General features: G+C 67.8%; 49 protein-coding genes, 5 tRNA genes and 1 pseudogene (1 of these 55 cut by a window edge). 14 read left to right on the forward strand and 41 right to left on the reverse strand.

Annotated features, from left to right (window positions below):
- Nucleotides 1-44 precede the first annotated feature (44 nt).
- Nucleotides 45-1,019 (reverse strand): methylenetetrahydrofolate reductase, encoded by a 975-nt coding sequence (locus tag BJG92_RS01500; protein ID WP_232082256.1) that lies wholly within the window; start codon nt 1,017-1,019, stop codon nt 45-47.
- A 461-nt stretch (nt 1,020-1,480) separates the two neighbouring features.
- On the opposite strand from BJG92_RS01500, the gene BJG92_RS01505 reads away from it, so the two are divergent.
- Nucleotides 1,481-1,678, forward strand: coding sequence for a hypothetical protein (locus BJG92_RS01505; protein ID WP_232082257.1), 198 nt, complete (start codon nt 1,481-1,483; stop codon nt 1,676-1,678).
- 3 nt (nt 1,679-1,681) lie between these two features.
- On the opposite strand, the gene BJG92_RS01510 is transcribed toward BJG92_RS01505, so the two are convergent.
- From BJG92_RS01510 to BJG92_RS01525, 4 genes are all read right to left on the reverse strand, one after another.
- Nucleotides 1,682-2,884 (reverse strand): ROK family transcriptional regulator, encoded by a 1,203-nt coding sequence (locus BJG92_RS01510; RefSeq protein ID WP_232082347.1) that lies wholly within the window; start codon nt 2,882-2,884, stop codon nt 1,682-1,684.
- A gap of 133 nt (nt 2,885-3,017) precedes the next feature.
- Nucleotides 3,018-4,172, reverse strand: a complete 1,155-nt coding sequence (locus tag BJG92_RS01515; RefSeq protein ID WP_232082258.1) for a class I SAM-dependent methyltransferase — start codon at nt 4,170-4,172, stop codon at nt 3,018-3,020.
- 148 nt (nt 4,173-4,320) lie between these two features.
- Complete coding sequence (locus BJG92_RS01520) at nt 4,321-5,415, reverse strand: NAD(P)-binding domain-containing protein (protein ID WP_232082259.1); 1,095 nt, start codon at nt 5,413-5,415, stop codon at nt 4,321-4,323.
- 174 nt (nt 5,416-5,589) lie between these two features.
- The gene (locus BJG92_RS01525) at nt 5,590-6,480 is read right to left on the reverse strand and encodes an SDR family NAD(P)-dependent oxidoreductase (protein WP_232082260.1); all 891 of its coding nucleotides are present in this window, start codon (nt 6,478-6,480) and stop codon (nt 5,590-5,592) included.
- A gap of 70 nt (nt 6,481-6,550) precedes the next feature.
- Between BJG92_RS01525 and BJG92_RS01530 the strand changes: the two genes are divergently transcribed.
- The gene (locus tag BJG92_RS01530) at nt 6,551-7,012 is read left to right on the forward strand and encodes a DoxX family membrane protein (RefSeq protein ID WP_232082261.1); all 462 of its coding nucleotides are present in this window, start codon (nt 6,551-6,553) and stop codon (nt 7,010-7,012) included.
- A 51-nt stretch (nt 7,013-7,063) separates the two neighbouring features.
- Here the strand turns inward: BJG92_RS01530 and BJG92_RS01535 are convergent.
- From BJG92_RS01535 to BJG92_RS01590, 12 genes are all read right to left on the reverse strand, one after another.
- Nucleotides 7,064-7,136: transfer RNA gene (locus tag BJG92_RS01535), tRNA-Ala, on the reverse strand.
- Between the two features lie 183 nt (nt 7,137-7,319).
- Nucleotides 7,320-7,392, reverse strand: a tRNA-Ala gene (locus BJG92_RS01540).
- Between the two features lie 143 nt (nt 7,393-7,535).
- On the reverse strand, nt 7,536-7,937 hold the full coding sequence (gene rsfS, locus BJG92_RS01545) for a ribosome silencing factor (RefSeq protein WP_232082262.1): 402 nt from the start codon (nt 7,935-7,937) through the stop codon (nt 7,536-7,538).
- A 125-nt stretch (nt 7,938-8,062) separates the two neighbouring features.
- On the reverse strand, nt 8,063-9,388 hold the full coding sequence (locus BJG92_RS01550) for a hypothetical protein (protein ID WP_232082263.1): 1,326 nt from the start codon (nt 9,386-9,388) through the stop codon (nt 8,063-8,065).
- A gap of 7 nt (nt 9,389-9,395) precedes the next feature.
- Entirely contained in the window at nt 9,396-10,040 is a 645-nt protein-coding gene (nadD, locus tag BJG92_RS01555; protein WP_232082348.1) for a nicotinate-nucleotide adenylyltransferase, read from the reverse strand.
- 55 nt (nt 10,041-10,095) lie between these two features.
- The gene (locus BJG92_RS01560) at nt 10,096-10,335 is read right to left on the reverse strand and encodes a hypothetical protein (RefSeq protein WP_232082264.1); all 240 of its coding nucleotides are present in this window, start codon (nt 10,333-10,335) and stop codon (nt 10,096-10,098) included.
- A gap of 121 nt (nt 10,336-10,456) precedes the next feature.
- Nucleotides 10,457-11,866 (reverse strand): glutamate-5-semialdehyde dehydrogenase, encoded by a 1,410-nt coding sequence (locus BJG92_RS01565; protein WP_232082265.1) that lies wholly within the window; start codon nt 11,864-11,866, stop codon nt 10,457-10,459.
- 26 nt (nt 11,867-11,892) lie between these two features.
- Entirely contained in the window at nt 11,893-13,074 is a 1,182-nt protein-coding gene (proB, locus tag BJG92_RS01570) for a glutamate 5-kinase (protein WP_232082266.1), read from the reverse strand.
- Nucleotides 13,064-14,653, reverse strand: a complete 1,590-nt coding sequence (gene obgE, locus BJG92_RS01575) for a GTPase ObgE (RefSeq protein WP_232082267.1) — start codon at nt 14,651-14,653, stop codon at nt 13,064-13,066. The genes proB and obgE overlap by 11 nt, the downstream gene beginning before the upstream one ends.
- 116 nt (nt 14,654-14,769) lie before the next feature.
- Nucleotides 14,770-15,033, reverse strand: a complete 264-nt coding sequence (gene rpmA / locus BJG92_RS01580; RefSeq protein WP_069952019.1) for a 50S ribosomal protein L27 — start codon at nt 15,031-15,033, stop codon at nt 14,770-14,772.
- 62 nt (nt 15,034-15,095) lie between these two features.
- Nucleotides 15,096-15,404 carry a 50S ribosomal protein L21 gene (gene rplU, locus BJG92_RS01585; RefSeq protein WP_232082349.1) on the reverse strand — a complete coding sequence of 103 codons (309 nt, stop codon included), beginning with the start codon at nt 15,402-15,404 and terminating at the stop codon, nt 15,096-15,098.
- Nucleotides 15,405-15,942: 538 nt separating this feature from the next.
- Nucleotides 15,943-19,230: an Rne/Rng family ribonuclease gene (locus tag BJG92_RS01590; protein WP_232082268.1), complete on the reverse strand. Its 3,288-nt coding sequence runs from the start codon at nt 19,228-19,230 to the stop codon at nt 15,943-15,945.
- A gap of 473 nt (nt 19,231-19,703) precedes the next feature.
- Here BJG92_RS01590 and BJG92_RS01595 point away from each other — a divergent pair, with 473 nt between their 5' ends.
- On the forward strand, nt 19,704-20,375 hold the full coding sequence (locus BJG92_RS01595; RefSeq protein ID WP_232082269.1) for a vitamin K epoxide reductase family protein: 672 nt from the start codon (nt 19,704-19,706) through the stop codon (nt 20,373-20,375).
- Between the two features lie 117 nt (nt 20,376-20,492).
- Here the strand turns inward: BJG92_RS01595 and ndk are convergent, their stop codons facing one another.
- The 4 genes from ndk to ileS are packed head-to-tail and all read right to left on the reverse strand — an operon-like array spanning nt 20,493 to nt 26,135.
- Nucleotides 20,493-20,906 (reverse strand): nucleoside-diphosphate kinase, encoded by a 414-nt coding sequence (ndk, locus tag BJG92_RS01600; protein ID WP_232082270.1) that lies wholly within the window; start codon nt 20,904-20,906, stop codon nt 20,493-20,495.
- A gap of 39 nt (nt 20,907-20,945) precedes the next feature.
- Nucleotides 20,946-21,389 carry a DUF4233 domain-containing protein gene (locus tag BJG92_RS01605; protein WP_232082271.1) on the reverse strand — a complete coding sequence of 148 codons (444 nt, stop codon included), beginning with the start codon at nt 21,387-21,389 and terminating at the stop codon, nt 20,946-20,948.
- Nucleotides 21,390-21,392: 3 nt separating this feature from the next.
- Nucleotides 21,393-22,751, reverse strand: coding sequence for a folylpolyglutamate synthase/dihydrofolate synthase family protein (locus tag BJG92_RS01610; protein ID WP_232082272.1), 1,359 nt, complete (start codon nt 22,749-22,751; stop codon nt 21,393-21,395).
- 3 nt (nt 22,752-22,754) lie between these two features.
- Nucleotides 22,755-26,135, reverse strand: coding sequence for an isoleucine--tRNA ligase (ileS, locus tag BJG92_RS01615; protein WP_232082273.1), 3,381 nt, complete (start codon nt 26,133-26,135; stop codon nt 22,755-22,757).
- 374 nt (nt 26,136-26,509) lie between these two features.
- On the opposite strand from ileS, the gene BJG92_RS01620 reads away from it, so the two are divergent.
- The gene (locus BJG92_RS01620) at nt 26,510-27,586 is read left to right on the forward strand and encodes an endonuclease/exonuclease/phosphatase family protein (RefSeq protein ID WP_232082274.1); all 1,077 of its coding nucleotides are present in this window, start codon (nt 26,510-26,512) and stop codon (nt 27,584-27,586) included.
- An 11-nt stretch (nt 27,587-27,597) separates the two neighbouring features.
- On the opposite strand, the pseudogene BJG92_RS01625 reads toward BJG92_RS01620, so the two are convergent.
- The 3 genes and pseudogenes from BJG92_RS01625 to BJG92_RS01635 form a co-directional block, all read right to left on the reverse strand.
- A pseudogene (locus BJG92_RS01625) lies at nt 27,598-28,572 on the reverse strand (glycerophosphodiester phosphodiesterase); the annotation flags it as partial.
- Nucleotides 28,573-28,709: 137 nt separating this feature from the next.
- Nucleotides 28,710-29,486 carry an SDR family oxidoreductase gene (locus BJG92_RS01630; protein ID WP_232082275.1) on the reverse strand — a complete coding sequence of 259 codons (777 nt, stop codon included), beginning with the start codon at nt 29,484-29,486 and terminating at the stop codon, nt 28,710-28,712.
- Between the two features lie 27 nt (nt 29,487-29,513).
- Nucleotides 29,514-29,885 (reverse strand): DUF488 domain-containing protein, encoded by a 372-nt coding sequence (locus BJG92_RS01635; RefSeq protein ID WP_232082276.1) that lies wholly within the window; start codon nt 29,883-29,885, stop codon nt 29,514-29,516.
- Nucleotides 29,886-29,947: 62 nt separating this feature from the next.
- Between BJG92_RS01635 and valS the strand changes: the two genes are divergently transcribed.
- On the forward strand, nt 29,948-32,566 hold the full coding sequence (gene valS / locus BJG92_RS01640) for a valine--tRNA ligase (RefSeq protein WP_232082277.1): 2,619 nt from the start codon (nt 29,948-29,950) through the stop codon (nt 32,564-32,566).
- Between the two features lie 107 nt (nt 32,567-32,673).
- Here valS and BJG92_RS01645 read toward each other — a convergent pair whose 3' ends face one another.
- From BJG92_RS01645 to BJG92_RS01680, 8 genes are all read right to left on the reverse strand, one after another.
- Nucleotides 32,674-32,967, reverse strand: a complete 294-nt coding sequence (locus BJG92_RS01645; protein ID WP_232082278.1) for a putative quinol monooxygenase — start codon at nt 32,965-32,967, stop codon at nt 32,674-32,676.
- A 144-nt stretch (nt 32,968-33,111) separates the two neighbouring features.
- Nucleotides 33,112-34,941 (reverse strand): glycoside hydrolase family 15 protein, encoded by a 1,830-nt coding sequence (locus tag BJG92_RS01650; RefSeq protein WP_232082279.1) that lies wholly within the window; start codon nt 34,939-34,941, stop codon nt 33,112-33,114.
- Between the two features lie 403 nt (nt 34,942-35,344).
- Nucleotides 35,345-35,977 (reverse strand): DsbA family protein, encoded by a 633-nt coding sequence (locus BJG92_RS01655; RefSeq protein ID WP_308011608.1) that lies wholly within the window; start codon nt 35,975-35,977, stop codon nt 35,345-35,347.
- A 102-nt stretch (nt 35,978-36,079) separates the two neighbouring features.
- The gene (clpX, locus tag BJG92_RS01660; protein WP_232082280.1) at nt 36,080-37,360 is read right to left on the reverse strand and encodes an ATP-dependent Clp protease ATP-binding subunit ClpX; all 1,281 of its coding nucleotides are present in this window, start codon (nt 37,358-37,360) and stop codon (nt 36,080-36,082) included.
- 209 nt (nt 37,361-37,569) lie between these two features.
- Nucleotides 37,570-38,229 carry an ATP-dependent Clp protease proteolytic subunit gene (locus BJG92_RS01665; protein WP_232082281.1) on the reverse strand — a complete coding sequence of 220 codons (660 nt, stop codon included), beginning with the start codon at nt 38,227-38,229 and terminating at the stop codon, nt 37,570-37,572.
- Nucleotides 38,230-38,267: 38 nt separating this feature from the next.
- Complete coding sequence (locus BJG92_RS01670; RefSeq protein WP_232082282.1) at nt 38,268-38,906, reverse strand: ATP-dependent Clp protease proteolytic subunit; 639 nt, start codon at nt 38,904-38,906, stop codon at nt 38,268-38,270.
- Nucleotides 38,907-39,153: 247 nt separating this feature from the next.
- Nucleotides 39,154-40,566 (reverse strand): trigger factor, encoded by a 1,413-nt coding sequence (gene tig / locus BJG92_RS01675; protein ID WP_232082283.1) that lies wholly within the window; start codon nt 40,564-40,566, stop codon nt 39,154-39,156.
- 68 nt (nt 40,567-40,634) lie between these two features.
- A tRNA-Pro gene (locus BJG92_RS01680) sits at nt 40,635-40,709 on the reverse strand.
- Between the two features lie 130 nt (nt 40,710-40,839).
- Between BJG92_RS01680 and BJG92_RS01685 the strand changes: the two genes are divergently transcribed.
- A tRNA-Gly gene (locus BJG92_RS01685) sits at nt 40,840-40,910 on the forward strand.
- Between the two features lie 113 nt (nt 40,911-41,023).
- Here BJG92_RS01685 and BJG92_RS01690 read toward each other — a convergent pair.
- The 3 genes from BJG92_RS01690 to BJG92_RS01700 form a co-directional block, all read right to left on the reverse strand.
- Nucleotides 41,024-41,923 carry a DNA-formamidopyrimidine glycosylase family protein gene (locus BJG92_RS01690; RefSeq protein WP_232082284.1) on the reverse strand — a complete coding sequence of 300 codons (900 nt, stop codon included), beginning with the start codon at nt 41,921-41,923 and terminating at the stop codon, nt 41,024-41,026.
- Nucleotides 41,923-42,414 (reverse strand): ribose-5-phosphate isomerase, encoded by a 492-nt coding sequence (locus tag BJG92_RS01695; protein WP_308011609.1) that lies wholly within the window; start codon nt 42,412-42,414, stop codon nt 41,923-41,925. Before BJG92_RS01695 ends, BJG92_RS01690 begins: the two co-directional genes overlap by 1 nt.
- 128 nt (nt 42,415-42,542) lie before the next feature.
- Nucleotides 42,543-43,544 (reverse strand): hypothetical protein, encoded by a 1,002-nt coding sequence (locus BJG92_RS01700; RefSeq protein WP_232082285.1) that lies wholly within the window; start codon nt 43,542-43,544, stop codon nt 42,543-42,545.
- Between the two features lie 172 nt (nt 43,545-43,716).
- On the opposite strand from BJG92_RS01700, the gene pepN reads away from it, so the two are divergent.
- The 4 genes from pepN to BJG92_RS01720 all read left to right on the forward strand — a co-directional run bounded on the left by pepN (nt 43,717) and on the right by BJG92_RS01720 (nt 48,097).
- Complete coding sequence (gene pepN, locus BJG92_RS01705) at nt 43,717-46,272, forward strand: aminopeptidase N (protein ID WP_232082286.1); 2,556 nt, start codon at nt 43,717-43,719, stop codon at nt 46,270-46,272.
- Nucleotides 46,273-46,383: 111 nt separating this feature from the next.
- Nucleotides 46,384-46,878, forward strand: coding sequence for an OsmC family protein (locus BJG92_RS01710; protein ID WP_232082287.1), 495 nt, complete (start codon nt 46,384-46,386; stop codon nt 46,876-46,878).
- A gap of 93 nt (nt 46,879-46,971) precedes the next feature.
- Nucleotides 46,972-47,634, forward strand: a complete 663-nt coding sequence (locus BJG92_RS01715) for a mechanosensitive ion channel family protein (protein ID WP_232082288.1) — start codon at nt 46,972-46,974, stop codon at nt 47,632-47,634.
- A 4-nt stretch (nt 47,635-47,638) separates the two neighbouring features.
- Entirely contained in the window at nt 47,639-48,097 is a 459-nt protein-coding gene (locus BJG92_RS01720; RefSeq protein ID WP_308011610.1) for a globin, read from the forward strand.
- A gap of 62 nt (nt 48,098-48,159) precedes the next feature.
- Here BJG92_RS01720 and BJG92_RS01725 read toward each other — a convergent pair whose 3' ends face one another.
- On the reverse strand, nt 48,160-48,819 hold the full coding sequence (locus BJG92_RS01725) for a hypothetical protein (RefSeq protein WP_232082289.1): 660 nt from the start codon (nt 48,817-48,819) through the stop codon (nt 48,160-48,162).
- A 63-nt stretch (nt 48,820-48,882) separates the two neighbouring features.
- Here BJG92_RS01725 and tesB point away from each other — a divergent pair, with 63 nt between their 5' ends.
- Nucleotides 48,883-49,863, forward strand: a complete 981-nt coding sequence (gene tesB, locus BJG92_RS01730; RefSeq protein WP_232082290.1) for an acyl-CoA thioesterase II — start codon at nt 48,883-48,885, stop codon at nt 49,861-49,863.
- Nucleotides 49,864-49,986: 123 nt separating this feature from the next.
- Here tesB and ettA read toward each other — a convergent pair whose 3' ends face one another.
- The 3 genes from ettA to BJG92_RS01745 form a co-directional block, all read right to left on the reverse strand.
- The gene (gene ettA, locus BJG92_RS01735; RefSeq protein ID WP_232082291.1) at nt 49,987-51,669 is read right to left on the reverse strand and encodes an energy-dependent translational throttle protein EttA; all 1,683 of its coding nucleotides are present in this window, start codon (nt 51,667-51,669) and stop codon (nt 49,987-49,989) included.
- 38 nt (nt 51,670-51,707) lie between these two features.
- A complete protein-coding gene (locus tag BJG92_RS01740) occupies nt 51,708-52,343 on the reverse strand; it encodes a hypothetical protein (protein WP_232082292.1) in 636 nt (211 codons plus the stop codon).
- A gap of 64 nt (nt 52,344-52,407) precedes the next feature.
- Nucleotides 52,408-52,959, reverse strand: coding sequence for a single-stranded DNA-binding protein (locus tag BJG92_RS01745; protein WP_232082293.1), 552 nt, complete (start codon nt 52,957-52,959; stop codon nt 52,408-52,410).
- Between the two features lie 420 nt (nt 52,960-53,379).
- Here BJG92_RS01745 and BJG92_RS01750 point away from each other — a divergent pair.
- Nucleotides 53,380-53,455, forward strand: a tRNA-Arg gene (locus BJG92_RS01750).
- A 75-nt stretch (nt 53,456-53,530) separates the two neighbouring features.
- Here the strand turns inward: BJG92_RS01750 and BJG92_RS01755 are convergent.
- The gene (locus BJG92_RS01755) at nt 53,531-54,544 is read right to left on the reverse strand and encodes a magnesium and cobalt transport protein CorA (protein ID WP_232082294.1); all 1,014 of its coding nucleotides are present in this window, start codon (nt 54,542-54,544) and stop codon (nt 53,531-53,533) included.
- Nucleotides 54,545-54,870: 326 nt separating this feature from the next.
- On the opposite strand from BJG92_RS01755, the gene BJG92_RS01760 reads away from it, so the two are divergent.
- Complete coding sequence (locus BJG92_RS01760) at nt 54,871-55,341, forward strand: lipopolysaccharide assembly LapA domain-containing protein (protein ID WP_232082295.1); 471 nt, start codon at nt 54,871-54,873, stop codon at nt 55,339-55,341.
- 45 nt (nt 55,342-55,386) lie between these two features.
- Here the strand turns inward: BJG92_RS01760 and map are convergent, their stop codons facing one another.
- On the reverse strand, nt 55,387-56,154 hold the full coding sequence (map, locus tag BJG92_RS01765; protein ID WP_232082296.1) for a type I methionyl aminopeptidase: 768 nt from the start codon (nt 56,152-56,154) through the stop codon (nt 55,387-55,389).
- 87 nt (nt 56,155-56,241) lie between these two features.
- On the opposite strand from map, the gene BJG92_RS01770 reads away from it, so the two are divergent.
- Nucleotides 56,242-56,887, forward strand: partial view of a DNA alkylation repair protein gene (locus BJG92_RS01770; protein WP_232082297.1) — the 5' portion only. 53 nt of this gene lie beyond the right edge of the window; the window shows 646 of its 699 coding nt (coding positions 1-646); it begins with the start codon at nt 56,242-56,244; its stop codon lies off the right edge, out of view.

Here is a 56,887-nt window from a genome sequence, read left to right on the forward strand (position 1 = left end):
AGCGGGGGGTGGCGAAGCGGGGCGGTGGCGAAGCGGGGCGGTGGCTAGCCGGCGAGCTGGCGACGGCCGGCCAGGCGCTCGTGGCGACTGTGCCGGTTGCCGCTTCGCGGCCGCGGCAGGGCCAGCTTGTCCAGCACCTCCAGGGCGGCGGCGTGTTCGTTGAAGGTATATAGGTGCAGTCCCGGCGCGCCGGCAGCCAGGGCCGCATTGGCCAGGTCCACGGTGGCGCTGACCCCGATCCGGGTCCGTTCGGCGTCGGTATCGGCGGCGGCAAGCCGTTCCATGATTTCCGGTGCCGGTTCGACGCCGGTCAGCTCGCCGAGGCGGGTCAGCCGCCGGACGCTGGTGAGCGGCATGACGCCCGGGATGATCGGGATGGTGACGCCTGCCCGGCGGGCCCGGGTCAGGAGAGCGGCGTACTGCTCGGTGTGGAAGAAGACCTGGGTGATGGCGAAGTCGGCGCCGGAGCGCTGCTTGGCCAGGAGCACCTCGACGTCGTGCGCCTCGCTGGGGGATTCCGGGTGCCGGGTGGGGTACGCGGCGACCCCCACAGCTACCTTGCCGGCGCACAGCAGCGCCGAGCGGCGCTGTTCGACGCGTCGGATAAGTTCGATCAGGTCCTGGGCGTAGCGCAGCGACCCCTCCGGCGGGGTGCCGCCGTCCCTTGGCTGGTCGCCGCGCAGGGCAAGGATGCCGCGCACGCCGACGTCGAGCAGCTCGCCGATGATCTCCGCCAGTTCCTGCGGGGAGTTCCCCACACAGGTCAGGTGGGCCAGCGGCCGCAGCGTCGTTTCCTGCACCAGCCGGTTGATGAGCTCGACGGCGGTGTTCCGGTTGGAGCCGCTGGCGCCGTAGGTCACCGAAACATAGTCCGGGTCGGTGGCTTCAAGTTCGCCGATGGTGGTCCAGAGCGACTCGGCAGCCGCGGGCGACCGGGGCGGGAACAGTTCATAGGACAGCGCGACGGGAGCCGCGCCGGCAAGATTCGGAGGGGTGGCGATGAGGCTTGGTGGAGACATTTGCGTCCTTGGCTGTGAACCATTGGCGGCGTCGCCGGAAACCGGAAAACGGTAACCGGAAGCGACGTCCGTCAATGAATTGAGTTGGGGGAACACGGAAGAACTCCTGCAGGACGCAGCCGCGACTGGTACGCCTGATACAAAGTTGTCCGTGAGCAAATGTCAGGCCCACATGGGGGCACCCACACCCTCCTGGGCCGCCCGTGAAAACTATCAAGGGGCAGGCCGTTCGCGGAGGATCGCTGACACGTTACTGGGGTAACTTGTATAGAACTCTAGAGGCGGACGCGGGCGCATTCAAGTCGCTTTCCGAATTAAGACGCGTCTTGACGTCCTATCCCGCGTCCGGACAGAATATTGTTCGCCATTCTTTGCCAGCAGTGTCAGCCGCGGCCATCAGGGGCACTCAGGGGCCATCAGGGGCACTCCCCATCGTGTCCGCGCAGGACTATCCTGTTGCCATGATCCAGCTTCCAGCCAGCTACCAGGAGTATCTCGCCGGCAAGAGCGAGAGTTTCATCAACACGGTCCGGCCGATCCTGATGCAGTCGGCAGCGGACCAACGCCACGGCGTCCGGATCCTCGTGCTTCCGCACGGCCATCAGGCGCACCTCGACGAGACCATCCCGTTTGGGACTGTCGTGGAAGATATCGACTAAGGCCTAGCCCTCCAGCAGGAGCCGCTGTGAGCGGGGGGCCAGCGTGTGCTCCAGGACGAGGCAGGCCGCCCCGATGGCTCCCACGTCCTCGCCGACGCCGGTGCCCACGACTTCGATCTCGTGGATCTTCTTGGTAGCGCTGCATTCCCTGACCAGGCCCGGGATCCGGTCCAGGTAGCGTTCCGAGAGGCAGGTCCAGAACGGGCCGCCAAACACGACGCGCTCCACGTCCAGGGTGTTGGTGATGGTGGAGACGGCACGGGCCACCAGCACGGCCGAGTTGTCGATGATGTCCACGGCCCGCTGGTCACCCGTGCTGGCCGCGGCACACAGTTGCGCGAAGCTGTCCTGGATGGCGGGTCCGTCGGTGGCCAGCAGCGAGCTGTCCAGCACCCCGGCCTCCACGGCCTGGGCAACCAGCACCTGCGGAATACAGGAGGACTTAACGCAGCCGCGCAGGCCGCAGTCGCAGGCGGCGCCGTCGGGGTCCACCACGATATGGCCGATTTCACCGGCGTTGCCGGACGTGCCGCGGACAACTTCGTCATTGAGGACGATCCCGCAGCCGATGCCAGTTCCCATGTACATGAAGATGAAGCTGCCGGCGCCGCTCGGGCCGCCGGCCCAGGTTTCCGCCACCGCGGCGCTGGTCACGTCCTTGTCCACCAGGGTGGACAGTCCGGTGGCGGCCGCCAGGGCATCCCGCAGCGGCACACGGTCCCAGCCCAGCAGGAGCGGAGGGTCCACGACGGTGCCCTCATTAAGGTCGATCGGGCCGGGAGACGCGACGCCGAGGCCGGCGATCCGGGCCGGATCCACGCCGGAGTCTTTGACGAGTTGTTTGATCTCGGCGGCAATCGTGTCGATGACGCCGCGCGGATCGGTGCCGGCAGGGGTCTTGATCCGGGAATGCCTGACCACGGCTCCCACGAGGTCCAGCACCACGAACGTGGTCACGGCAGGATCCAGGTGGACGCCGATGGCGTAGAATCCGGAGGGATTCAGGCGCAGCATGGTCCGGGGCTTGCCGGGGCCGGTACCCTCCTTGCCGGCCTCGTAGATCAGGTTCTGGTCCAGCAGGCGGCGCGAAATATTGGAGATTGTTTGCGGGGACAGGCCGACAATCTGGGCCAGCTCCACCCGGCTCAGCCCGGCCTTGGAGCGCCGGATGGCATCGAGGATGACGGTGAGGTTGAAATCCCCCATGCGGGGTAAATTCGTTCCGCGCCTCGGTGCGGGCTGGCGGATCTCAGTCACTGATACCCCTAAACGTCTTTGGCTAAGCACTGCCTATCTCAGAATCGTACGGCACGCGCGGTTGCCCGCCCACAGGCACGCTTCACACTGACGCAGATTTGCGGGTGCTTGCTGTCACCGTGAATTTCGGGTTCCGGCCCACCTCCCGGGTGGGGCCGATCAGCCGCTCCAAAGCGGGCCGGTAGTGCAGGTGGCTGTTGAACACCGTCCAGAGCTCCCCGCCCGGCGCCAGGACCCGTCCGGCCGCCTCGATCAGCTTGATGCCGGCCCCGGCATGGACCGTGGCGCCCACGTGGAAAGGCGGGTTCAACAAAATCAACTCGGCGCTGGCCGCGGGCAGGGACTCCATGGCATCGTCCTGCAGGACATCGATCCGGTCCTGGAGCCCGTTGGCCCGGGCGGTGTCCCGGGCGGAATCGACGGCGGCCGCGGACTGGTCAGTGGCCGTGACACGGGACTCCGGGTTGGTGCGCGCGTACATGGCAGCAAGGATTCCGGTGCCGCAGCCGAGGTCAACGGCGTGGCGGACCTGCGGCATGGCCGGCAGGAAGTCCAGCAGGAAGCGGGTCCCGATGTCCAGTCCGGTGCCTGCAAAGACGGCACCGCGGGCGCAGACGGTCAGGCCGAGCTCGGCGTTGCCGCTGCTGACGGGAAACGGCGGTGGGCTGCCCGGCGCCTTGGGCCCCCGGGCCAGCAGGATCCGGGATTTCTGCCGGGCAAGCTGCGGCTGGACCTCGCCGAAGTAGCGCTCCAGCACGCCGTTCATGCCAACGCTCATGTGCTTGACGCGGCCGCCGGCCAGCAACACCACGCCTGGCGCGGCGTGGCGGGCCACGGCGTCGGCGATTTCCTCCAGCTCGGCGAGGGACTTAGGCAGCTGGACCAGGACAATGGTGGCGCCCGACAGGAGGTCCGGGCCGAGCGGGAGCTGTTCGAAGCCGGCTGTGATTGCCAGGGCGTCGGCGTTGTGGCGGAGGGCGCGTTCGCCGGTGATGAGGTCCTGGTGGACCCGGACCGGGCCGGCACTTCCGCCGCGCGCGCCCAGGGCCAGCGCGCCCAGGGTAAGGGCCCCGTAGCGGTCCCCGACGATGGCGAGCCTGCTTCCGGGCTCCAGGAATCCGGCCGCGGTGTCCAGCAGGAGCCTGTCCGTGGCATCCCACGCTTGCAGGTTGGCCGCCTCGACGTCCGGGAACCTGCTCAGCCGGGAGAACAGGGATTCGAGATTGTTGTCCGCCACGCGCGAGCTGCCGCCTTCATTCGTAGATCTTTGTCTGGTGGTTCGTCAGCAGCCTGGTTCATCAGGGCCCTGATACGTCAGTGCCCTGATACGTCAGTGCCCTGGTTCGTCAGGGCCCTGGTTCGTCAGTGCCCTGCGTCTTCATGCCTCACTCCAATTTATCCTGCTCCGCCAGCATCGTGAGGATGCCGGCCACCGCTGCCCTGCCCGCCCGGTTGGCGCCTATGGTGGAGGACGACGGTCCGTAACCGACCAGATGCACCCGTGGCTCCGCTGCCACCCGGGTTCCGTCCATCGCGATTCCGCCGCCGGGGCCGCGCAGGTGCAGCGGGGCGAGGTGGTCCAGCTCCGCTCGGAAGCCGGTGGCCCACAAGATCACGTCGGCGGCCAGAAAGCTGCCGTCCGCCATCCGCACACCACCGGCTTCGATGCCGGTGAACATGGGGTGGCGCTCCAGCACGCCGCGGGCTGCGGCCGCGCGCAGTGCCGGGGTCCAGATCAGGCCGGTCACGGCGACGACGCTCTGCGGCGGCAGTCCCTGGCGGACGCGCTGCTCGACGAGGGCGACGGCGTCGTGCCCCGCCTTCCGGTCGAAGGCGGCCTCCCGCCACACTGGCTCCCTGCGGGTGAACCACGTGGTGGTGGTGACTGTGGAGATCTCATCCAGCAGGCCGACAGCGGAGATTCCGCCGCCGACCACTATCACGTGCCGGCCGCGGAACTCCTCGGCCGAGACGTAGTCCGCGACGTGCAGCTGCCGGCCGCGGAAGCCGGACTGGCCCGGATAGATGGGCCAGAACGGCCTGGTCCAGGTTCCGGTGGCGTTGATCACCGCGCGGGCGGACCACTCCCCGCGGGACGCGCTGATGCGCAGCCGCCCGGCCGGATCGCCGTCCTCCCGGCTGACAGCGCGGACCTTGACCGGCCGCTCGACGGCCAGCGCAAGCTCGTCCTCGTAGCCGGCGAAGTAGCGGGTGAGGAAGCTGGAACTGGACTCTTCCGGGTCCACGGCGGGCTGCTGGATGCCGGGCAGGTCGCTGATGCCGTTCACGGTGGCCATGAGCAGGCTCTTCCAGCGGTGGCGCCAGGCGCCGCCGGGGCCGTCCTCGGCGTCGAGCACGGCGTAGCTCCTGGCCCCGGGACTGCCGGTGCCGGCCGGAACGAAGCCGCGGCGCTGCAGGTGATAGGCGGCGGAGAGCCCGGCCTGCCCGGCGCCGATCACGACGACGTCGGCGGACCGCACTGCATCCCCGGTAATGGTCCGGCCCCCGCTCAGGTCTTCTTGACGACGTCGGCGAGGATATTCCCCACCGCATCCCTGTCCGGCATCGGTTCCTCGCCGGAGCATTCGGGACACGGGGGCAGGGACTCATTCACGCCCCCAATGGTAGCCGCGCCGGAACGGCCGTACCGGTGTTCAGCCGGCGTGCGACGCGGGAGCCCACCCCTCGAGCAGCTCCCAGAAGGCGCGGGCCCGCTCCGGGTCCTGCGCCTCCGGGCTGGGAGCGGTGATGGTGGTGCCGTCGCAATAGAGCCCTCCCGGCGACGCTGCGTCCCGCTCCGCCCAGTCTGCGGCGAGCAGCGCCGCCGCCTCCGGGGACGTGGCAAACGGCATGAGGGGCAGAACCCAGCGCAGCAGCGGACGCATGGCGCCGTGGGCGGTCCCCGCAGCAGTCCGGGGCACGAACCCGGGACAGAGTGCGTCGGCGTGGACGCCCTCCGGGCCGTGCCGGCGCTCCCATTCGGCCATGAGCCAGAGCTGGGCCAGCTTGGCGTTCTTGTAGGCGCGGTCCGCATGGTAGCCCTCAGCCAGGAACGGGTCCTCGAAGCGGAAGCGCACGGGCGTCCCGCGGCTGTCCGGGGCATGGAGATTCGAGGCCAGGAACAGGAGGCGGGCGGGCCGGCTGAGCGCCGGCAGGAGCAGTGTGCTCAGCAGGAACGGCCCGACGGCGTGCACCTGGAGTGTCTCCTCAAGACCGTCGGCAGTCAACGTCCGCCGCGGGGGCGGAATGAGGGTCCCGGCATTGTGCACGATCGCATCAAGGGCCACGCCCTCCCGGAGCAGTGCTGCCGCGAGGGCGCGCACACTGGCCAGGGACGCGAGATCCAGTTCCTTGACCTCCACCCGCGCGCCGGGAACGGACCTCTCGAATTCGGCATGGGCGGCGACGCCGGCTGCCGGATGCCGGGCCGTGAACACTACCCGGTGACCGCGGCGCAGCAGCTCCAGCACCGTCAGGCGGCCGATCCCGCGGTTGCCGCCGGTCAGCAGGATGGTTTTGGCGTTCGGTGCCGTTGCTGCGCCCATGACTTGAGCATAGGCGCCGCGGTGCGCGTTGCTAAGCTGTTGCTCCGCCCTGACGTGAAAGTGGGACCCGATGGCCGACGGCCTGGACCAAGACACGAAGCACTCCCCCGGCGGGTCCCGCCGGCGCAGCGCCGGAAGAATCCTGCTCGGGGTGTTTCTCCTGATCGCCGGCATTAGCCACCTCACCTGGAGCCGGGAGGCGTTCCGTGCCCAGGTTCCTCCGTGGCTTTCCCTGGACGTGGACTTCGTGGTGGTGGCCTCAGGGCTCGTGGAGATTGCGCTGGGACTGGGCCTGCTCCTGGTCCGGCACCGGCGGGCCGCCCTGGGCTGGATCGTTGCCGCCTTCTTCGTGGCGGTGTTTCCGGGAAACATTTCACAGTTCGCCACGGCCACGGATTCGTTCGGCCTGAACTCGGACCTGAGCCGCGGAATCCGCCTGCTCTTCCAGCCGGTGCTGGTGCTCTGGGCCCTCTGGTCTACCGGTGCGTGGCGGGCCTGGCGCGGCCGCGCCGACCTCGGCCCTGGCTCTTAGGCTCGTGGGTTAAGCACTTGAGGCCCTGCTCTCTGAGCAGGGCCTCAACGGTGGAGCTGAGGGGACTCGAACCCCTGACCCCCTGCATGCCATGCAGGTGCGCTACCAGCTGCGCCACAGCCCCGAACTTGCCGGTGAGGCTCCGGTTTCCCGGAAGCAACCTGATTATCTTAAGCCACATTTCCCGTTGACGCGAATCGACGAGCTCGGGATGAAACGCCTGGCCGGAGTTGCCGGTATTTTGCGCCCTTCTCGGTGCGGGACAAAAAAATCCGCCGGAATCTTTCGATTCCGGCGGATTATCCGGTGGAGCTGAGGGGACTCGAACCCCTGACCCCCTGCATGCCATGCAGGTGCGCTACCAGCTGCGCCACAGCCCCGAACTTTGGTTGCCCCCGGCTCCTTCAGCTCTCGCCTCCGGCTCCGGATTCTGGTCCGGATCTCTCCGAAGCAACTCAAATATCTTAGAACAGCCTTTCGGAAAATTCCAAATCGGGCATATTCGGGCTGATCGGCCCGGCGGCTACTCCGTTTCGGAGGCGACAGCGGCCTTGGCCGAGGTGTCGTCACCGAGCTGAAGGTCGACGACGGGGCAGTCCTTCCAGAGACGCTCCAGGGCGTAGAAGACGCGGTCTTCCTCGTGCTGGACGTGGATGACGATGTCGCCATAGTCCAGCAGGACCCAGCGGCCGCCGGAGCGTCCTTCGCGGCGGATCGGCTTGAGATCGAACTTGGAAAGTTCGTCCTCGACGCCGTCGACAATGGCGTTGACCTGGCGTTCGGACGGCGCCGAGGCGATCAGGAAGATGTCGGCGAGGGCCAGACGCTCGCTGACATCCATGGCTACGATGTCTTCCGCGAGTTTCTCCGCGGCAGCTCGGGCTGCGTGGCGGGCTGTTGCGATGGCTGATTCTGTTGCAGTCACGGGACTCCTTGTTGGGTGAAAAGCTTAGGTGGTGAAAAGCCGAAGTGTTCAAATGCCAGGTTGTGAAAATGCCGGGTTGTGAATTGCCGGGGCCCGGGCGCTGGCCCGGCGCCGGAGTCTCGGGGCTAGCGGGCCAGACCGGTGAGGATCAGGGTGATACCGGCGATGAGGGCCAGAACGCCCAGCGCGAGGACGCCCAGCCGCAGCAGGCGGAGGCGGCGTGCCCTGCCGAGGCCGGCCGTGGCCGCGTCCAGCGGATCGAGTCCGTAGGCCGACGTTGCGGCCACCGGCGTCCGGCCGGCGACCTCCTCCTCGGACGGACCGATGTCATGGCCGGCCGCTGCCGGAACAGCGGCGGCTGGCCCAGCAGCGGCGGTCCTGGCGGCAGCCTCGGCACGGGCCAGCACACCGGCACGGCCGGTGGCGGGTCCTTGGCCACGCTGCTGGGAGGCGCCCGGACGGCGGTTGCCGGACTTCCGGCCATCACCAACGCGGGGGCCCGAGTTCGTGACGACCGGAACGTAGGACGTGGCAGGGCGCTTCATGACTGGCCGCTCCACGCCGGGAACCTGGACGAACTCCAGGGGTGTGACCATGGCCAGGTTGTTGGCGGTGGTGGGATCGTTCCGCACCGGCTCCGGCTGGCTGTTCTGCTCGGCCAGCTTCTGCCTGGCCGCGGCGCGGCGGTTCAGCACCGCGGCCCGCTCCGCCAGGGCAATCTGTTCGGCCAGCACATCGGGGTCGACGGCGTCGGGATCCACGGCGTCGATGTGCTCCATCTTGGCCAGCTGGTTTTGGGCCTGCTGGGCCAGGAGCTCCCGCGCGGCGAGGGCCTGCTCGACGGTCATGCCGCCGGGTGCCCTGCCTTCGGGAGAAGCGCCTTCCGGTGCACCGCCTTCGGGTGCCGTGCCTTCGGGTGCACTGCCTTCGGGTGCCGTGCCGCCGCCGGGCTTGACGCCACGCTGGGGCACCACGGGTGTGGCCCGGGTCCGCGGCGCGGCCGGGACGATCAGGTTGGCTGAGGTCGCCGGGGCCGTCTCGGCCGCCAGCTGCAGAAGGCGTAGCTGGCGGCGGGTGGGCGGCCCGCCGGCGGCGAGGTGGCCCTCTTTTTCGGCCAGTTCCTTGATGGTTCGCAGGGTGGCCCGGTCCCGGGCCCGGATCTGGGACGAGCGCTCCGCGCTGACCCGCACCGCGTCCACCTGCCCGCCGGGCACCCGGCGGCGGCCGGTGATTTCAGCCGGCGTAGGCTCGCCGGGGTCAACCGGCGTCTTGGAGCCGGCGTTCCGTGCGGCAGCGTCACTGGAGCCAGCGTCACGTGCGGCAGCTGTATTTGAGGCAGGGCTGACCGGGCCGGGACCTGGGGTACCGGATTCCTGGTTCGCTTCCAGGCGTTCATCTCTGGCCTGCCGCAGTTCGCGGCGGCTGCGGACGGGTGGCTGTTCCTGACTCATTGCAAACTCATTCGGTACGGGCGGGTTGGGCTATCTCGGTGCTTCGGTCAAAGCGTGTGACGCGGGCGGCGGCACTGTAGTCAACGGCGGCGGAGTCGCCGTCGTACAGTCCGTACTTGGCGATGTACTGGACCACGCCGTCCGGCACGAGGTACCAGACGGGGTTGCCGGCCGCGACCCTGGCGCGGCAGTCCGTCGAGGAGATCGCCATGGCGGGGACCTCCAGCAGGCTGACGTCCTTGCGGCCCATCCCGTCAAGGACGTGGCCGGGGCGGGTGACGCCGACGAAATGCGCCAGCGACCAGAGCTCGTCGATGTCTTTCCACGAAAGTATCTGGGCGAGGGCGTCCGCCCCGGTAATGAAGAACAGGTCGGCCTCGGGCCGCAGCGTCCGCAGGTCCCGCAGCGTGTCAATCGTGTAGGTGGGTCCGGGCCTGTCAACATCTACCCTGCTGACCGTGAACCGCGGGTTGGAAGCTGTGGCAATGACGGTCATGAGGTAGCGGTGCTCGGCCTCGCTGACCTTCCTGCTCAACTTCTGCCAGGGCTGGCCCGTCGGCACAAACACCACTTCATCCAGGTCAAACTTGGCCGCGACCTCGCTGGCCGCCACAAGGTGGCCGTGATGGATCGGGTCAAACGTGCCGCCCATCACACCCAGACGCAGGCGGCGCGAGGCGTCGCGCTGCTTCACGGCGGCGGAAATATTAGTGGCCTTGGCTGTGATCGTGCTTGTTCGGGTGCTGGCGGTGCGGGTCCGCGTGCTCCTCGACGGCTTCGTGGCGCTTGCCCAGGTTGGAGTAGGACAGCGTGATGAACAGAAGGACCATGAGGACCGCGAACATTGAGGCGCCGATGACGAACGGCGGTGCAATGAGCGGCGCGAGTTCCTCGTGGCCGGTTTCGCCGGCGGCGGCGATGATGGTGGCGATCTGCTGCGACAGCATGTACTCCCCTAGTGGGTTCAATTTTTTGACGACGACTTTTAACGACGACTTTTTGCGACGACTATTCACAACGGACTGATGTGCCCGCCGTTCCGGACTTCTGTTCCATGTTACAGCGTTATTAGCCCCTGATCTGGCCCTCGCCCTGCACGATCCACTTGGTGGTGGTCAGCTCGGTCAGTCCCATCGGGCCCCGCGCATGCAGCTTCTGGGTGGAAATGCCCACCTCGGCGCCGAGGCCCAGCTCGCCGCCGTCGGTGAACCGGGTGGAGGCATTGACGATCACCGCGGCCGAATCGACCTCCGCGATGAAGCGCTCGGCGTTGGCGAGATCGTTGGTCAGGATCGCCTCGGTGTGCCCGGTGGACCAGGTGCGGATGTGCCGGACAGCCTCATCCAGGCTGTCCACCATGGCCACGGCGAGGTCCAGATCCATGTATTCGGTGGCCCAGTCCTCCTCGGTGGCGGGCACGGATTCCACGCCCGCCGGCAGGGCCGCGCGGATCCGCTCGTCGGCGTGCAGCGTGACGCCGGCGGCGCGCAGTGCGGCGGCCACGGCCGGCAGCACCGTGGAGGACGAGTGCACCAGCAGGGTTTCGACGGTGTTGCACACACTGGGGCGCTGGGTCTTGGCATTGAGCAGGATGTCGACGGCCATGTCCTCGTTCGCCGAAGCGTCCAGGAAAATGTGCACGTTGCCTTCCCCGGTCTCGATCACCGGCACCTTGGCGTTGGCCAGGACGGACTGGATCAGCTCGCGCCCGCCGCGGGGAATCAGCACGTCCACGCGGCCGCGGGCCCGCATGAGGGCGTTCGCGCCGTCGCGGCCATACGGATCGACTGTCTGCACCGCGTCGCCGGGCAGTCCCACCGATTCCAGGGCGTCCCGGAGGACGGTGACCAGGGCGGCGTTGGTGGCCTGCGCGGCGGTCCCGCCGCGCAGGATCACGGCGTTGCCGCTCTTAAGGCCCAGCCCGGCAATGTCCACGGTCACGTTGGGCCGTGCCTCGTAGATCGCGGCGACGACGCCCATGGGCACGTTGATCTGGCGCAGCCGCAGCCCGTTGGGGAGCGTCTGGCCGCGGACCACGTTGCCTACGGGATCGGGAAGGTTCGCGAGGTTTTCCAGGGCTGCGGCGAGGGCCTGGATGCGCCCCGCGGACAGGGTCAGCCGGTCCAGCAGGGCCGCGGAGGTGCCGTTGGCCCGGCCCGCGGCAACGTCCTTGGCGTTGGCGGCGAGAATCCGCCCCTCGCGTTCCAGCAGGGCCGCGGCGATGGCGCGCAGGCCCCGGTCTTTCCATGCCCGGTTGGCGCGGGCCATCCGGCGGGCGGCGTGGCGTGAACGGTCGGCGATGGCGTGGACGGCGGCCTCGACGTCGGTTTCCGTGCCTGATCCCGGGGCTTCCGGCACCGCCCCGCGGGCTGCCGGTTCGCCGGGGGCACCCTCCTGCGGCCCGTCCGCCGGGAGCAGTCCATCGGCAAACAGCTTTTCGGCGAGCACGGCAGAGCGGGGTGTCAGGGCCTCAGTCATGCCTTCAGTTTAGGCGAGCGGAGGGCTTAGACCAGCACCAGATCGTCAACATGAACAACCACGCGGTCATATCCGCGGCCGAGGGCCGTGCCGAGTTCCCTGGTGGTCCGGCCCAGCATCTGCGGCAGCTCCTCTGACCCGTAGTTGACCAGCCCGCGGGCGATCACCGTGCCGTCCGGGGACACCATTGCGACGGCGTCGCCGGCTTCGAAGGTCCCCCGCACGGCTGTGATGCCGGCCGGCAGCAGGGAGGTGTGGCGGTCGCGGACGGCCTTGACGGCGCCGTCGTCGAGCACCAGTGTGCCTTCCACGGAGGCGAGGTGGGCCAGCCAGAGGAGCCGGATGGGCTTCCGGGAGCCGCTGACGGAGAACCAGGTTCCGACGTCCTGGCCGGCCAGTGCGGCGGCAGCGTTGGCGGTGGAGGTGACGAGGGCGTGGATGCCCGAGCCCGCGGCGATGGTGGCGGCCTCGACCTTGGTCACCATTCCCCCGGTGCCGGTCCCCGCCGCGCCGGTGCGGCCGATCGTGATGCCTTCGAGGTCGTGCGGGCCGGTGACGTGGGAGATCCGCTTGGCCCCGTGGGAAGGCGGTCCGTCGTAGAGGGCGTCGACGTCGGAGAGCAGCACCAGCGCGTCGGCGCGGACCAGGTGCGCCACGAGCGCCGCGAGCCTGTCGTTGTCACCGAAGCGGATCTCGTGCGTGGCGACCGTGTCGTTTTCGTTCACGACGGGCACGACGCCGAGGTTCAGGAGCCGGTCCAGGGCCCGGAAAGCGTTGGTGTGCTGGCTGCGCCGCATGAAGTCATCGGCCGTCAGGAGCACCTGGCTGACCGTGACGCCGTGCGCGCCGAACGCGTGGGTGTACCGGGCCATCAGCAGGCCCTGGCCGACGCTGGCCGCGGCCTGCTGGGTGGCGAGGTCGCGGGGTCGCTTGACCAGCCCAAGCGGGGCAAGGCCAGCGGCGATCGCCCCGGAGGACACCAGGATGATCTCCGTTCCCTCGTTGCGCTTGCGCGCAAGGGCGTCGGCGAGGTCCGTGAGGGCCTCTTCGGAGATGCCGCCCTTGAGGGACGTCAGCGAGGAGGAGCCGACCTTCACGACGATCCGGCGGGCCCCGGAAAGCACAGTCCTGTCCGGCGCCTGGCGGTCAGGGGCCTGGCGGTCAGGGGCGCCGCCGGCACCGGACACGGTGACGGTTTTACTCGTCATCCGTTTCGCCCAGTCCACTCTCCTTGAGCGGTTTGGCGACCCTGCGGCTGCTGACGGATTCGGTCCAGATGCCGGCCTTGCGCTCGGCCTCAAGCTCGGCGCGGGCGGCGGCCTTGGCCTCGCGGCGTTCGACCTGCTCGTCGCGCTTCTGCCCGCGGGTGGGGCGGTCGCCGATGTCGGCGAAGCGCACGTCGGTGCCGCGCGGCGCGGCGAGCAGCTCGGCACCGGCCATCATGGTCGGCTCCCAGTCGAAGACGACGCCGTCGTCCTCGCCGATGACGACCGTGTCGCCCGGCACGGCGCCCTGCTTGAACAGTTCGTTTTCGACGCCCAGCTTCGCGAGGCGGTCCGCGAGGTAGCCGATCGCTTCCTCGTTGGTGAAGTCGGTCTGCTTGACCCAGCGCACGGGCTTCTCGCCGATGACGCGGAACAGCGGCTCGAGGTTCTTCTCTTCGCGGCGGATTTTGAAGCCGGATTCGTTGACGGCGCGCGGCTTTAGGACCGGGGCGTGGACCTTGGGCGGCGCCGCGGCGAGGGCGTCGCGGGCGGCCTGGACGATTTCACCCATGGCAAAGCCGAGCTGGCGGAGGCCTTCGTGGCTCGTGGCCGAGATCTCGAAGACCTTGTAACCGCGGGATTCCAGTTCCGGCCGGACGAACTCGGCCATGTCCTTGCCATCCGGCAGGTCCACCTTGTTCAGGGCGACCAGGCGGGGGCGGTGGTTCAGCGGCACCACCTCGCCGTCGGCTCCGCTGTAGCTCATGTCCACGGCGTACTTCTCGAGCTCGGCCTCGATGATGGCAAGGTCCGAGAGCGGGTCGCGGTCCGACTCGAGCGTGCCGCAGTCCAGCACGTGCACGAGGGCGGCGCAGCGTTCGACGTGGCGCAGGAAGTGATGGCCGAGGCCCTTGCCTTCGCTGGCGCCCTCGATCAGGCCCGGGACATCGGCAATGGTGAAGCGGACGTCGCCGGCCTGGACCACGCCGAGGTTCGGGATGAGCGTGGTGAAGGGGTAGTCGGCGATCTTGGGCCGGGCGGCCGACATGGCGGCAATGAGGCTGGACTTGCCGGCGGACGGGAAGCCGACGAGGGCGATGTCCGCGATGGATTTCAGTTCCAGGACGACGTCGCTGGACTCGCCTTCGATGCCGAGCAGCGCGAAGCCGGGGGCGCGGCGCTTCTGCGAGGACAGCGAGGCGTTCCCGAGGCCGCCGATGCCGCCGGCGGCCGCGATGTATTCGGCGCCTTCGCCCACGAGGTCCGCGAGGACTTCGCCGTCCTTGGACTTGACCACGGTGCCTACGGGCACCGGAAGGATCAGGGTTTCGCCGTGTTTGCCGGCGCGCCAGTCGCCCATGCCGGGGCCGCCGTTGGTGGCGTGCCGGTGGGGGGCGTGGTGGTAGTCGAGCAGGGTGGTGGTCTGGGGATCGACACGAAGGATGACGTCGCCGCCGTTACCGCCGTTGCCGCCGTCGGGACCGCCGAGGGGCTTGAACTTCTCGCGGTGGACGGAGACACAGCCGTGGCCGCCGGTACCGCCGGATACGTGCAGTACTACCCGGTCTACAAAGCTCGCCACGTGGATCTCCTCAGTGCTGTTCCTTGGGCCACCGAAGCGCCCAAGATGATTGTCATGCGGTTAAAACACCGGTGGAGCGGACCTAATGGCCCGCCCCACCGATTGAGAACTGGTTGCTACTCTGCGGCTGCAGCAGCCACGATGTTCACAACGCGACGACCGCGCCGGGTGCCGAACTCGACTGCACCGGGGGCCAGTGCGAACAGGGTATCGTCCCCGCCGCGGCCTACGCCGGCGCCCGGGTGGAAGTGGGTGCCGCGCTGGCGGACGATGATTTCGCCTGCGGAAACTACCTGGCCGCCGAAGCGCTTGACGCCGAGGTACTGGGCGTTGGAGTCACGACCGTTGCGAGTGGAACTCGCGCCTTTTTTATGTGCCATTTGAAAATGCCTGCCTTAAAAATTCTAGGGAATCTGCGGAAAACCTGAACAGTAACGGTGAGTTACTTGATACCGGTGATCTTGACCTTGGTCAATTCCTGACGGTGACCCTGGCGCTTCTTGTAGCCGGTCTTGTTCTTGAACTTCTGGATGACGATCTTCGGACCACGAAGGTCTTCGAGGATCTCAGCCGTAACCGTTACCTTGGCCAGGTCCGCGGCAGCGGACGTAACCTTGTCACCGTCGACCAGGAGCAGTGCGGGCAGCTGAAAGGTGCTGCCGGCTCCACCGGGGACGCGGTTCAGGGTAACGAAGTCTCCAACGGAAACCTTCTCTTGCCGGCCGCCTGCGCGGACAATCGCGTACACCACTGTGGAACTCACTTCTCTCGACGTTTATTACTAGATTTGCGTGCGGAACCTGGATCCAAGTTGTTTGGTCCGGCTCACGCTGTGCCTCTACGCCGGTGGATTCCCCGGGGGAACCCATGAGTTATCCCGTGGAAGGAACATTCGAAAAACGAATGGACCGTCCTCAAGGTCATAACCCAAGTGTTGGCGTAAGCACCGAAGATCTAGACTACGCTAATTTTGCCTTCGGCCGCAAACGAGGCTGGTTCCGGCAAGCCGCGCGTGATGGACATCACCCGATGGAGACAAAGCGTTCCCTGCACTGAGTTTCCGGAACCGTGCCCGACTATCCTACAGGCTGCGTCGGCGCTCCGGGTCAGGCGCGCAGCCCCGGCGCGTCGAGGAAGTCGACCTCCGCGCGCTGCAGCCCGCGCCGGTCCGCTAGCTGGCCGCCTTAACGACGTCGCGGGTGCGGCCCGAACACCGGCGAATTGCTCCGCCGGGTCCGGACCGCACCCGCAGCCCTAGTGACCTGATCCTGCTGAACTGCTGCCCGCCGTTAGAGCTCCGATGCGGGGACGCCGACGCCGAGGATGATCGGCTCGTTCGCGGCCGGCTTCACCGCTGCCGGCGCGGCGGGGGCCTTCGCCTCGTGCACCGCACCGGCGGCCGGCGACGCTGACGCGCGCTGTTCGGTTGCCTCGCGGTGTTCGACGGCGGTCGCGTTAGCCGCCCCCTGGGCGCGGCTGGCACTGCGGTTGCGGCGTCCGCGGCGGCCCCGCGACGTGCCGGCCTCGGTGTCAGCCTCGGTCTGCGAACCCGGGCCCTGGGCACGGCCCGGTCCGGTCCCGCCGGTACGGGCGGGTGCCGCCGAGGAGGCCCTGGCAGCCTTGGCCGTCGGAGCCTGCGCTGCCTGCGTCCGGTCTGGTGCCGAGGCTTCAGCGGCGGGCCTGACGTCCTCGGTGTCACCGAGCTGGGCGAAAGCCTCGGTCAGGAGGTCCAGGGTCAGGGCAGGAGCGGGAGACTCATCGGCGTGCTCGACGAACGGCAGGGCAACCTGCTCGCCACCGAAGGTCAGCACCGCAGCAGGACGCCCGGCTGCCTCCTCCGTCGCGGCAAACTGTGCCACGGCGTCGACGGCGGCCTGGCGCGCCTCGGCGTCGGCCGCCGTGGCAGTTTCCCCGTCGTGCAGGTGGGCAGCATGCGCCGCGGCGGCGATGTTTGCCAGAGCGGCGCGGGCGGCGTCGGCCTTGGCGTGGCGTTCGGCCTCGGTGGGCTCGGCGTGGGCGGGGGCCGTCGTCGACGGTACCGACTCCTGGCCCTGGCCTCCCCTGCCGCGGCGGCGGCTCTTGCGCTCGGTCCGGGCAGCCGGTGCGGCCTCGGCGCGCGGCACGTAGTGCTCGGCCGCGACGGTGTTGGCCCGGCGGTGCTCCACGGGCTCGTCATGGGTGACGATTCCGCGGCCGGCACACGCTTCGCACTGCTCGCCGAAGACTTCCAGGAGCCCGGTACCCATCCGCTTGCGCGTCATCTGCACGAGCCCCAGCGAGGTCACCTCAGCCACCTGGTGCTTGGTCCGGTCCCGGCCCAGGCACTCCACCATGCGGCGCAGCACGAGGTCGCGGTTGGATTCGAGCACCATGTCGATGAAGTCGATCACGATGATGCCGCCGATGTCCCGGAGCCGGAGCTGCCGAACCACTTCCTCGGCCGCTTCCAGGTTGTTCTTGGTGACGGTTTCCTCGAGGTTGCCGCCGCTGCCGGTGAATTTGCCGGTGTTGACATCCACCACGGTCATGGCCTCGGTGCGGTCAATCACGAGGGAGCCGCCGGAGGGCAGGAAGACCTTGCGGTCCAGCGCCTTGTGAATCTGCTCGTCGATCCGCCAGGACGCGAAGATGTCAGTGTCCTTGGTCCACTTCTCCAGCCGGCCCACGAGGTCCGGAGCCACGTAGGTGACGTAGGCCTCGATGGTGTCCCAGGCTTCCTCGCCGGAGACGATCAGCTTGGAGAAGTCCTCGTTGAAGACGTCACGGACCACCTTGATGGTCAGGTCAGGCTCGCCGTAGAGCAGCTCGGGGGCAAGAAGCTTGCTCGAGGTCGATTGGCTCTCGATGCCTTCCCACTGGGCGCGCAGGCGGTTGATGTCGTGCGTGAGCTCTTCCTCGGACGCACCTTCGGCCGCGGTGCGGACGATCACGCCGGCGTCTTCCGGCAGGCGGTCCTTGAGGATCCGCTTGAGGCGGTTGCGTTCGACGTCGGGCAGCTTCCGGGAAATGCCGGTCATGGAACCACCGGGCACGTACACGAGGTAACGGCCGGGCAGCGAGATCTGGCTCGTGAGGCGCGCGCCCTTGTGGCCCACCGGGTCCTTCGTGACCTGGACCAGGACGGAGTCGCCGGACTTCAGCGCGTTCTCGATCCGGCGCTGCTTGCCTTCGAGGTTGACCGATTCCCAGTTCACTTCACCGGCGTACAGCACGGCGTTGCGGCCGCGCCCGATGTCAACGAAGGCGGCTTCCATCGAGGGCAGCACGTTCTGGACCTTGCCCAGGTAGACGTTGCCGATCAGGGAGTCCTGCTGGGTCTTGGAGACGAAGTGCTCGGCCAGGACGCCGTCTTCGAGGACGCCGATCTGGATTCTGTCATCGCGCTGGCGGACGATCATCTGCCGGTCCACGGACTCCCGTCGGGCCAGGAACTCGGCCTCGGTGATCACCGTGCGGCGGCGGCCGGTGTCGCGGGACTCGCGGCGGCGCTGCTTCTTGGCCTCGAGGCGGGTGGAGCCCTTGAGGGACGTGACCCGGTTGTTGACCGGCGCCTCAGTGGCGGCACGCGGTGCGCGGACGCGGGTCACCGTGTTGGGCGGGTCGTCGTCGCCCCCGCCGGTCAGCTCCAGGTCCTGTTCACCACGACGGCGGCGGCGGCGGCGGCGCGAGGTCACGCCGTCCTCGAGCTCGCCCTCGGAGCCGTCGTCGGTTTCCTCGCCGGACTCGTCGGTTACGCCATCAGCGCCGGGCTCAGTGTCGGCTCCGCGGCTGCTGCGTCCGCGGCGTCCACGGCTGCGGCGCCTGCGGCGGTTGCCGGCGTCGTCGCCGTCGGCCTCTTCGTCTTCTTCGTCTTCGGCCTCTACCGGCACAGCGGCGGCCGGAACCGGGCGCGCGACGGCGGTCAGGTCGGGGGCCTGGAAAATCATCGACGCGACGGCTCCCGGCTCAAGGAAGAGCGAGGAAGCTGCGGCGGCCGCCTGGCCGCCCGTTTCTGCGCCGGTTTCTGCGGCGGAAGCCTGGCCGCCGGTTTCTGCGGCGGGGGCGTCGGCGGGTTCCGCCGGGGCCTCGGCGGGAGCCTCGAGTGCCCCGGCTTCCGGGGTCGCCGGTGCCGGTTCGGCCGCCGGGGCCGCGGCCTTGGCGCGGCTGGCGCGACGCCGGACGGGCTTCTCGGCCGGGGCTTGGACTGCGGGGAGGTCAACCGCTGCCGTTTCGGCTGCTGCTTGTTCGGCAACTGGCGCCTCGACTATCCCCTCGGCGACGGCCCGGGAGGGTTCGGCCGCGGAGGGTTCGGCCGGTTCGGCGACCTTGCGGGACCGGGTGCGGCGGGCAGGTGCCTTGGCCTTCGCCTCGGGGGCGGGCTCGGCGGCCGGCTCCGCGGCGAAAGCGGCCTGCGCGGCTTCTGCTTCTGCCTCGGCCGGGAGTCCGGCCGCGGCGGTGGGTGTCTTGGGAAGCGCCTTGCGTCGGGTCCTTACGGGCCTCTTGGGCGGAGTGGCAGCCGCCGCGGCTTCCGCTGTTTCTACTGTCTCTCCAGCAACGATCGGTGCTTCGTTGCCGGCTACTACCTGGTCATTATCCATATGTGGCCACGCTCCTGCCCCTGGCCTGCCGCCACATCCGGCACCCGTCGGGGCAATTATTTGTCAACACCCGCAGGCATTGACAGAAGTCAATTGGATACCCTCAGGTTCGCACCGGCAGTGGGGTGCGGCAGCCCTGGAGGGCCGGCGGAATTGTCCTGAAACCCGTTGCTCTACACGTCACAACCAGGTGCCGTCCAATGGCATTGCGGGATAGCCGGGATCAGAGGATCCGTGGCTCCCTGCTCATCATTGGCGGTCTTGGGAACAAAGTCGCCGGACCGGAATCCGGATGTGGATCGGGTTCCAGCCATGTTCATTGTCTCACAGGACCCGCCAAAGCAGTCGGAGGCAGCGCGCAGGCACCGCACCGTCCGGCCGCACCCGGGCAGCCGGTGCCCCCTCCCGGACTTCCACCAGCGTGCGGCGATACAATCGGAGCAGTTGCACCCGACGCAAAGGACTGTCCATCCATGCCCAGCATCTCCAGTGCCACCGACGGAACGCCCACCCGGCAGGGGTCACCGGCCCCGTCCGCGGCAGAGCAGCACGTTCCTCCCATGACCCGTGACCGGCCGTTCGCGTGGCTCCTGCTGATCACCGGCGTCGTCGGCTGGCTTGCCGCCGGGGCCCTGGTGCTGGAGAAACTCGAGGTCCTCAAGGATCCCAGCCACGTCACCGTCTGCGACGTCAACCCGTGGATCTCCTGCGGACAAGTCATGCAGACCTGGCAGAGTTCGCTCTTCGGCTTCCCCAACATGTTCATCGGCATCGTGGCGTTCGCCGTCGTCATCACCACCGGCATGGGCATGCTGGCCGGCGCAACGTTCGCCCGCTGGTACTGGCTGGGGCTGCAGGCCGGCGTGACCCTCGGCTTCGCCTTTGTGGTGTGGCTCTGGTCCCAGGCCCTCTACTCCATCCACATCCTGTGCCCGTTCTGCATGGTCGTGTGGGCGGCGATGATCCCGCTGTTTGTCTGGGTGAGTGTCCGCAATGTGTCCCGGGGCGTGATCCGGCTCCCGGCCGGCGCCGCCCGCATCGTGGGCGATTCGGGTTGGATCATCACGGCCCTGCTCTACGTGACCGTGATCGCCACGATCTTCTTCGCGTTCATCCAGGTCTTCATCGGGACCTCGGGATACTAGCTCGGGATACTAGCCCTACGGACCCCGTTATAACGCCGCGAGGTGACAGTTAAGGCCAATGTTCCTCGCGGACATTGGCCTTAACTGTCACCTCGGTGGTTGTGGGTCAGGAAATTCCTAGAACCAGATCTTGATCTCACGCTCGGCGGATTCCACCGAGTCCGAGCCGTGCACCAGGTTCTGCTGGACCTTCAGGCCCCAGTCACGGCCGAGGTCGCCGCGGATGGTGCCGGGCGCCGCCGTCGTCGGATCCGTGGTGCCGGCGAGCGAGCGGAATCCCTCGATCACGCGGTGGCCCTCGAAGATCGCCGCCACAACGGGACCGCTGAGCATAAACTCGACGAGCGGCTCGTAGAAGGGCTTGCCGACGTGCTCCTCGTAGTGCTGCTCCAGCAGTTCCCGGCTTGCGTCGACCTTCTTGAGCTCGGCCAGGGTGTAGCCCTTGGCTTCGATCCGGGCGATGATGCCGCCGGTCAGGTTGCGGGTAACACCGTCGGGCTTAATCAGGACTAGGGTGCGCTCAATGCTCACAGCTGCTCCAATGTTCTTGGGGTGGGGTTTGGCATAAGTCTAGTTGGTTTGGCCTTTGGGATGGGCCGCATCCCAGGCTGCCTGCTCGCGTTCGCGCTGCGCCGACTCCCGGTCGATCCGGATGCCGGTCCGGATGCCGTACCACCACGCAATGGCGAAGAGGAGGCCCACCACGTACATGGCGGGCTCGAAGATGCCGGTCAGGATCAGCACAATCTGCAGGATCCAGCCCAGGGCCACTCCCCACGGTTTGGTCAGCACCGCGCACGTGAAGGCGTACACGAGGCACAGGCCGATCCCTACCGAGAAGATCAGTGCTGGCGGGAATTCGTCCCTGCGCAGCCCGAACACGGTGAGGGTGCCGAAAAGGATCACGAATGCTTCGAGCAGCAGCACGGTTGAGGCGAACATGACCTTCGTGGAGCGGCGTTTCTTGGGCATGCCCGGGCGCCATTCGCGCTGGGCCTTGGTGAGTTTCGCCATGGTCTACGCGTCCGCCTTTCCGAGCAGGATCCGGGCTTCCGCGACGAGGGTGATGGAGCCGGTGACCAGGACGCCGCCGGCGAGGTCATCGTTGTCTTCGGCGCGTTCCACGGCCCATTCGAGGGCGTCGTCGAGTTTGCCGGCCACGTGGATGTTGTCCTCACCAAAGCCCAGGTCAACGGCGAGCTCCGCGAGGTCCTCTGCCGGGACGGCGCGCGGCGAGTTGGACTGCGTGAAGCAGTACTCGGCGGCGAGCTCGCCCAGGGATTCCTTGAGCTGGCGGAGGATCTCCTCGGCATCCTTTTCGCGCAGGACACCCACCACCACCACAAGTTTGCTGAAGCTGAAGGCCTCGTGGATGGCCTCGGCGGAGACCCTGATGCCCTCGGGGTTGTGGGCGGCGTCGACAATAATGGTGGGCGCGGTGCGGACCACCTCCAGGCGGCCCGGTGACGTGACGGAGGCGAAGGCTTCCTGCAGGATGCCGGCGTCGAGCGGCTTTTCCCCGCCGAAGAACGCCTCCAGGGCAGCGATCGCGACGGCGGCGTTCTCGGCCTGGTGCGCGCCGTGCAGCGGCACCAGCAGGTCCTCGTAGCGGCCGGCGATCCCCTGGATGCTCACCATCTGGCCGCCGACGGCGACCGTCCGGGATTCGACGCCGAACTCCACTCCCTCGAACCGGAACGGGACGTTCGTTTCCTTGGCCTTCTCCAGCAGCACCTGGGCGGCGTCGCGGGGCTGCTCGGCGCTGACCAGGAAGCCGCCGGGCTTGATGATGCCGGCCTTTTCGTGGGCGATGTCCTCGGTGGTGTCCCCGAGCAGGTCCGTGTGGTCCAAGGAGATGGGGGTGACCACGAAGACCTGCCCGTCGCCGACGTTGGTCGCGTCGGTGATGCCGCCCAGGCCCACTTCGATGACGGCGACGTTGACCGGCTGGTCGGCGAAGACGGCAAAGCCGAGAATGGTGAGGCACTCGAAGTAGGTCAGCCGCGGCTGGCCCTCGGCCTCGAGTTCGCCGTCCACAATGGCAAGGTACGGGCGGATCTCATCCCAGATCCGGACGAAGGTCTCGTCGGACACCGGCTCGCCGTCGATGCTGATCCGCTCGGTCACCTTGGACAGGTGCGGGCTGGTGTACCGTCCGGTGCTCAGCCCGTGGGCGCGCAGTCCGGCCTCGATCATGCGGGCCGTGGACGTCTTGCCGTTGGTACCGGTGACGTGGATGATCGGGAAGGCCTTGTTCGGCTCCCCCAGGATGTCCATCGCCCGGTGCAGCGGGGCGAGGCGGGGCTCCATCTTGTTTTCCGGCGCCCGGCCCAGCAGTTCGGCGTAGACGCTTTCTACGGAGAATTCGTCGGTCATGGCTCAGGCCCCTACTTTCTCGACGGCGATGGTCAGCTGGGTGTCGCCACCGTTGGAGGACAAGCCCAGTTCCACGGTCAGCGTTTCGGTGAGGACAAGGTTTTCGTGTGCCTTCACCGCATCGACTACATCCATGGTCGCCGTGACCGTCGTGCGGATCCGGTCGCTGACGTTGAGTCCGGCGTCCTTCCGGGCCTGCTGGATGGCGCGGACCATGTCGCGGGCGATGCCCTCGGCTTCGAGTTCAGGGGTGACCTCGGTGTTGAGCACCACGAACCCGCCGCCGGGCAGGACGGCTGCGGCGCGTGAACCCTCGCCCTCCGCGGCGTCGGCCACGACGGTCTCCAGGGTGTATTCCTGCGGTTCCAGCTCCAGGCCGCCCGCGGTGACCACTCCGGCATCGTCCACGGACCAGTCGCCGGATTTGGCGCCCTTGATGGCCTGCTGGACGTTCTTGCCCAGGCGCGGACCCGCGGCCCGGGCGTTGACCACGAGCTTTTGTTCGATGCCGAACTCCGCCGGGGAGGCGCTCTCGGCGTCGAGCAGTCGGACGTTGCGCAGGTTCAGTTCATCGGCGACGACGCCGGCGAAGCCTTCCAGCGCGCCGGCGCCGGGTGCCACGACGGTGAGTTCCTGCAGCGGCAGGCGCACCCGGAGGTTCGCGGCCTTGCGCAGCGAGGACCCGGTGGAGCAGATCTGCTGGATGCGTTCCATCGCCTCGACGAGTTCCGCGTTGGCCGGGAACTGCCCGGCATCCGGCCAGTCGGCCAGGTGCACGGAGCGGCCGCCGGTGAGGCCGCGCCAGATCTCCTCGGAGATGAGCGGCAGCAGCGGCGCGGCCACCCGGGTCACGGTCTCCAGCGCCGTGTAGAGCGCGTCGAAGGCGTCGGCGTTCTCGTCGAAGAAGCGCTGGCGGCTGCGCCGGACGTACCAGTTGGTGAGCATGTCCAGGTAGCTGCGCAGTTCATCGCACGCGCCGGAGATGTCGTAGCTGTCCAGTCTGTCGGTCATGGCGCGGACCAGGTCTCCGGTGTTGGCCATGAGGTACTGGTCCAGCGTGTCGGTGTAGCCGTCGCAGCGCAGCTTCGCGTCGTAGCCGGAGGCTTTGCCGTCAACGGCGCCCGCGGCGTTCGTGTAGAGCGTGAAGAAGCTGTACACGTTCCACAGCGGCAGGATGACCTGGCGGACGCCGTCGCGGATGCCCTGCTCGGTGACCACGAGGTTGCCGCCGCGCAGGATCGGGCTGGACATCAGGAACCAGCGCATCGCGTCGGAGCCGTCGCGGTCCAGGACCTCGGAGACGTCCGGGTAGTTCTGCAGGCTCTTGGACATCTTCTGCCCGTCCGAGCCCAGGACGATGCCGTGGCTGATGACGTTGCGGAAAGCCGGCCGGTCGAACAGCGCGGTGGAGAGGATGTGCAGCATGTAGAACCAGCCGCGGGTCTGGCCGATGTACTCGACGATGAAGTCCGCCGGGTTGTGCGTGTCGAACCATTCCTCGTTCTGGAACGGGTAGTGGACCTGGCCGTAGGGCATGGAGCCGGAGTCGAACCAGACATCCAGCACGTCCTCGACGCGGCGCATCACGGACTGGCCCTCTTCCGGGGTACGGGGGTCATCCGGGTTGGGGCGGGTGAGCTCGTCGATGAACGGCCGGTGCAGGTCCACCTGGCCCTCGTTGTTCAGCGGCAGGCGGCCGAAGTCGGCGTCGATCTCGGCGAGCGAGCCGTAGACGTCGGTGCGCGGGTAGTCCGGGTCGCTGGACTGCCAGACCGGGATGGGGCTCCCCCAGTAGCGGTTCCGGCTGATGGACCAGTCGCGGGCGTTGGCGAGCCATTTGCCGAACTGGCCGTCCTTGACGTTGCCCGGGATCCAGTTGATCTCCTGGTTCAGCTCGGACATCCGGTCCTTGAACTTGGTGACCTCCACGTACCAGGAGGACACGGCGCGGTAGATGAGCGGGTTCCGGCAGCGCCAGCAGTGCGGGTAGCTGTGCTCGTAGCTGGCCTGGCGGACCAGGCGGCCGTGGGCGCGGAGCACCTGGGTGATGGGCTTGTTGGCCTCGAAGACCTGGAGTCCGGCGATGCCGGCGAGGTCGCCGCGGCCAAAGAGCGGCAGGAACTTCGCGCCCTCGTCCACCGAGAGGACCACGGGGATGCCGGCCTCTTCACAGACTTTCTGGTCATCTTCGCCGTAGGCGGGTGCCTGGTGGACGATTCCGGTGCCGTCGGTGGTGGTGACGTAGTCGGCCACGAGGAAGCGCCAGCCGTTCTCGGTGCCGTACTTTTCGGCGTCGGAGAAGTAGTCCCAGAGCGGCTCGTACGTCAGGCCTTCGAGCTCGGCGCCGGTGTGGCGGGAGGTGACGGCGGCATCGGCCGCGGCGGCGCCCTCGGCGCCGTCGCCGTAGCCGAGGTCCTTCGCGTAGGCGCCCAGGAGGTCCGCGGCGAGCAGGAAGCTGCCGGTGACGGGGGCTTCGGCCGCGGCGGCCTTGATCCCGTGCGGTCCGGCGGGGACGACCACGTAGGTGATGGCGGGCCCGACGGCGAGCGCCAGGTTGGTGGGCAGCGTCCAGGGGGTGGTGGTCCAGGCGAGCGCCTGCACCCCGGCGAGCTGCCGGGACAGCTCCGACTCCCCCGCCGTGATGGGGAAGGTGACCGTGACGGTCTGGTCCTGGCGGTTCTTGTAGACGTCGTCATCCATGCGGAGTTCATGGTTGGACAGCGGCGTCTCATCCTTCCAGCAGTACGGCAGTACGCGGTACCCGTTGTAGGTGAGGCCCTTCTCGTGCAGCTGCTTGAAGGCCCAGAGCACGGACTCCATGTACTCGACGTTGAGCGTCTTGTAATCGTTCTCGAAGTCCACCCAGCGGGCCTGGCGGGTGACGTAGCTCTTCCACTCGTCGGCATATTTCATGACGGAGGCCCGGCAGGCGTCGTTGAACTTGTCGATGCCCATGGCTTCGATCTGGGTCTTGTCCGTCATGCCCAGCTGCTTCATGGCTTCCAGCTCGGCGGGCAGGCCGTGGGTGTCCCAGCCGAAGCGGCGCTCCACGCGGCGGCCGCGCTGGGTCTGATAGCGGCCCACGAGGTCCTTGGCGTAGCCGGTCAGCAGGTGGCCGTAGTGCGGCAGGCCGTTGGCGAAGGGCGGGCCGTCGTAGAAGACGAATTCGTTGCTGCCGGGTTTTCCGCCGGGAAGATCGGAATCGCGCTGGTCGATGCTGGCCTGGAAGGTGCCGTCCTCTTCCCAGTATTTGAGGATGCGCTCTTCGATTTCCGGGAACTTCACGGAGGCGGGTACGCCTGCGGCGTTGGAAGCAGCGCTGGAAGCAGACGTGCGGGCGCCTGCGCCGGAGGGAGCGGCGGAGGCCTTCGGGTAATAAGTCATCTCGACATCCTGGGTTGAGCTAGTGAACAAATGGATTCATTCAGGATGCGAGGACGGCCCGTACGCTGTCTTTCAACAGCACCGGTACCGCGGTACCACCTCACTTACCGCTACCGCGCGAGCCCCGCGAAGGGATCACCGGCGTCGGCCGCTCATTACTGCTGTGACGGGCTTACCCGTCCGGTTCTACTGGCCCTGACGCACTGTGCTGCAGAAAAATCGTGGCGCCGGGGTGTTCTTCCGGAAGCTCACCGGTGATGGCCGGGTCAAAGCTTTTCAGCCGGTGCTACCCGGCTCCCGACAATTCTACCCTCATCCGCGGAACCAGGGCCGCCCCATGGCCAGCGGAGGGGTTGGCCCCAGATACTGGACTGATGACCGACACCCCAGTAGAGGGCCGCCCGGCGCCGCCGTCCGGACACGCCGGTGTGTGGCGCGCGGCTATCCTGGCTGCGCTGGCGTTTGCGCTGGCCGTTCCCGGCGCCGTGCTCACGGCTGTCCGGGTGGGTCCGTGGGAGCTTGGTTCCCCCTGGGTCCAGCTCCTGTCCGGCTATCCGCTGACAGCGGTTTCGACGTCCGCCGCGGTGCTGGCGGCCCTGCTGATCGGCCGGCGCCGCCGTGTCCGGCTTGTGGTCTCGGCGGCCATGGTCCTGCTGCTGCTGGTCCAGTCCGCGATGCTGGCGCCGCGGTTGGTCCCGGACGGCTGGAATCCCCTGGCGTCCCGTCCGGCCGGCCAGGCAACTGCCAGCCCGGCCGCCGGCACCCGGGGCGCCGCCCTGACGGTCATGGCGCTGAACGTCGGCGGCTCGCGGCTGGACGCCGCGGCCGTGATCGACGCGGTCAGGACTCACGGCGTGAAGGTTCTCGCGCTCCCCGAACTCAGTCCCGGGACACTGCAGGCCCTGGAGGACGCCGGCATCGCCACGCTGCTGCCGGAGCGGACACTGGATGTCAGCCCGGAGAGGACCGGAAGCGGAATCTTCTCCGCCTTCCCGTTGACCCGCCAGCCACGCGTCCCTGGCAGCGAGTTCTTCCAAAGCAGGGCCCTTCTCGAGGTGCCGGGCCTTCCCCGCAGGATCCATTTGACCGCAGTTCATGTGGAGTCTCCCCGCCCGGGACAGGTGACCGGCTGGCGGAAGGACCTCCAGGAACTTACCGCGCTGCAACGGTCAGCGCCGGCCGGTGCGCCTGCGCTCCTGCTCGGTGACTTCAACTCAAGCCTGGATCACCGGGGGCTCCGGCGGCTGCTGTCCGCCGGGCTTAACGACGCCGCCGCGGCCACGGGCCGGGGCCTCTGGCCGACGTGGCCGGCGAACTCGACCGTTCCGGCGTTCGTGCAGATCGACCATGTGCTGGCCAGCCGGGAGTTCGCGGTGGAGTCCTTCACCACTGTTGCCATCCCGGGCCCGGACCACGCGGCCGTGGTCTCCCGGCTGTCCTACCGCGGCTGAGTGCGGGCCGCTCAGTGTCCCCGCAGCTCGAAGGCGCGGGGCTGTTTCAGGCCGGACTCGGCCATCACGTCGCGCAGGCGGTCAGGGTAGTCCGTGATGAGGCCGTCGACGCCGGCGCTGATCAGCGCGCGCATTGTCGGCTTGTCATCGACGGTCCACGGAATCACCTGCATGCCTGCGGAGTGGGCCCGGTGGACCATGTCAGCCGTGACGTACGGGACGTAGCCCGGATCCGTTACCGCACCGTTCTGCGGCGTACCGTGCACCGGCGAGACGGCGTCGAAGCCGAGGGAGGACGCTGCAGCCACGAGGTCGCCGCCAAAGTCGTCAGCGTCAATCCCGCCCAGCCACGGCGAGCTGCCCGGCTGGCCCGCCTGGAGGAAGTCCTTGTTCGTCAGGGCCACGGTGCGGATCTGCGGCTCCCGCTCCTGGACGAGGCGCAAGGAGCCCCAGTCGAAGCTCTGGATGGAGACTCGGCTCTGCATGTGGGCGGCCTTGATTTCCCGGAGTGCGACGTCGACGAACTGCGCGCGCGGTGCGGTTTCCTCCGGTGCGCCCGCCTCGACCTTCGTTTCGATGTTGAACTTCACCTGGCCGGCCCGGTAGGAGTCCGCGAGGGCGAAGACCTCGGCCAGCGTCGGCATCTTGGCGCCCGGGGATGCCTGCTGCCCGGGGAACTGCGGCTGCGTGAGGGAGCCGCAGTCCATGCTGCGGACCTGATCAAAGGTCAGGTCCTTGATGTATTTGCCGACGTAGGGGAATGCCGGATCGTTGGGCGTGACCGGCGCCGTATCGAGGCACTTTTTGTCGCTGATCTTACGGTCGTGCGTGATGACCTCGCGGCCGTCCTTGGTGATCTGCAGGTCCAGCTCCAGGGTCGACACGCCGGTCTCCAGACCCTTGGCGAAGGATGCCAGCGTCGATTCGACCGTGAGGCCGATCCCACCGCGGTGGGCCTCGAGGTCAAAGTGATGATCGCCGGCGTTGCCGCGTTACCCCAGCCACCGTTCCCCGTCGCGGCCAACACTGTGCCGCCCCGGCATTGCCGGCGGCCCAAACACAGGTGAACGGCGGGCGTTGCCGCCCGCCGGCAGCGTGCCGTTTGCGCACCAGCCCTTGCGGATCAGCCCTTGCGGATCAGCTTGTGGTTGGCGGCCTGGGCCACCGGGCGGATCACGATCTGGTCCAGGTTGACATGGTGCGGCAGGGCCACCGCGTAGCGGACGACGTCGGCGACGTCCTCTGCCGTCAGCGGCTTCTCAACGCCGGCGTACACCTTCGCGGCGGCGTCGCTGTTGCCGCCCAGCCTGTTCAGCGCGAACTCCTCCGTCTGCACCAGTCCCGGGGCGATCTCGATCACGCGGAGGTTGTGCTCGGCTTCTTCGAGCCGCAGGGCACCGGTCAGGGCGTGCTGGGCGAACTTCGCCGCGTTGTAGCCGCCGCCGCCCTCGTAGGCGGACAAACCGGCCGTCGAGGTGAGGTTCAGGACGGTGCCCTCGCCGCAGGCGCGCAGCATCGGCAGGAAAGCGCGGATGAGCTTCATGGTGCCCAGGACGTTGACCTCGAACATCCACTCCCAGTCCTCGGTCTTGGCCTCGGCCACCTTGTCGGCACCGCGGGCGCCGCCGGCGATGTTAATGAGAGTGTCGATGCCGCCGGCGCGGGTCACCTCGTCCACCAGGCGGGCGACGTCGGCGTCGTCGGTCACGTCGGCCGGAACGGCGACGGCGCCGGTTTCGGCGGCGAGCGCCTCCAGCCGGTCCGCGCGGCGGGCGACGGCGTACACCGTCCAGCCCCCGGCCCGGAGCGCACGGACGGTGGCCTGCCCGATTCCCGTGCTGGCGCCGGTGACAACTGCTGCCCTGTTTGCAGTTCCTGCGTTGTGGATTTCCTCAGTCATGGCACCACCCTAGCCGCAACCAGCGGCTCAGTTCCTGCCGGGACGGACCAGGAACTCCTGCAGCACCCGGGCGTGGTTGATCTTCGGATCTTTGGCCCCGAACAGCAGTGTCACCGTGCCATGCCGGGCGGCGAGGTCCAGCAGCGTCTGCACGGCGGGGTTGCTTTCAAGCTCCGCTTCGTAGGCGGCGCGGAACTCGGCGAACCGTTCCCGCCTGTGCCCGAATGCCGTGCGCAGCGGCGGAGAGGGCGCAACCTCCTTGAGCCAAAGCTCCAGATGCGCGCGTTCCTTACTGACCCCGCGCGGCCAGAGCCGGTCCACCAGGACACGGACGCCGTCGTCGTCGGCCGGCTCGTCATAGACGCGCTTAATCTCAAAGCGTGCGGCGGATTTCTCCATCCCGGCATGATACTGCAGGTCACCGTGCCTTGGGATGAAAGACGGCATGGAAGAATTGCTCCATGGCTGAAGACACTCAGGGTACAGACACGCCCACCACCGCCCCCATCAACGTTCCGGACAAGCCCGCCCTTGAGGGGCTCGAAAACGCCCTCACCCGGCGCTGGCTTGACGAAGGAACCTACCAGTTCAACCGGGACACCACCCGCGAGCAGGTCTATTCGATCGACACGCCCCCGCCCACCGCGTCGGGATCCCTGCACGTCGGCCACATGTTCTCCTACACCCAGACCGACGTCCTGGCGCGCTACCAGCGCATGACCGGCAAGAACGTCTTCTACCCCATGGGCTGGGACGACAACGGCCTGCCCACCGAGCGCCGGGTCCAGAATTACTACGGTGTGCGCTGCGATCCCACGATCGCGTACGACGCCGGCTACCGGCCGCCCGCCGAGCCTGCCAAGAACCAGCGCGACTTCGACGTCGTCTCGCGCCGGAACTTCATCGAGCTGTGCGAGGAACTCGCCGTCGAGGACGAGAAAGTCTTCAAGGACCTCTTCCAGACGCTCGGCCTGTCCGTTGACTGGGATCTGACGTACCGCACCATCGATGACAAGTCCCGCGCCATCTCCCAGCGCGCGTTCCTGGCCAACCTCGCTGCCGGCGACGCGTACCTCGCCGAGGCGCCCACGCTCTGGGATGTCACCTTCCGCACCGCCGTGGCCCAGGCCGAGCTCGAGGACCGCGAGGTTGCCGGCGCGTACTACCGCTACCCGTTCTTCACCGAAGACGGGGAAAAGATCTACATCGAGACCACCCGCCCGGAGCTGCTGGCCGCCTGCGCCGCGCTGGTGGCGAATCCCGACGACGAACGGTACCAGCCGCTGTTCGGCAAGAAGGTCACCTCTCCCCTGTTCGGGGTTGAGGTGGAAGTCATGGCCCACCCACTCGCGAAGGCGGACAAGGGCTCCGGCGCTGCCATGGTGTGCACGTTCGGTGACCTCACCGATGTCACCTGGTGGCGCGAACTCCAGCTGCCCACCCGGGCGATCGTGGGCCGTGACGGCCGCATCATCGGCGAGGCCCCGGCCTGGATCACCTCCGCCGAGGGCCGCGCCAGCTTCGAGGCGATCGCCGGCAAGACGGTATTCAGCGCCAAGGAAACCGTGGTGGAGCAGCTTGGTGCCGCCGGGCTCCTCGACGGCGAGCCGAAGAAAATCATGCACCCGGTGAACTTCTTCGAGAAGGGCGACAAGCCCCTCGAAGTGGTGACGTCCCGCCAGTGGTACATCCGCAACGGCGGCCGCGATGCCGAGCGCCGCGAACGCCTGATCGCCCGCGGCCACGAGATCGACTTCCACCCGGCCTTTATGCGCTCACGCTTCGAGAACTGGATCTCCGGGCTGAACGGGGACTGGCTGGTGTCCCGCCAGCGCTTCTTCGGCGTGCCGGTACCGGTCTGGTATCCGCTGGACGCCGACGGCAACCCGGATTTCACCGCACCGATCGTGCCGGCCGACGCGCAACTGCCCGTCGATCCGGCCGCTGACGCCGCCCCGGGATACGAGGAGGCCCAGCGCGACGCGCCGGGCGGCTTCACCGGCGACGCCGATGTGCTCGACACGTGGGCCACGTCCTCGCTAACGCCGCAGATCGTGGGCGGCTGGAGCACCGACGAGGATCTGTTCAGCAAGGTCTTCCCCTTCGACGTCCGGCCCCAGGCCCACGACATCATCCGGACCTGGCTGTTCTCCACCGCGGTCCGCGCCGATGCCCTGCAGAACACCGTTCCGTGGAAGCACGCTGCCATCTCCGGCTGGATCCTGGATCCGGACCGCAAGAAGATGTCCAAGTCCAAGGGCAATGTGGTGGTTCCCACCGATGTCCTCGAGGAATACGGCTCCGACGCCGTGCGGTACTGGGCTGCCTCGGCCAAACTCGGCGCGGACACGGCGTACGAAATCGCGCAGATGAAGATCGGCCGCCGCCTGGCGATCAAACTGCTCAATGCCTCCAAGTTCGTGCTGAACCTCGGCGCCACGGAGGACTCCGTGGTCTCCGGGGACCTGTCCGTGCTGACCAACCCCCTGGACCGCGCCGTCCTGGCCCAGCTCGCGGATGTCGTCCAGCAGTCCACCAAGGCGTTCGAGAACTATGACTACGCCAGGGCGCTGCAGATCACGGAGAGCTTCTTCTGGCACTTCACGGATGACTACGTGGAGCTGATCAAGGATCGCGCCTACGGTGCCGCCGGCGAGGCCCAGCAGGCCTCCGTGCTGGCCGCGCTGGCGACGAGCCTGGACACACTGCTGCGCCTTTTCGCCCCGTTCCTGCCCTTCGCCACCGAGGAAGTCTGGAGCTGGTGGCGCACCGGTTCGGTCCACCGTGCCGCCTGGCCGTCCGCCCTGGAGATCGACGGCGACACGACCCTGCTCGCCACGGTCGGCACCGCGCTCAGCGGGATCCGCAAGGCCAAGTCGGAGGCCAAGGTCAAGCAGCGCACGGAGGTCCTGTCCGCGACCGTTACGGCCTCGGAGTCCCTCACCAAGCAGCTCACGGCCGGCCTGGCCGACCTCTTGGCCGCGGCCAACGCCCGTGACCTGGCCCTCGTGGCGGGCGAGGGTGAACTGACCGTCAGTGACGTTGTCCTGGCCCCCGCCGAGGAGCCGGCCAAGCCCTAGCGCCGTCACGTGGCGACCAGGACGGGGGCCCTCCGGCCGGCTCACGCCGGACGGGGGGCCCTCTCCTAGTTCTACCGGTCTTTTAGCTCTTTACTGCTCTCCGGGCCTCAGATCTCGGCGGAGGCCTCGAAGTGCGTCAGCACGGGCGGGGCGGCCAGGAGCTCCCCCAGGTTGCTGGCACCTTCGCCGGCCCGCCACGCCCGGTAGGCGGCGTCGTGCTCCAGGGACGCCCAGCGTTCGACCACCAGGATGTGGGCGGGGTCTTTGCTGTCAATCAGAACATCCACTCCGAGGCAGCCGTCAAAGGCCCGCGTATCGGCGAGAATGTCGCGGAGGACGGCCGGGGCCTTGGGGAGGACTTCTGCTTTGAGGTTCAGGTCAAGGTGGGCGGTGATGGGCATGGCGCTCCAATGGTCGAAGGTGGGCACAGTACACAGGACACCGCCGGGCGGGATGCCTTCACACCCCGGCACCCGGACCGCTGCCTGCCATTGAAGCCAACACCGGCGTCACCGGCCTTGTTCCTTCGGCCCCGGCATCCGCTGCTAGGGTCCGGATCCCCGCTCCTGCCGTTCCGCTTCGCTGATGGCCCAGGCAGCGTTGACGAGGCCGACGTGGCTGAACGCCTGCGGGAAGTTCCCCAGGAGTTCGCTGCTGTCCGGGGCGACTTCTTCGGCCATGAGGCCCAGATCGGTGGCGAATGCGGCAGCCCGTTCGAAGACTTCCCGGGCGCGTTGCGTGCGCCCGCCGAGGGCCAGGGCCTGCGCCAGCCAGAAGGTACACAGCAGGAAGGTCCCTTCCTCGCCGGGAAACCCGTCCGCGGCCCGGTAGCGGTAGACGAGGCCCCGGGAGTCCGTGAGCCGCTGTTCAATGGCCTCGATCGTCGCCAGCATTCGCGGGTGGTCCGCCGGGAGGAACCCCACGATGGCGAGCATCAGCGCCGAGGCATCAAGATCCTCGGAGCCGTAAGACTGCGTAAAGGAATTCGCGCTGTCGCTCCAGCCCTCGGTGCGGATGGACTCGGCGATCTGCTCCCGCGCCTCCTGCCAGCGCGGGACCCTGCCGGGCGCGCCGAGAAGCCCGGCGAGGGTAATCGCCCGGTCAACTGCCACCCAGCACAGGAGTTTGGAGTGGAGGTAGTGGCGCGGCTCCCCGCGGACCTCCCAAATGCCCTGGTCGGCGGAGCGCCAGCGTGCGGCGGCGGCGTCCGCGGCGTCGGCGAGGAACCGGCGGGTGTCCGGGGCGAGATCGGCGAGGTACTCCGGCAGCGTGGCCGCGGCGTCGAGCAGTTCACCGTACACGTCAAGCTGGCGCTGGTTCCACGCACCGTTGCCCACCCGGACCGGGGCGCTGGCGCGCCAGCCGGGCAGGTGGGCCAGCTCGCGCTCGGGCAGCTCGCGTTCCCCGCCGACGCCGAACATGATCTGCAGGTCCTTGCCGCTGGCCAGCTGGTGTGCGGCCGCCGTCGCCAGGAACTGGAAGAACTTCCCTGCCTCGTCCGGGCAGGCGGCCACCCAGAGTGCCTGGAGGGTCATGCTCGCGTCCCGGATCCAGGTGTACCGGTAATCCCAGTTGCGCGTGCCTCCGGCCACTTCCGGCAGCGACGTTGTCGGGGCGGCCACCATGGCTCCGGTCGGGTAGTACGTGAGGGCCTGCAGGATCCGCCCGCTGCCGGCGACCAGCTCCTGCCACGGGCCCTCGTAGTGCTGGTGCTGCTCCGCCCAGCTGGACCAGCCCTGCAGGGTGTCCGCGAGCCGCCGCGCGATCCCGGCCTGGCTCCAGAGCGTGGGCAGGCCCGAAGCGCCAGGCGCATAGTGGAGGGCGAATCCACGTTCCTCACCGGCCGTGAGGGCAATCAGTGCCTGTGCGGTGCCGCCGTTGACGTCGAACGGGACGGGGCTGGAAAACGCCAGCGACGTCGTCCCTGCGCCGATGACAATGCCGCCGTCGACCCCGCGCAGCTGCGGCTCAATGAGGCCGTAGCCGGGACGCGGGCTGAGGACGATGTCGAGCTCGACGGTTCCCGCGGTGCAGGACACCTGGCGCAGCAGGGTCCCCGGGGCGCCTGCCCCAAGGTCATGGCCCCGCTGGCCGTCGCCGAGGACAAGGGCATCGGTGATGGTGACACTGCCCGCCGGAGTGGTGTGGATGGTCTCTAGGACCATGCTCAGGCCCAGATAGCGCCGGGTTGAGGAGAAGTCACCGGCCGGGCGGATCGACCAGAATCCCGCCTCCGGGCCCAGCAGCCGGCCGAACACCGAAGGGCTGTCAAAGCGCGGGAAGCACAGCCAGTCAACGGAGCCGGAGGCGCTGACGAGGGCTGCCGAGGAGCAGTCCGAGAGCAGCGCGTAGGCCGCAATGGGTTCATTGCTCATGGCACCCCCTGGTCCTGGGCACCGCCTGGCCGGCAGTGGGCCGGCCGTTGTTGGCTGGCTCGGTTTAGGGCAAAGGGGAAGCCCCATCAGCGTTTTGCCGTCGGTGGGGCTTCGACTTTTCGATTGTCACGTGACGTCTCAGACAATCTGGCGGGATCCTTGGATTTCCAGGTCTTCCTACCTCGTCACTGGTAGCCATCATCTGACTTTGCCGATGGCTGCGTCGGATGAGTGTCACTGAATCTTTGGTTCCTGCGTCCCGCTTCTCGCGAAGTGGGTAAATTCAATTGTTCTCCCCGCTCCCGGGATGCGCAAGGGCCCCGCAGGAATTACAGGCAAGTAATTCCTGCGGGGCCCTTGCGCGGGGCGACAGGCCGGGCAGCGGCCTGCGGGCAGCCGCAGCCTAGACGAAGACGGGGCTCTCAGTGCGGCTGCGCTTCAGTTCGAAGAAGTACGGGAAGGATGCCAGGGTCACTGTGGCGTCCCAGAGGCGGCCGGCCTCCTCGCCGCGCGGGATGCGGGTGAGCACCGGGCCGAAGAACGCCGTGCCGTTGAAGGCGACGACGGGTGTGCCGACGTCCTGGCCGACCAGGGAGATGCCGGCCTCGTGGCTGGCGCGCAGCTGTGCGTCGAATTCCTCGCTCTGTCCTGCCGCGGCGAGTTCCGCCGGCAGGCCGACCTCGGCGAGGGACTTCGAGATGACTTCGGCGATGTCGGAGTTGCCCTCGTTGTGGATCTTGGTGCCCATAGCGTCGTAGAGGGCCTTGACGTACTCGGCGCCGTGCTTCTCGGCGGCGGCGGTAATAACACGAACGGGGGCCCAGGCCTTGGCGAGGAACTCCTTGTACTGTTCGGGCAGTTCCTCACGGCCCTCATTCAGTACGGCGAGGCTCATGACGTGCCACTCGGTGGCGATGTCGCGGACTTCCTCGACTTCGCCGATCCAGCGCGACGTGACCCAGGCGAAGGGGCACATCGGGTCAAACCAGAAGTCGGCTTTGTTGGTCTCTGCTTGACTGGTCAGGGTTTCAGACACAGGGGAACTCCTTCAGGAAGTCTCGGGAAAGTCGCACGGCGCCGGCTGGGCGGCCGGCGCGTCTAGAGATAACAGCGCCCGGTGGCGGCTGTTTATTCCGGATCAGGCGGACTTACGGCGTTTGACGTCGTGGCCGATCATGGTCGGCGCGGCCTTCGTGGAGACGACGTCTTCCGTGATGACGACGGTGGCGATGTCGTCGCGGCTGGGCAGGTCGAACATCACGGGAAGCAGCACTTCCTCCATGATGGCGCGGAGCCCGCGGGCCCCGGTGCCGCGCTCGAGCGCCTGGTCGGCAATGGTGTTGAGCGCCTCGTCCTCGAAGACCAGTTCGACGCCGTCGAGCTGGAACATCTTCTGGTACTGCTTCACGAGGGCGTTCTTGGGGGTGGACAGGATCTGGATCAGCGCGGCCCGGTCCAGGTTGGAGACGGTGGTGATGACGGGGAGGCGTCCGATGAATTCCGGAATGAGGCCGAATTTCAGGAGGTCCTCCGGCATGACCTCGCCGTAGGAGTCCGCGTTGTTCTTGACCTCGTTGAGCGGCGCGCCGAAGCCGATGCCCTTTCGCCCGGACCGCGAACCAATGATCTCCTCAAGGCCGGCAAAGGCGCCGGCCACGATGAACAGCACGTTGGTGGTGTCGATCTGGATGAATTCCTGGTGCGGGTGCTTGCGTCCGCCCTGCGGCGGGACCGAGGCGACTGTGCCTTCGAGGATCTTCAGCAGCGCCTGCTGCACGCCCTCGCCCGAGACGTCCCGGGTGATGGAGGGGTTCTCGCTCTTGCGCGAGATCTTGTCGATCTCGTCGATGTAGATGATGCCCTGCTCGGCCTTTTTGACGTCGTAGTCGGCGGCCTGGATGAGCTTGAGGAGGATGTTCTCGACGTCCTCGCCCACGTAGCCGGCCTCGGTCAGCGCTGTCGCATCGGCGACGGCGAACGGGACGTTGAGGCGGCGGGCCAGTGTCTGCGCGAGGTATGTTTTGCCGCAGCCGGTGGGGCCGATCAGCAGGATGTTGGACTTGGCGATCTCGACGTCGTCGTGGTGCACGCCCTCGGCGAGGCTGCCGCTCTTGGGGGCGTGGCCGGCCTGGATGCGTTTGTAGTGGTTGTAGACCGCGACGGCGAGCGAGCGTTTCGCAGGCTCCTGGCCGATGACGTATTCCTGCAGGAAGTCGAAGATTTCGCGGGGCTTGGGCAGCTCAAAACTGCCGAGGTCGGCTACTTCGGCGAGTTCTTCTTCAATGATCTCGTTGCAGAGTTCAATGCACTCGTCGCAGATGTAGACGCCGGGCCCGGCAATGAGCTTGCGAACCTGCTTCTGGCTCTTTCCGCAGAAAGAACACTTCAGCAGATCCGTGCTCTCGCCAATCCGAGCCATATGTGAACCCCTTTGTATCTTGCTGCCCGCTGCTAGCTACCGCGAAGCGCTGCACCTGTTTCTGGAATCACCGGACACCCCGAAGGCGCCAGCCGTGACATGTTCCACTCTAGGTCACTTTAGGCCTATTGGGTGGAATGCCGACGCCGGTGCGGCCACAATCGGCGCGCCGCACCGGTGTCGGGAACTGCTTGCGGTCTGGTGTTGCGCTACTTGCTGATCGCCTGGGGCTTCATCTTGCGCGAATCCAGGACCTGGTCGATCAGGCCGTACTGCATCGCTTCTGCCGCGGTGAGGATCTTGTCGCGCTCAATGTCGTTGTTGACCTGCTCCGGCGTCCGGCCGGAGTGCTTGGCCAGCGTGTCCTCGAGCCAGGACCGCATCCGCATGACCTCGGCGGCCTGGATCTCCAGGTCGGAGGCCTGCCCGCCCTGGCCGCCGGACAGTGAGGGCTGGTGGATCAGGACTCGGGCGTTCGGCAGCGCGAGGCGCTTGCCCGGCGTGCCGGCGGCGAGGAGTACCGCGGCGGCGCTGGCGGCCTGGCCGAGGCAAACGGTCTGGATCTCCGGACGGATGTACGTCATGGTGTCGTAGATCGCCGTCATGGCGGTGAAGGAGCCGCCCGGTGAGTTGATGTAGAGCGTGATGTCGCGGTCCGGGTCCGTGGACTCGAGCACCAGCAGCTGCGCCATCACGTCGTCGGCGGAGGCGTCGTCAACCTGGACACCCAGGAAGATGATGCGGTCCTCGAAGAGCTTGGTGTAGGGGTCCTGGCGCTTGAAGCCGTAGGGGGTGCGCTCTTCGAACTGCGGCAGCACGTAACGGCTGCTCGGCAGGTTACCGGCGGTCGATCCGAAATTGTAGTTCATGTTCATTGCTCCTGAAGTCATTTCTGTCTACCGGCCGGTCAGTTCTCGGTGGCGGTGTCGATCGCTGCACCGGTTCCATTGCCGTTGGCGTTGGTTCCGCCGCCGCCGGCCACGGATCCGGCGTGGGCGGCGATCTTGTCGAAGAAGCCGTATTCCAGGGCGTCCTTCGCCGTGAACCACTTGTCGCGGTCGTTGTCCTTGAGGATGGTTTCCACCGTCTGCCCGGTCTGGTCGGCAGTCAGCTCGGCCATGACCTTCTTCATGTGCAGGATCAGCTCGGCCTGGATCTTGATGTCCGAGGCCGTGCCGCCGATTCCGCCGGAGGGCTGGTGCATGAGGATCCGGGCGTTCGGGGTGGCGTAGCGCTTGCCCTTGGTGCCGGAAGAAAGAAGGAACTGTCCCATCGAGGCCGCGAGGCCGGTGGCGACGGTGACGACGTCGTTCGGGATGAACTGCATGGTGTCATAAATCGCCATGCCGGCCGTGACCGAGCCGCCCGGGGAGTTGATGTAAAGGTAGATGTCCTTTTCGGGATTCTCCGCCGAGAGGAGCAGCAGCTGAGAGCAGATCGCGTTGGCGTTCTCGTCGCGGACCTCGGAACCGAGCCAGATGATGCGCTCTTTCAGCAGGCGGTTGTAAATGTAGTTATCCTGGGCTGCCGGATCGACAGTAGCCATCCGGGGTGCCCCTGCTTGCTGTGACATATGTACTTACCTCTCACTGGCGACGGTGGTGCCATGGGGCGGCACCACTGAACTTTCCTACAGCGACACTAACCGTTTTCAGGTCCGCTTTGTGCCCCGGCGCGGGGCTGTTCGCTGACGGCGCACGATTGCCGGAGAGGGTTCATCGCCGGCTTAAAAAGCCGCACCCCCGGATCAAAGATCCGGGGGTGCGGCAGGGAACTGCGGGAACAGGGAAGTGTTAGAACTTCACTGCTGCCGGGTCATCGTTCTTGGCGGTGGCTGCTTCCTCGGAAGCAGTTTCCTCGGAAGCGGTTTCCCCGGCCTCGGCTTCGGTCCCGGCCTCAACCGGGGCCTCTTCGTCGCCGGGGCGGACGAAGTCGCTCAGGTCCACCTTGTTGCCCTCGGAGTCGGTGACGTCTGCCTGGCCCAGGACGACGGCCAGTGCCTTGCGGCGGCGGACCTCGGAAACCATCATGGGGACCTGGCCGCTCTGATCGATGATTTGGGCGAACTGGTTCGGATCCATGCCGTACTGGCTGGCGGTGGTGACGATGTAGTCGATCAGCTCGTTCTGGCTGACGTTGACTTCTTCCTTGTCGGCAATGGCGTCAAGGATGATCTCGTTCTGGAAGGCGCGCTCCGCATTGGCCTTGACCTCGGCGCGGTGCTCCTCGGTGTCGTGGTCGCCTTCACCGTGGGCGTTCTCGGCGTTGAAGTGCTGTTCGATCTGCTCTTCGACGACGGACGCCGGGACGGGAACCTCTACGAGCTCGACGAGCTTGTCCAGGACCTTGTCGCGGGCTTCAACGCCCTGCTCCACAATCTTGGACTCCGAAGCCTGCTTGGCGAGGTCCTCGCGCAGCTCGGCCAGGGTGTCGAACTCGGAAGCCAGCTGGGCGAAGTCGTCGTCAGCCTCCGGCAGCTCGCGCTCCTTGACGGACTTGACGGTCACCTTGACCTGAGCGGCTTCGCCGGCGTGCTCGCCGCCCACCAGGGTGGTGTCGAAGATCGCGTCCTCGTCGGCGCTGAGGCCGGTGACGGCTTCGTCGAGGCCTTCGAGCATGGTGCCGGCGCCGACCTGGTAGGACAGCCCGGTGGCGGAATCAACCTCGGAGCCCTCGATCGTGGCGGCGATGTCGATCGTCAGGAAGTCCTTGTCCGCAGCCGGGCGGTCGAGGGACTTCAGCGTGCCGAAGCGGCCGCGGAGTTCGTCCAGGGCGGTGTCGACGTCGGCGTCGGACGACTCAGCGGCGGCCACCTCGACCTTGATGCCGGCGTAGTCGGGCAGTTCGATTTCGGGGCGGACATCAACCTCGGCGTGGAACTTCAGTTCGCCGTCGGTGGACGTGGGGTCCGGAACCTCGGTGATTTCAACCTCGGGACGGCTCAGCGGGCGGATGCCGGTCTCCTGCACGGCAGCCTGGTACCAGCCGTTGAGGCCCTCGTTGATGGCAGTTTCCAGCACGTAGCCGCGGCCAACGCGCTGGTCAATGAGCTTGGAGGGGACCTTGCCCTTGCGGAAACCGGGGACCTGGATCTGCGAAGCAACAGTCTTGTATGCCTCTGCGATGCTGGGCTTCAATTCCTCAAAGGGGACCTCAACATTGAGCTTGACCCGCGTGGGGGTGAGGTTCTCGACAGCGCTCTTCACAGTCTAAGTACTCCTGGCTTTAGGGGGTTGGGTTCTGCCTTGCCACGGTTCTGGCGGATGCTGCAGAGTCGGGGTGACAGGATTTGAACCTGCGACTTCCTGCTCCCAAAGCAGGCGCTCTAGCCAAGCTGAGCTACACCCCGTAAGTGCACAGAACAGTCTACGGTCATATTGTGCCGGTTTGCACATTTGACACCGGGGCCCTGAATTGGGTTTAGTTGTATCCGGCCTCAACAGCCGCCCGGAAGTTCTGCTGAAGTCCAGCGGATTCCCGGGGACGTAGCTTAATGGTAAAGCCTCAGTCTTCCAAACTGATTACGCGGGTTCGATTCCCGTCGTCCCCTCAGAGTATGACGCAGCGAACATGACTCAGCGGACATGACGAAGAAGGGCCCCTCTCCGGAGGGGCCCTTCTTGTGTCCCGCGGCTCAGGCCCTGCCGGCCCGTGTCCTGCGGCTCATACTTTCTGGCAGCGAGGGCACCAATAGAGTTTCCGGGCCCCCAGCTCCGTCAGCGCCACGGCCGTTCCGCAGGCGCGGCAGTCCAGTCCCTGCCGCCGGTAGACGAAGTGGGACTCTTCGGCGGCCGGCAGCCCGGCACCGTCCTCGCTCCAGTAGCGCGGCGGCGTGGTGATGATCCGGCCGTCGCGGACGCCGTCGGACATCATGGCGACGGTGTCGTCCCACAGCAGCCGCGCGGCCTCGAGGGACAGCGCCGTCCCCGGCATCCACGGGTCCAGGCCCTGGCGGAACAGCAGCTCGGCGCGGTAGACGTTGCCGACGCCGGCAATCAGCCTCTGGTCCATCAGCAGCGCCGCGACGGGCATCCGCCTGGCCCGGATCCGGGCGGTGAAGTTCTCCCGGTCACCGGGAAGGTTCCGCAGCGGGTCGGGGCCCAGCCTGGCCATCACAGCCTCGGCGTCCGCACCGGTGAGGGTCTCGCAGGTGGTCGCGCCGCGGAGATCGGCCCAGCCGTGGACGCCGGCAAGCCGGACCCGGACGGCACCGACAGGCGCGGGCGGGCCCGTGTAGCCGGCGGCGTCCGCACCGCCATCGTCGTGGACCTCCCGCTCCCCCACCCTGCGGGGCGCGCCGATGCTGGAGGCGCCGCGGAAGCCGGCGTCGCCGCCGAAGTCCCAGGCGCCGTAGAGGCCCAGGTGGACGTGCAGCAGCAGACGGTGCTCGAAGTCCAGGAAGAGGTGCTTCCCGTGGGCGGTGGAGCCGGTCAGGACATGGCCGTCCAGCAGCGCCGCGCCCTGCACGAACCTGCCCTGCGGGCTGCTGACGGAAAGCCGCTCCCCGCTGAAGACGTCGCCGAACTGGCGCGCCAGCCGGTGGACCGAATGCCCTTCCGGCACTAGTCGATGACCTCGCCGGTGCGCTCGTACGCGGCGATCTTGCCGATCCGGCGGACGTGGCGCTCGTCGTTGCTGAAGGGTTCCGCCAGGAACGCCTCGATGATCGCGGTGGCTTCCTCGACGCTGTGCTGGCGGCCGCCGACGGCGACGACGTTGGCGTCGTTGTGGTTGCGGGCCAGCGTCGCGGTGGACAGGTTCCAGGCCAGCGCGGCGCGGACGCCCTTGACCTTGTTGGCGGCGATCTGCTCGCCGTTGCCGGAGCCGCCCAGCACGATGCCCAGGGCGTCGGTTCCGGCCTCCTGGTCGGCCACGACAGCGCGGGCGGCGTTGATGCAGTAGGACGGGTAGTCATCCAGGGCATCGTAGGCCTGGGGGCCGTGGTCGATCACATCGTAGCCCTTGGCGCGGAGGTGGCTGACGAGGTGGGCGCTGAGTTCCATGCCGGCGTGGTCGGTGGCGATGTGCACGCGGGGGAAGCCAGAAGAGGTCACGGCGTATCCGTTCGGTTGGGGGTGGTGAGTTGGCGGGCCAGGAGTTGGGGGCAAGCACATGCGGGACAAGAGCTGCCGGGACCGGTCTTGGCGCCGGCTCCAAGCCTACTAGGGCCGGGACGAGGCGGTCAGGAATCCGGGGTACTGCCAGTGCGTCGTGCCCGGGCCGCCACCCGGGTCAGCACCTGGGCGAGGTTGTCGGCCGTCGCGGCGCTACCCCCGCTGACCGTCAGTTTCCGCCCATCGGAGCTGTCGACCACCACCGCGGGGCCGCTGCTGACGAGCAGTGCCGTCCTGGTGCCACGGCTCCGGTAGCCCCAGCCGCCGTAGTCGGCCGCCTTGACGTCCCGGGGCGTCGCCGCGTCGATGGCGGCCGCCGGCACGTCCATGACCTGGACAAAGCCTGCGGCGTAGACCCGGAGGCCACTGCGGTCAACCCGGATGCGGGCGAAGAGGAAGGCTGCCGCAAGCAGGGCCAGCCCGGCGAGCACCGCGGCCAGCCAGGGCACGGCGATGGCCAGAAGGGAGGCGGGGAGCAAGGTGGCGATGCCGAGCATCACGAAGACCGAACTGCGGGCGTGGACCCACAGTCCCAGTGAGTCCCTGGCCAGGCCGGGGTCGCGTTCACGTTCCAGGGCCTCCCGCATGGCCTGGTCATCATCCGCGGACCAGCGCTGGTCCGCCTTGAAGACGAACCCCATGACAAACCCCAGGCCGAGGGCGGCGCCGCTGCCCAGTGCCAGCACGGAGACGTCCACGCGGGAATCCCTCGCGTCCTGCAGGCCCACCTCGCCGACAAGCACAGCGGCGAGGACGGTCGTGACGAACAGGCTCACCGACAGGCCGGCACCCATCATGATCCGGCGCATCACCGCCGGCCGGGACAGCGGCACTGCCTGCACCAATACCGCCCAGCCGATCAGCACGATCATCGCCGCCCCAACCCCAACGACAGCTCCGAAGGGCGCGAAGTCCACGGCTCCGGCGTCGTCCCAGCGGACGGCCAGCGGCTCGGGAAGATCAGAGCGGATCAGGAAGGCGCAGACGGCGAAGGCGGCCGCGAGCATCACCGGGAAGCCCACGGCAAAACGCAGCGCCCTGGCGTCAACGGAATCGCGGAGCTTGCCCATATCCCCAACGCTACCCCCGATGAGACTCCGGGATCGGCGCGGCGTGACGGGACGAGTGACTGGACCGATGACGGGACATCTTGTGACCTGGGCAACTTGCCAAGAACCGCTGACGTGAAAGAATGATTTCACGTTAACGCCCTGACTAACTGGAGGCACAACCTTGCCCGGTATGAACCTGACACGCGCCGAAGCACGCGAGCGCGCCGAACTGATCGCCGTCGACTCCTACGAGGTCGAACTCGACCTGACCCGCGGGGAGAAAGTCTTCGGCACCACAACCGCCGTGAAGTTCACGGCCACGCCGGGGTCCTCAACCTTCATCGACGCCGTCACCGACGCCGTGCAGAGCGTGACCCTGAACGGTGTTGACCTTGATCCCGCTGAGGTCTCCGACGGCGTCCGCATCCAACTGCCGGACCTGGAGGCCGTGAACGAACTGCTCGTGGTGGCGGAGGCACCGTATATGAACACGGGCGAAGGGCTGCACCGCTTCGTGGACCCGGTGGACCAGGAGGTCTACCTCTACACGCAGTTCGAGGTCCCGGATTCCCGGCGGATGTTCGCCGTGTTTGAACAGCCCGACCTCAAGGCCAGCTTCACGTTCACCGTCATTGCGCCCTCGCACTGGGACCTGATCTCCAACTCCCCCACCCCGGCGCCGGTCGAGACCATCCCCGGCACCGACGGCGGTGCCCGGTCTGTCTGGGAGTTCACCCCCACCCCGCGGCTATCCTCCTACGTTACGGCCCTGATCGCCGGGCCGTACCAGTCCGTGCGCAGCGAGGTGGTCTCCGCGGAGGGCAAAGTCACCCCGCTGGGGGTGTTCGCCCGCAAATCCCTCATGCAGTACCTGGATGCCGAGAACATCTTCGAACTCACCCGCCAGGGCTTCGAGTTCTTCGAGGCACAGTTCGGCTGCCCGTACCCGTTCGAGAAGTATGACCAGCTCTTTGTGCCGGAGTTCAATGCCGGGGCCATGGAGAATGCCGGGGCCGTGACGATCCTGGAAGGCTACGTCTTCCGCAGCAAGGTCACCGACGCCCAGGTGGAGCGCCGCGCCATCACCGTGCTCCACGAACTCGCCCACATGTGGTTTGGGGACCTCGTGACGATGCGCTGGTGGAACGACCTCTGGCTCAATGAGTCCTTTGCCGAATACATGTCCCACCTGGCAGCCGTCGAGAACACGAAGTTCGACCACGCCTGGACCACCTTCGCCTCGGTGGAGAAGTCCTGGGCCTACCGCCAGGACCAGCTGCCCACCACGCACCCGATCTTCGCCGAGATCAACGACCTGCAGGACGTCGAGGTGAACTTCGACGGCATCACCTACGCCAAGGGCGCCTCGGTGCTCCGCCAGCTCGTGGCCTGGGTGGGCCCGGAGGAGTTCATGGCCGGAGTCCGGGAGTACTTCCGCAAGCACGCCTGGCAGAACACCGAGCTCAGCGACCTCATGGCCGAACTCGAGAAAGCCAGCGGCCGGGACCTGGACCGGTGGGGCCAGCTGTGGCTGGAGACCGCCGGGGTTAACACGCTCAAGCCCGAACTGGCGGTGGGCGATGACGGAACGATCTCCTCCTTCGCCATCCTCCAGAGCGCCACCGAGGACCAGCCGACCATCCGCCCGCACCGGCTCGCCGTCGGGTTCTACAACCTCACCGCCGCCGGGAAGCTGGAGCGTGTCCACCGCGAGGAGCTCGACGTCGACGGCGGGCGCACCGAGGTGCCGGCGCTCGCCGGCCTCGCTCGGCCGGACCTGATCCTGCTCAACGACGACGACCTCGCCTACGCAAAGGTCCGCCTGGACCCGACGTCCCTCGCGACGGCCACGGCCCACCTCAAGGACTTCAGCGAGAGCCTCCCCCGGACCCTGGTGTGGGGCTCGGCCTGGGATGCGGCGCGCGACGGCGAAACCCCCGCCCGCGGCTACGTGGACCTCATCCTCGCGAACATCGCCGAGGAATCCGATTCCTCCGTGATCCTGGTCCAGCTCCGCCAGCTGGCCACGACCCTGAACTTCTACGTGGCCGAGGAGCACCGGGAAGCCACCGCGGTGGCCGCTGCCGACCGGCTCTGGACCCTTGCCTCCGGCGTTCCGGCCGGTTCGGATGCGCAGTTGCAGTTCGTCAAGTCCTACGCCTTGCTGGCACGCAGCGCCGGGCAACTGGACACCGTCGCCGGCCTGCTGGATGGCACGCTGGAACTGGCCGGACTCACCGTCGACCAGGACCTGCGCTGGGAACTCATCGCGTCCCTCGTCGCCGGGGGCCGCGCCGGCCAGGCACAGATCGACGCCGAGCTGGCCCACGACAACACCGCCACCGGACAGAACGCGGCCGCCCTGGCGAAGGCGGCCATCCCCACCCCGGAGGCCAAGGCCGCGGCCTGGGAATCCATCGTGGTCACGGGCGAGCTGTCCAACGCCCTGCAGGGCTCCGCGGTCACGGGTTTCACCCGCGTGCTGGACACCTCCCTGCTGGAGCCGTACGCCGAGAAGTACTTCGACGCCGTCCCCGGGATCGTCCGGGACCGGACGCACGCGCTGGCGCAGCAGATCGTCGTCGGGCTCTACCCGGCGCAGCTGACCACGCAGGCCACGGTGGACCGCACCGATGAGTTCCTGGCCGGGTTGCCGGAGGACAGCGCCGCGCTGCGGCGGATGATGCTGGAGAACCGCGACGGCGTGGCGCGCGCCCTGCGCGCCCGCGCAGCCGACGTCGGCTAGGCGCCGGCTCGGGGGTCCCGCCCAACTAACTCGCAGCAGGGGCCGTTTTGGACGCCCAGAACGGCCCCTGCTGCCAGCCAGATGGGGCGGGGAGTGTCCTAGGCTGGAGCCATGAGCCTCGACGAACACCGCTACGCGCTGACGGTCCGCTGGACCGGGAACCTCGGCCCCGGGACGGCGTCGTACCGCGGCTACTCCCGCGACCACGACGTCGAGATCCCCGGGCTGCCGGTTCTGAAAGGTTCCGCTGACCCCACGTTCCACGGGGACCGGAACCGGTACAACCCGGAGCAGCTGCTCCTGGCGGCGCTCTCGCAGTGCCACATGCTCTCCTTCCTGCACGTCGCGGTGAAGCAGGGCGTGGTGGTGACGGCGTACGAGGACCGGGCCGAGGGGCTGATGCGGACCAACCGGGACGGTAGCGGCCAGTTCGAGTCGGTCACGCTCAGGCCGCTCGTGACCACTGCGGTTCACGTCTCCGGGGAGGTGCTGGAGGAACTGCACGCCGAGGCGAACAAGGTCTGCTTTATAGCCCGGAGCGTCAACTTCCCTGTGCTGCATGAGCCCGCCGCGGCCGTGGGCCCCCGGAGGGCCGGGGAGGGCTGAGCGGCAACGCCGGGACACAGGATGCGAAGAGGGCCACGCTCGCGGCGCTAATCTTGAAGGAGACCACCGCAGCAGCAAGGAGCACCCCCACCGATGTACGGCTTGACCACGACCGAACCGATAACGCCTCCGGATATCTCCGCCATCAACGTCCCGGGAGTCCTCATCAGCATCGGGCTCGGCGTCGCCATTTGGCTGGCGGCGTCCTTTGTGATCCGCGGCATCACCAAACGCGTCGCGGCAGGAACCACATTCTTCAAGAAGCCGCACTTCCGCTGGGTGGCACCGGCCCTGCGCGCGCTCGACCGCGACCGCAGGGTCCAGCGTGCCAACACGATCGGCGCGCTGCTCAACAGCGTCGTCGGCGTCCTGGTCGCGGTCATCACCACCATGTATGTGCTCAAGAACCTGAACGTGGACATCGCGCCGCTGCTCACCAGCGTCGGCATCCTCGGCATCGCCATCGGCTTCGGCGCCCAGCAGCTGATCCGCGATTTCCTGGCCGGCATCTTCATCACCCTTGAGGACCAGTATGGGATCGGCGACGTCATCGAGTCCTCCGAAGTGGTGGGAACCGTTGAGTCCATGGGCCTGCGGATCACCCGGGTCCGGGCCGAGGACGGCACCATCTGGTACCTGCGCAACGGGGAGATCCTGCGGGTGGGCAACCGCTCCCAGGGCACCTACGTCTCTCCCGATGCCGCACCGCCGGAGACCCAGGACGCCCAGGCGCCCGAGCAGAAAGCCGGAGAATAGAGCCGTGACGATCCCCCTGGCCGGCGAGCCCCGGCAGCCCAAGCAGCTCCTCCAGAACGATCCGTTCAGCCAGCCGGGCTACACGGAGAACTTCTACGAGGCCGTGGGCGGCCATGCGACGTTCGTGAAGCTCATCGACGTGTTTTACGACGGCGTCGCCACGGACCCGCTGCTGCGCCCGATGTACCCGGAGCAGGACCTCGCCCCGGCAAAGCGGCGCTTCCTGATGTTCCTGGAACAGTATTGGGGGGGTCCGACGGCGTATGGCGAGGAACGCGGGCACCCGCGGCTGCGGATGCGCCACCAGCCGTTCCGGGTCACCCCGGAAGCCAAGGACCGTTGGCTGCTCCACATGCGCACCGCCGTGGACGGGCTGGGGCTTCCTCCGCTCTACGAAGGGACCCTGTGGGACTACATGGAGCGGGCTGCCCTCTCCATGGTCAACAGTCCCTCCGGGGCCTAAGCCGCACCCGTGAGTCGTGACGGCACCGGCGCGGCGGCTGCCCTGCTCAGCAGCTGCCCTGTTTACAGGCCGGTACCCGAGCGGGCCAGCACGTGGCCGCGGGTGCCGCTCAACAGGAACCACCGCCCGGCCCGGTAGAGACTCTGCTCGCCGTCGGCCAGGAATCCGAGCGTGAGGGCCGCGAACGCGGCGCCCAGCGGGAGTCCCTCCACACCGGGCAACTGCCTCCCCCAGACTGTGGCGCGGGCGTTGTTGACGATCAGGGCGCCGGGCTTGTCCGGCATGATGGCGGCGACCTCGGTGATGCCCGCCTCGGCGGCCAGCCGCAAGTCGGAATCCTGCAACGTGGCCGTGAACTCCCAGCCAGTCCGCGGCGCACCGACGCCGGCCCAGGATTCAGTAACCGTCACCGGCGGCAGCGCCAGTTCGACGTCGTGCTCCCCTGCCCGCGCCAGCCTGTCCAGCACCGCTGATAGGGGCACCGTCACATCCGTGTGGGCCGGCTGCGCCAGCGCCATGGTCCGCAGCCCGAGGATGGTCGGCGTGGACTCCCCCATGAGCCTGGGCCGCAGCACGCAGACGTAGGCGGCGAGCACATCGCCGGAGGCCTGGAGCCGGATGGCGCCGTCGTCGATGGACCTGGCGCGCGTGGCGAAAGTGCGAAGGTCGGCGAGGTCGCGGGGATCGGTGAATTGCAGGGGCAGGGTGAGGACGTCAGACACAATATCGACTCTACCGGCTCTGCCTCTTTGGGACCGTGCCGGGCGGGCGTCTAGAGTCGAACCATGACTGAAGCAGAAGCCGGATTGCAGGGGCCGCCCACGCAGGACCCCACCTCCTCGCTCCTCCAACTCCTGAACCTCGGCGAGCTCGAGGGGGCGCGGACTGACGAGGACATCTTCATGGGCCCCTCGCAGCAGCAGCCCCGGCATCGCGTGTTTGGCGGCCAGGTGCTGGCACAGTCCCTGATCGCCGGCAGCCGCACCGTTCCCGACGGCCGCGGCGTGCACTCGATGCACGGCTACTTCCTCCGTCCGGGAGACGCCAACAAGCCCATCACGTTCGGTGTGCAACGGCTCCGCGACGGCCGCTCGTTCTCGGCGCGGCGGGTTCATGCGTACCAGGAGGGCATGCCCATTCTTTCGATGATCGCGTCCTTCCAGGATGAGGATGAAGGCATCGAGCACCAGACCGACATGCCGGCCGGAATCCCTGATCCGGAGTCGCTGCCGAGCACCGCGGACCTGCTGGGTAAGTACGACCACCCCGTGGCCCGGCACTGGGCCTATGAGCGGCCCTTCGATATCCGGCACGTTGATCCGGCCCTTTATGTGTCGGCGAAGGGTCCGAAGGAGGCCCGGAACGCGGTCTGGATGCGCACGTTCGGTCCGATGCCCGATGATCCGGAGCTGCACCGCGCGGCGCTGGCCTATGCGAGCGACTACACGATCCTGGAATCGGTGCTCCGCCAGCACGGCATGAGCTGGATTACCCCGGGCATGTCCGTGGCGAGCCTGGACCACGCGATGTGGTGGCACCGGCCGGTCCGGGTGGATGAGTGGCTGCTCTACGTCCAGGAGTCCCCCAGCGCCCAGGGTGCGCGCGGCCTGGCCACGGGGAGAATTTTCAGCCGCGACGGCAGGCACGTGGCCACGGTGGCGCAGGAAGGCATGATCCGGGTACCGGATGACCTGAAGAGCAAGGTCAAAGGCGCCGTCCAGGCCAAGGTGCTGCAGCACCAGGTGCGCAAGGCCGAACGCAACTGACCGGCCCGCCCCGCGGACAGAGAAAGGCCGCCTCCCCGTGGGGAGCCGGCCTTTCTGCGTTCAACGCCGCGCGTCTATGTCCAACGCCGCGCGGGACTGAGCCGCACGGGCATGACCGGCGTCTTAGTCGCGGGTGAGGCGGCGGTGGGTGACGCGGTGCGGCTTCGCGGCATCCGGGCCCAGCCGCTCGACCTTGTTCTCCTCGTAGGATTCGAAGTTGCCCTCGAACCAGTACCACTTGGAGGGGTTCTCCTCGTCGCCTTCGTAGGCCAGGATGTGGGTGGCCACCCGGTCCAGGAACCACCGGTCGTGCGAGACCACAACGGCGCAGCCCGGGAATTCGAGCAGGGCGTTTTCGAGGCTGCTGAGGGTCTCGACGTCGAGGTCGTTAGTCGGCTCATCGAGGAGCAGCAGGTTTCCGCCCTGCTTGAGGGTCAAGGCCAGGTTGAGGCGGTTGCGCTCACCACCGGAGAGCACACCGGCCTTCTTCTGCTGGTCCGGGCCCTTGAAGCCGAAGGCGGCAACGTAGGCGCGGGACGGCATTTCCACGTGGCCGACCTGGATGTAGTCGAGGCCGTCGGAGACGACTTCCCACAGGGTCTTTTCCGGGTCGATGCCGCCGCGGCTCTGGTCGGCGTAGGAAATCTTGACGGAATCGCCGATCTTCAGCTCGCCGCCGTCGAGGGGCTCAAGCCCGACGATGGTCTTGAACAGCGTGGTCTTGCCGACGCCGTTCGGGCCGATGACGCCGACGATGCCGTTGCGCGGCAGCGTGAAGGACAGTCCGTCGATCAGGGTGCGGTCCTCGAAGCCCTTCTGGAGGTTCTTCGCCTCCAGGACGAGTCCGCCGAGGCGCGGTCCCGGCGGGATCTGGATCTCTTCGAAGTCGAGCTTGCGGGTGCGGTCAGCTTCGGCAGCCATTTCCTCGTACCGGGCCAGGCGGGCCTTGGACTTGGTCTGGCGGCCCTTGGCGTTGGAGCGGACCCACTCGAGTTCCTCGGTGAGGCGCTTGGCCTGCTTGGCGTCCTTCTTGCCCTGGACTTCCAGGCGGGCGCGCTTCTTTTCGAGGTACGTGGAGTAGTTGCCCTCGTACGGGTACAGGTGTCCGCGGTCCACTTCGGCGATCCACTCGGCCACGTGGTCGAGGAAATACCGGTCGTGGGTCACGGCGAGCACAGCGCCCGCGTAGCTGGAGAGGTGCTGCTCGAGCCAGAGCACGCTTTCGGCGTCGAGGTGGTTGGTGGGCTCGTCGAGGAGCAGCAGGTCCGGCTTCTGGAGCAGGAGCTTGCAGAGGGCGACGCGGCGGCGTTCACCACCGGAGAGGAGGGTGACGTCGGCTTCCGGCGGCGGGCAGCGGAGGGCGTCCATGGCCTGCTCGAGCTGGGAATCGAGGTCCCACGCGTCGGCCGTATCGATGGCTTCCTGCAGCTGGCCCATTTCCTCGAGGAGGGAATCGTAGTCAGCGTCGGGGTTAGCCATTTCCTCGGAGATCTCGTTGAAGCGCTGGATCTTCCCGTAAATCTCGGCAACGCCCTCCTGGACGTTACCCAGGACGGTCTTGTCCTCGTTCAGCGGCGGCTCCTGCAGCAGGATGCCCACCGTGTAGCCGGGGCTGAGCCGGGCCTCACCGTTCGAGGGAATGTCCAGGCCCGCCATGATCTTGAGAATGGTGGACTTACCGGCACCATTCGGGCCAACAACACCAATCTTGGCCCCCGGGAAGAAGGACATGCTCACGTCGTCGAGGATAAGTTTTTCGCCAACAGCCTTACGGGCCTTGGTCATTGTGTAGATAAATTCCGCCATGCTTACAAATCTAGTGGCTCAGCCGGGATAACTCACATTCAACGGGTCCCCAGTGTGCCGACAAGGCACCGGCCGGTCGCCAGTGGCGGCAGAACGCTGGCCGCGACGGAGCCACCACGGAGCTGGGCAACGACGCAGTTCCGTCCTGCCTGGACGGCGACTTCGACGGCATCGGTGGCCAGGCCCGTGGGTGTGCGTCCCGCCGTGATTTCCACCCCGTCCGAGGGAAAGCCCGCGGCGGCCACAGCAGCCCGGATCACCTCCGTGCCTGACTGCTCCGTGCCTGACTGCTCCGTACCCGGCTTGGTCCCAGCGGCAACCGCCCCCGCCACGGCGGCCTCCAGGCGGGATTTTGCGTCCAGGGTGGCGGGATCCAGTGTTGGCTGGACGCCCGGAACTGCCGCCGGGACCGCGGGGTTCGATGTGGCCGCCGGGACCGCGGGGACCGATGTGGCCGCCGGGACCGCGGGGACCGATGTGGCCGCCGGGACCGACGGGACAGGGTTACCGCCGCCGGCAAGGGTGGGCGCCGAGCAGGCGGCCGTCGTTGCCAGCAGGAACAGCTGGACTGCGCCAATCGCCAGGTATGCGAGGAGCCGGCGACACGGCGGGTACCGCTCTAGCAGGACACGGACGGTCCCGGACTCCCGGCTGCTGGCATGGGCTCGAATCACGCGCCCATTCTGTCACGGGGCTCTGTCACGGTGCCGCAGAGCGCCGCCGGCCGTCCGGTCCGGATCAGGCTGCGACTCCTTTCAGTTCGCCCGTCTCCTCATCGAGCTCCGCCATCTCCCCGTTCGCATCTTCGACAAACACGCCGTCGGAACTATCGCCGTCGCTGGCCTCCCGATCGCCCGGCGGCTCCTCTCCCGGGCTGCCGTCCGTTTCGACGGAGGCCGCTGTTGCCTGCCCGACGTTGCCGTGGTTGCCGGCGCCAGCGGTGCGGGTGTAATTCGCGGAACCCCACATGAGATCGTGCCCCACGGATTCGGCGTCGATTTCGGCCACGTGATGAATTCGGCCGTCCTTTTCCCAGCTGCGCATCTTCAGCCGGCCGACAACGATGACGCGCTGGCCCTTCTTGATGCTGCAGCCGATGTTCCCGGCCAACTGCCGGTAGCCCTGGACCGTGAACCAGTTGGTGTTCCCGTCAATCCAGGTACTGGAGCCGCGGTCGTAACGGCGCTCGGTCGATCCCAGGCGGAAAGACGCCGTCCCCACGCCGCCGGGCGTCGTCGAACTCTTGATCTCCGTGGCGACGAAGCCCCGGACCGTGATGTTGTCACTCATTTTCGTGTCCTCTCGAAATGTCATGGCCTGGCTGGCAGTTCCAGCTTCACGCCGGAGGCCGCCGGAGGCGAGGGCCGGGCTGGGCTATGTGGACAACCCAACCGGGAGGTTGCGAGCGGGGTGGCGTCGCGGCGTCGGACTCGGCAGGGCGGCCGCGGGCGGCGTTGCGCCCAAGGCACGCCCGTCGGCCACGGCCGGCGTTGCGCCACGCCCGGCATTGCGCCCAGGGCAAGCCCGATTGCCACAGAAGGCCGCATTGCCGGCTCCCGAGCGGCCATTTGCGGCAAGCCGGTGTCCGGGCATCCGGATGTCGTGGCATTCCGTGACAGAGCCGCCGTGTTTCCTGACAGCGGCCGCCCGCCGGGCACGGTAAACTTTTGGAGGCGCGACCCGGCAGCGGCCGGACGGCACGCCGACAGTGCCCCAGTAGCTCAGGGGATAGAGCAGCGGCCTTCTAATCCGCCGGTCGGGGGTTCGATTCCCTCCTGGGGCACCAGAGCGAGGCTCTGGCTCGCGGAAACATCCGCGGGCCAGAGCCTCGGCCCCGTTCAGACGGAGAACAGCAGGGGCCCTAGATCCATTTGTTGTGCTTGAACGTCCAAAAGAGCACCAGACCCATGCCAACCATTAGTCCCAACGCCATCGGATAGCCGAAAACCCAATCGAGTTCCGGCATGGTACGGAAGTTCATTCCGTAAATGGTGCCGATCAGGGTAGGCGCGAACAGGATGGCCGCCCACGAGGAGATCCGCTTGACCTGCTCGTTCTGGGCGAAGCTGGACTCCGTCAGCAGGCGCATTTCGTCATTCTGCCGCTGGGCCACCAGGGCAGCATTGACGGCGAGCGCATTCTGCAGCAGGGCGCGGAAGGCCGTGACACGGTCACTGAGCCGCAGCACATGATCCAGGACGTCCCGGAAGTGGTCCTGCAACTCCGGGCCTGGATGATGGTCCGGTGACTCCGTCATCAGTGACTGCAGGATCCCGGTCAGGGGCGCCGTCGCGCGCTGGAACGTGATGACCTGGCGGGAAAGCTCGTAGATGCGGCGGGACACGCCGGGGTCCGCAGCGAAGAGATCGTCCTCGATTTCGTCAATGTCGTTCTCCAACCCGGCGGCCACCGGCTCGTACTCGTCGACCACCTGGTCCAGGATGGCGTACAGCACGGCATCGGGCCCCAGAGCGAGGAACTCCGGCTCGGCTTCCATCCGCCGCCGCACCCGCGCGAGATCCGGTGATTCGGCATGGCGGACTGTCACCACGAAATCCTCGCCGGCGAAGACGTGGATTTCGCCGAATTCCACCTGCTCCAGGTCATCCAGGTAGCGCGCCGGACGCAGCACCAGGAACAGTGTCTCGCCGTAGTGTTCCAGCTTGGCCCGCTGGTGACCGGCCAGCGCATCCTCGACCGCCAGATGGTTGAGCTCGAACTCACCGGCCACCGAACGTAACTCCGGCGCATCCGGCCGGTATAGGCCGATCCAGGCCATTCCCTCGCGCTGCCGCAGCAGGAAATACGTCTCGTCCAGGCTGTCCGGATCCGCGGTCCTGTGTCCGTCCACGTAGACGGCGTTGTCAATGATCATGGCCGCGCCTCCTCCACCGGGGATCCCTTGGCTGCGACGCTATACCGTCGCATCTCCGGTGCCAACAGCCGGACGTTTCCGCCGGCGCGCACGCCCCGTCCGTGCGCGCACGCCAGTCCGCCCGTCCGCCCGCCCGTCCGACCGCGCCCGGCCGACCGCGCCAGAGACGGCGCGCAAGCGCGGCCATTGTCCGGCCCAAACCCTGCTGTGGCGCGCCACCTTCCGCTGGCTGCCTCCCGCCATCAGCACGCTTAGTATTAAGCTGACGGGCAGTGCTCGCCGGGAACGCCGGCGCGTCCAGCCCGCAAAGGAAAGGTACGTCCGCCATGACCCAGACACCCCAAGGATTCGAGCCCACAGGCCCGGCGGATTCCCAGCCGCCCGCCGAGGATACCGGCCACCCGGAGTACGCAGGAACCGCCCGGGTCCCCGCTGGCAGCGCCGAAGTGCTGCCGGCGGCCGAGCCCGCTTCCACGGAGCGGCCGCGCGCGGCAAGCCCGGAGCCGGTTCCCGCTCCGGGCCCGGAGCCGCGCCGGGTGACCCGCGCCGGAATGGTCTGGGCCGCCGTGGCCAGCGCCCTCGTGGTCCTGATCCTGCTCATCGCCTTCATCCTGCAGAACCAGGACTACGTCCAGGTGAAGTTCTTTGGCCTGCAAGGGTCAGTCGCCCTCGGGGTCGCGCTGTTCATCGCGGCCGTCGGCGGCGGGGTGCTCGTCGCCATTGCCGGCGCCGCCCGCATCATCCAGCTCCGGCTCGCAGCACACCGCCAGCGGAGCAGGGCCAACGGAGGCCGCTGACGCAGCGGCCCACGTTCGACGCCATCGAGGATGCTTTCAGCAAACCTAGGGCAGCGTCAGGATGACCGGCCCGTCCTTCGTGATCGCCACGGTGTGCTCGCTGTGGGCAGCGCGGCGGCCCGTCGCCGAGCGGAGGGTCCATTCGTCGTCGTCGTGGAAGTAATCGTCCTTGCCGCCCAGGATCAGCATCGGCTCGATGGCGATGACCAGCCCCTCGGTCAGCTTGATGCCCCGGCCCGGCCGGCCGTCGTTGGGAACGTGCGGCTCGGCGTGCATGGTCTTGCCGATGCCATGGCCGCCGTGGTCCGCGAGGAGGCCGTAGCCGGCGCGGCGTGACGCCCCGCCGATCGCATAGCCCAGGTCCCCCATTTTGTTCCCGATCCGGGCGGCCTCGATGCCGCGGGCCAGGGCGGCATCGGTGGCGTCGATCAGGGCCTGGTCCACCGGGTCGGGGGTCCCGACGATGAAGCTGATGGCCGCGTCGCCACACCAGCCCTCAAGGAAGGCGCCGCAGTCAACGCTCAGCAGGTCACCGTCCCGGAGCGTGTAGCCGTTCGGGATGCCGTGCACCACTGCGTCGTTGACGGACGTGCAAATGACGCCGGGGAACGGTACCGATGCCCAGCGCGGCCGGTAGTTCAGGAAGGCGGGGGTGGCGCCTGCGCCGGCAATCGAGGCAGCGGCCACGGTGTCCAGTTCCACGAGGGACATCCCGACGGCGGCGGCCTCCCGCACGCGTTCCAGGGTGTTCGCCACCACCCGGCCGGCCTCGCGCATCAGGGCAATCTCAGCTGGGTTCTTGATCATCGACATGGCTTCAACTCTAGGGCCAGCCGGCCCGGTGGCCGAAGTTGCCCGGTGGCAGAGGTGGCCGAAGTTGCCGGTGGCTAAAGTTGGCTCATGGCCAATGCTGAACTGCTTGCCACCATCCGGTCCCGGCTTGCTGCCGCCGCCGATCCGGCCCGGGCCGCCGGAGCCCAGGCCTTTATGAAGTCGCAGATGCCCTCGCTCGGCGTTCGGGTCCCCGCGGTGCGCCGGATTGTCAGGGCGGCAGCCACTGAGCTGCCGCCGGGCTCGCTCGAGGACCTGAAGTCCGCCGTGCTGGAACTCTGGCGCGGTGCCACCTTTCGCGAGGAACGCTACGCGGCGATCGAGCTCACCGGGCTCCGGCTTGCCGCCGGCGAGCTCAGCATGCTTCCGCTGTACGAGGAGATCATCCGCAGCGGCGCGTGGTGGGACCTCGTCGACGGCGTTTCTCACCGGCTCTGCGCACTGCTGCAGGCGCACCGGCAGGAACTGGCCCCGGAGCTGCGCCGCTGGAGCGCGGACCCGGACTTCTGGATCCGGCGGGCCTCCATCACGGCGCAGCTGGGCGCGAAATCGGCCACCGATCCGGCCCTGCTGGCAGACGTGATCGATGCCAACCTTCACGATCAGGAGTTCTTCATCCGCAAGGCCATCGGCTGGGCGCTTCGCGACTATGCCTCAACGGACCCCGGCTGGGTCCGCGCCTTCGTCGAGCGGCGCGGCCCTGGGCTCAGCCCGC

The sequence above is a fragment of the Arthrobacter sp. SO5 genome, assembly GCF_020532805.1.
In the GTDB taxonomy this organism is placed as follows: domain Bacteria; phylum Actinomycetota; class Actinomycetes; order Actinomycetales; family Micrococcaceae; genus Arthrobacter.

Coding starts and splice junctions, on each gene's coding strand:
- BJG92_RS01500 (WP_232082256.1), bottom strand. CDS start 1,019: ATGTCTCCACCAAGCCTCATCGCCACCCCTCCGAATCTTGCCGGCGCG.
- BJG92_RS01505 (WP_232082257.1), top strand. CDS start 1,481: ATGATCCAGCTTCCAGCCAGCTACCAGGAGTATCTCGCCGGCAAGAGC.
- BJG92_RS01510 (WP_232082347.1), bottom strand. CDS start 2,884: ATGGGGGATTTCAACCTCACCGTCATCCTCGATGCCATCCGGCGCTCC.
- BJG92_RS01525 (WP_232082260.1), bottom strand. CDS start 6,480: ATGGGCGCAGCAACGGCACCGAACGCCAAAACCATCCTGCTGACCGGC.
- BJG92_RS01530 (WP_232082261.1), top strand. CDS start 6,551: ATGGCCGACGGCCTGGACCAAGACACGAAGCACTCCCCCGGCGGGTCC.
- BJG92_RS01550 (WP_232082263.1), bottom strand. CDS start 9,388: ATGAGTCAGGAACAGCCACCCGTCCGCAGCCGCCGCGAACTGCGGCAG.
- nadD (WP_232082348.1), bottom strand. CDS start 10,040: ATGGGCGGCACGTTTGACCCGATCCATCACGGCCACCTTGTGGCGGCC.
- BJG92_RS01560 (WP_232082264.1), bottom strand. CDS start 10,335: ATGCTGTCGCAGCAGATCGCCACCATCATCGCCGCCGCCGGCGAAACC.
- BJG92_RS01565 (WP_232082265.1), bottom strand. CDS start 11,866: ATGACTGAGGCCCTGACACCCCGCTCTGCCGTGCTCGCCGAAAAGCTG.
- proB (WP_232082266.1), bottom strand. CDS start 13,074: ATGACGAGTAAAACCGTCACCGTGTCCGGTGCCGGCGGCGCCCCTGAC.
- rpmA (WP_069952019.1), bottom strand. CDS start 15,033: ATGGCACATAAAAAAGGCGCGAGTTCCACTCGCAACGGTCGTGACTCC.
- BJG92_RS01590 (WP_232082268.1), bottom strand. CDS start 19,230: ATGGATAATGACCAGGTAGTAGCCGGCAACGAAGCACCGATCGTTGCT.
- BJG92_RS01595 (WP_232082269.1), top strand. CDS start 19,704: ATGCCCAGCATCTCCAGTGCCACCGACGGAACGCCCACCCGGCAGGGG.
- BJG92_RS01605 (WP_232082271.1), bottom strand. CDS start 21,389: ATGGCGAAACTCACCAAGGCCCAGCGCGAATGGCGCCCGGGCATGCCC.
- BJG92_RS01610 (WP_232082272.1), bottom strand. CDS start 22,751: ATGACCGACGAATTCTCCGTAGAAAGCGTCTACGCCGAACTGCTGGGC.
- ileS (WP_232082273.1), bottom strand. CDS start 26,135: ATGACTTATTACCCGAAGGCCTCCGCCGCTCCCTCCGGCGCAGGCGCC.
- BJG92_RS01620 (WP_232082274.1), top strand. CDS start 26,510: ATGACCGACACCCCAGTAGAGGGCCGCCCGGCGCCGCCGTCCGGACAC.
- BJG92_RS01630 (WP_232082275.1), bottom strand. CDS start 29,486: ATGACTGAGGAAATCCACAACGCAGGAACTGCAAACAGGGCAGCAGTT.
- BJG92_RS01635 (WP_232082276.1), bottom strand. CDS start 29,885: ATGGAGAAATCCGCCGCACGCTTTGAGATTAAGCGCGTCTATGACGAG.
- valS (WP_232082277.1), top strand. CDS start 29,948: ATGGCTGAAGACACTCAGGGTACAGACACGCCCACCACCGCCCCCATC.
- BJG92_RS01645 (WP_232082278.1), bottom strand. CDS start 32,967: ATGCCCATCACCGCCCACCTTGACCTGAACCTCAAAGCAGAAGTCCTC.
- BJG92_RS01650 (WP_232082279.1), bottom strand. CDS start 34,941: ATGAGCAATGAACCCATTGCGGCCTACGCGCTGCTCTCGGACTGCTCC.
- clpX (WP_232082280.1), bottom strand. CDS start 37,360: ATGGCTCGGATTGGCGAGAGCACGGATCTGCTGAAGTGTTCTTTCTGC.
- BJG92_RS01665 (WP_232082281.1), bottom strand. CDS start 38,229: ATGAACTACAATTTCGGATCGACCGCCGGTAACCTGCCGAGCAGCCGT.
- BJG92_RS01670 (WP_232082282.1), bottom strand. CDS start 38,906: ATGGCTACTGTCGATCCGGCAGCCCAGGATAACTACATTTACAACCGC.
- BJG92_RS01700 (WP_232082285.1), bottom strand. CDS start 43,544: ATGGGCAAGCTCCGCGATTCCGTTGACGCCAGGGCGCTGCGTTTTGCC.
- pepN (WP_232082286.1), top strand. CDS start 43,717: ATGAACCTGACACGCGCCGAAGCACGCGAGCGCGCCGAACTGATCGCC.
- BJG92_RS01710 (WP_232082287.1), top strand. CDS start 46,384: ATGAGCCTCGACGAACACCGCTACGCGCTGACGGTCCGCTGGACCGGG.
- BJG92_RS01715 (WP_232082288.1), top strand. CDS start 46,972: ATGTACGGCTTGACCACGACCGAACCGATAACGCCTCCGGATATCTCC.
- tesB (WP_232082290.1), top strand. CDS start 48,883: ATGACTGAAGCAGAAGCCGGATTGCAGGGGCCGCCCACGCAGGACCCC.
- ettA (WP_232082291.1), bottom strand. CDS start 51,669: ATGGCGGAATTTATCTACACAATGACCAAGGCCCGTAAGGCTGTTGGC.
- BJG92_RS01745 (WP_232082293.1), bottom strand. CDS start 52,959: ATGAGTGACAACATCACGGTCCGGGGCTTCGTCGCCACGGAGATCAAG.
- BJG92_RS01755 (WP_232082294.1), bottom strand. CDS start 54,544: ATGATCATTGACAACGCCGTCTACGTGGACGGACACAGGACCGCGGAT.
- BJG92_RS01760 (WP_232082295.1), top strand. CDS start 54,871: ATGACCCAGACACCCCAAGGATTCGAGCCCACAGGCCCGGCGGATTCC.
- map (WP_232082296.1), bottom strand. CDS start 56,154: ATGTCGATGATCAAGAACCCAGCTGAGATTGCCCTGATGCGCGAGGCC.